General features: G+C 60.0%; 41 protein-coding genes (2 of these 41 cut by a window edge). 12 read left to right on the forward strand and 29 right to left on the reverse strand.

Going from position 1 to position 57671, the window contains the following annotated elements; genetic code table 11:
• A protein-coding gene (locus tag JNN07_20740) for a hypothetical protein (GenBank protein ID MBL9170174.1) crosses the window boundary here: on the forward strand, positions 1-1391 show its 3' portion. The gene continues 493 nt to the left of window position 1, outside the view; the window shows 1391 of its 1884 coding nt (coding positions 494-1884); its start codon lies off the left edge, out of view; the stop codon is at positions 1389-1391.
• A gap of 80 nt (positions 1392-1471) precedes the next feature.
• Here JNN07_20740 and JNN07_20745 read toward each other — a convergent pair whose 3' ends face one another.
• Positions 1472-4402 carry a hypothetical protein gene (locus JNN07_20745; protein MBL9170175.1) on the reverse strand — a complete coding sequence of 977 codons (2931 nt, stop codon included), beginning with the start codon at positions 4400-4402 and terminating at the stop codon, positions 1472-1474.
• A 238-nt stretch (positions 4403-4640) separates the two neighbouring features.
• On the opposite strand from JNN07_20745, the gene JNN07_20750 reads away from it, so the two are divergent.
• Both JNN07_20750 and JNN07_20755 read left to right on the forward strand, forming a co-directional pair.
• Complete coding sequence (locus JNN07_20750; GenBank protein ID MBL9170176.1) at positions 4641-5081, forward strand: cytochrome c; 441 nt, start codon at positions 4641-4643, stop codon at positions 5079-5081.
• Positions 5082-5317: 236 nt separating this feature from the next.
• On the forward strand, positions 5318-6223 hold the full coding sequence (locus tag JNN07_20755) for a hypothetical protein (GenBank protein MBL9170177.1): 906 nt from the start codon (positions 5318-5320) through the stop codon (positions 6221-6223).
• 108 nt (positions 6224-6331) lie between these two features.
• On the opposite strand, the gene JNN07_20760 is transcribed toward JNN07_20755, so the two are convergent.
• The 3 genes from JNN07_20760 to JNN07_20770 all read right to left on the reverse strand — a co-directional run bounded on the left by JNN07_20760 (position 6332) and on the right by JNN07_20770 (position 11281).
• Positions 6332-7759, reverse strand: coding sequence for a leucyl aminopeptidase (locus JNN07_20760; GenBank protein MBL9170178.1), 1428 nt, complete (start codon positions 7757-7759; stop codon positions 6332-6334).
• Positions 7760-7822: 63 nt separating this feature from the next.
• Positions 7823-8974: an aminotransferase class V-fold PLP-dependent enzyme gene (locus tag JNN07_20765; protein MBL9170179.1), complete on the reverse strand. Its 1152-nt coding sequence runs from the start codon at positions 8972-8974 to the stop codon at positions 7823-7825.
• A 60-nt stretch (positions 8975-9034) separates the two neighbouring features.
• Positions 9035-11281, reverse strand: coding sequence for an MASE1 domain-containing protein (locus tag JNN07_20770; GenBank protein ID MBL9170180.1), 2247 nt, complete (start codon positions 11279-11281; stop codon positions 9035-9037).
• A gap of 394 nt (positions 11282-11675) precedes the next feature.
• On the opposite strand from JNN07_20770, the gene JNN07_20775 reads away from it, so the two are divergent.
• The 3 genes from JNN07_20775 to JNN07_20785 are packed head-to-tail and all read left to right on the forward strand — an operon-like array spanning position 11676 to position 14352.
• Positions 11676-12767, forward strand: a complete 1092-nt coding sequence (locus tag JNN07_20775; GenBank protein MBL9170181.1) for an ABC transporter substrate-binding protein — start codon at positions 11676-11678, stop codon at positions 12765-12767.
• Entirely contained in the window at positions 12764-13585 is an 822-nt protein-coding gene (locus JNN07_20780; protein ID MBL9170182.1) for an ABC transporter ATP-binding protein, read from the forward strand. The genes JNN07_20775 and JNN07_20780 overlap by 4 nt, the downstream gene beginning before the upstream one ends.
• Positions 13582-14352, forward strand: coding sequence for an ABC transporter permease (locus JNN07_20785; GenBank protein MBL9170183.1), 771 nt, complete (start codon positions 13582-13584; stop codon positions 14350-14352). Before JNN07_20780 ends, JNN07_20785 begins: the two co-directional genes overlap by 4 nt.
• A 192-nt stretch (positions 14353-14544) precedes the next feature.
• Here JNN07_20785 and lpxA read toward each other — a convergent pair whose 3' ends face one another.
• The 5 genes from lpxA to aroC all read right to left on the reverse strand — a co-directional run bounded on the left by lpxA (position 14545) and on the right by aroC (position 20414).
• Positions 14545-15327, reverse strand: a complete 783-nt coding sequence (lpxA, locus tag JNN07_20790) for an acyl-ACP--UDP-N-acetylglucosamine O-acyltransferase (GenBank protein ID MBL9170184.1) — start codon at positions 15325-15327, stop codon at positions 14545-14547.
• 14 nt (positions 15328-15341) lie between these two features.
• On the reverse strand, positions 15342-16730 hold the full coding sequence (lpxC, locus tag JNN07_20795; GenBank protein MBL9170185.1) for a UDP-3-O-[3-hydroxymyristoyl] N-acetylglucosamine deacetylase: 1389 nt from the start codon (positions 16728-16730) through the stop codon (positions 15342-15344).
• A 56-nt stretch (positions 16731-16786) separates the two neighbouring features.
• Entirely contained in the window at positions 16787-17968 is a 1182-nt protein-coding gene (locus tag JNN07_20800; GenBank protein ID MBL9170186.1) for an aldo/keto reductase, read from the reverse strand.
• A gap of 347 nt (positions 17969-18315) precedes the next feature.
• On the reverse strand, positions 18316-19260 hold the full coding sequence (locus tag JNN07_20805; protein ID MBL9170187.1) for a MoxR family ATPase: 945 nt from the start codon (positions 19258-19260) through the stop codon (positions 18316-18318).
• A gap of 56 nt (positions 19261-19316) precedes the next feature.
• Positions 19317-20414 carry a chorismate synthase gene (gene aroC, locus JNN07_20810; protein ID MBL9170188.1) on the reverse strand — a complete coding sequence of 366 codons (1098 nt, stop codon included), beginning with the start codon at positions 20412-20414 and terminating at the stop codon, positions 19317-19319.
• A 110-nt stretch (positions 20415-20524) separates the two neighbouring features.
• On the opposite strand from aroC, the gene JNN07_20815 reads away from it, so the two are divergent.
• From JNN07_20815 to lipA, 3 genes are all read left to right on the forward strand, one after another.
• Positions 20525-21562, forward strand: a complete 1038-nt coding sequence (locus tag JNN07_20815) for a TIM barrel protein (protein ID MBL9170189.1) — start codon at positions 20525-20527, stop codon at positions 21560-21562.
• Positions 21563-21648: 86 nt separating this feature from the next.
• Positions 21649-22122, forward strand: a complete 474-nt coding sequence (gene ribH / locus JNN07_20820; GenBank protein ID MBL9170190.1) for a 6,7-dimethyl-8-ribityllumazine synthase — start codon at positions 21649-21651, stop codon at positions 22120-22122.
• 104 nt (positions 22123-22226) lie between these two features.
• Positions 22227-23114, forward strand: a complete 888-nt coding sequence (lipA, locus tag JNN07_20825) for a lipoyl synthase (protein MBL9170191.1) — start codon at positions 22227-22229, stop codon at positions 23112-23114.
• Positions 23115-23130: 16 nt separating this feature from the next.
• On the opposite strand, the gene JNN07_20830 is transcribed toward lipA, so the two are convergent.
• From JNN07_20830 to ilvN, 3 genes are all read right to left on the reverse strand, one after another.
• Positions 23131-24120 (reverse strand): hypothetical protein, encoded by a 990-nt coding sequence (locus tag JNN07_20830; protein ID MBL9170192.1) that lies wholly within the window; start codon positions 24118-24120, stop codon positions 23131-23133.
• A gap of 187 nt (positions 24121-24307) precedes the next feature.
• The gene (gene ilvC, locus JNN07_20835; GenBank protein MBL9170193.1) at positions 24308-25333 is read right to left on the reverse strand and encodes a ketol-acid reductoisomerase; all 1026 of its coding nucleotides are present in this window, start codon (positions 25331-25333) and stop codon (positions 24308-24310) included.
• Positions 25334-25388: 55 nt separating this feature from the next.
• Positions 25389-25862, reverse strand: a complete 474-nt coding sequence (ilvN, locus tag JNN07_20840; GenBank protein ID MBL9170194.1) for an acetolactate synthase small subunit — start codon at positions 25860-25862, stop codon at positions 25389-25391.
• 283 nt (positions 25863-26145) lie between these two features.
• Here ilvN and JNN07_20845 point away from each other — a divergent pair, with 283 nt between their 5' ends.
• Positions 26146-27372: a 4-hydroxy-3-methylbut-2-enyl diphosphate reductase gene (locus JNN07_20845; GenBank protein MBL9170195.1), complete on the forward strand. Its 1227-nt coding sequence runs from the start codon at positions 26146-26148 to the stop codon at positions 27370-27372.
• 5 nt (positions 27373-27377) lie between these two features.
• Complete coding sequence (locus tag JNN07_20850; GenBank protein ID MBL9170196.1) at positions 27378-28568, forward strand: deoxyguanosinetriphosphate triphosphohydrolase; 1191 nt, start codon at positions 27378-27380, stop codon at positions 28566-28568.
• 27 nt (positions 28569-28595) lie between these two features.
• Here the strand turns inward: JNN07_20850 and JNN07_20855 are convergent, their stop codons facing one another.
• The 8 genes from JNN07_20855 to JNN07_20890 all read right to left on the reverse strand — a co-directional run bounded on the left by JNN07_20855 (position 28596) and on the right by JNN07_20890 (position 38290).
• Complete coding sequence (locus JNN07_20855) at positions 28596-30095, reverse strand: HAMP domain-containing histidine kinase (protein ID MBL9170197.1); 1500 nt, start codon at positions 30093-30095, stop codon at positions 28596-28598.
• Entirely contained in the window at positions 30076-30750 is a 675-nt protein-coding gene (locus JNN07_20860; protein ID MBL9170198.1) for a response regulator transcription factor, read from the reverse strand. Before JNN07_20860 ends, JNN07_20855 begins: the two co-directional genes overlap by 20 nt.
• A gap of 119 nt (positions 30751-30869) precedes the next feature.
• Positions 30870-32408, reverse strand: a complete 1539-nt coding sequence (locus JNN07_20865) for a Do family serine endopeptidase (protein ID MBL9170199.1) — start codon at positions 32406-32408, stop codon at positions 30870-30872.
• A gap of 445 nt (positions 32409-32853) precedes the next feature.
• Positions 32854-33609, reverse strand: coding sequence for a hypothetical protein (locus tag JNN07_20870; GenBank protein ID MBL9170200.1), 756 nt, complete (start codon positions 33607-33609; stop codon positions 32854-32856).
• 590 nt (positions 33610-34199) lie between these two features.
• On the reverse strand, positions 34200-34745 hold the full coding sequence (locus JNN07_20875) for a TIGR00645 family protein (GenBank protein MBL9170201.1): 546 nt from the start codon (positions 34743-34745) through the stop codon (positions 34200-34202).
• A 420-nt stretch (positions 34746-35165) separates the two neighbouring features.
• A complete protein-coding gene (locus tag JNN07_20880) occupies positions 35166-36068 on the reverse strand; it encodes an EamA family transporter (GenBank protein ID MBL9170202.1) in 903 nt (300 codons plus the stop codon).
• A 33-nt stretch (positions 36069-36101) separates the two neighbouring features.
• The gene (locus JNN07_20885) at positions 36102-37691 is read right to left on the reverse strand and encodes an excinuclease ABC subunit UvrC (GenBank protein ID MBL9170203.1); all 1590 of its coding nucleotides are present in this window, start codon (positions 37689-37691) and stop codon (positions 36102-36104) included.
• Positions 37692-37720: 29 nt separating this feature from the next.
• Complete coding sequence (locus JNN07_20890; protein MBL9170204.1) at positions 37721-38290, reverse strand: SIS domain-containing protein; 570 nt, start codon at positions 38288-38290, stop codon at positions 37721-37723.
• Between the two features lie 96 nt (positions 38291-38386).
• On the opposite strand from JNN07_20890, the gene JNN07_20895 reads away from it, so the two are divergent.
• Complete coding sequence (locus JNN07_20895; protein ID MBL9170205.1) at positions 38387-39709, forward strand: MFS transporter; 1323 nt, start codon at positions 38387-38389, stop codon at positions 39707-39709.
• Positions 39710-39966: 257 nt separating this feature from the next.
• Here JNN07_20895 and JNN07_20900 read toward each other — a convergent pair whose 3' ends face one another.
• From JNN07_20900 to JNN07_20940, 9 genes are all read right to left on the reverse strand, one after another.
• The gene (locus tag JNN07_20900) at positions 39967-46878 is read right to left on the reverse strand and encodes a DUF1929 domain-containing protein (protein ID MBL9170206.1); all 6912 of its coding nucleotides are present in this window, start codon (positions 46876-46878) and stop codon (positions 39967-39969) included.
• Positions 46847-48718, reverse strand: coding sequence for a c-type cytochrome (locus JNN07_20905; GenBank protein ID MBL9170207.1), 1872 nt, complete (start codon positions 48716-48718; stop codon positions 46847-46849). The genes JNN07_20900 and JNN07_20905 overlap by 32 nt, the downstream gene beginning before the upstream one ends.
• A 711-nt stretch (positions 48719-49429) precedes the next feature.
• Positions 49430-50845, reverse strand: a complete 1416-nt coding sequence (locus JNN07_20910; GenBank protein MBL9170208.1) for a PQQ-binding-like beta-propeller repeat protein — start codon at positions 50843-50845, stop codon at positions 49430-49432.
• Positions 50842-51216 carry a (2Fe-2S) ferredoxin domain-containing protein gene (locus JNN07_20915; protein ID MBL9170209.1) on the reverse strand — a complete coding sequence of 125 codons (375 nt, stop codon included), beginning with the start codon at positions 51214-51216 and terminating at the stop codon, positions 50842-50844. The genes JNN07_20910 and JNN07_20915 overlap by 4 nt, the downstream gene beginning before the upstream one ends.
• 11 nt (positions 51217-51227) lie before the next feature.
• A complete protein-coding gene (locus tag JNN07_20920; protein ID MBL9170210.1) occupies positions 51228-51527 on the reverse strand; it encodes a DUF971 domain-containing protein in 300 nt (99 codons plus the stop codon).
• A gap of 6 nt (positions 51528-51533) precedes the next feature.
• Positions 51534-53294, reverse strand: a complete 1761-nt coding sequence (locus JNN07_20925) for a DUF885 family protein (GenBank protein ID MBL9170211.1) — start codon at positions 53292-53294, stop codon at positions 51534-51536.
• A gap of 286 nt (positions 53295-53580) precedes the next feature.
• The gene (locus JNN07_20930) at positions 53581-55788 is read right to left on the reverse strand and encodes a nitrate reductase (GenBank protein MBL9170212.1); all 2208 of its coding nucleotides are present in this window, start codon (positions 55786-55788) and stop codon (positions 53581-53583) included.
• Between the two features lie 16 nt (positions 55789-55804).
• Entirely contained in the window at positions 55805-57379 is a 1575-nt protein-coding gene (locus JNN07_20935; GenBank protein ID MBL9170213.1) for a dimethyl sulfoxide reductase anchor subunit, read from the reverse strand.
• Between the two features lie 2 nt (positions 57380-57381).
• Positions 57382-57671 carry the 3' portion of a NirA family protein gene (locus JNN07_20940; protein ID MBL9170214.1) on the reverse strand. 1471 nt of this gene lie beyond the right edge of the window, so the window shows 290 of its 1761 coding nt (coding positions 1472-1761); the start codon falls outside the window, past its right edge — the gene reads right to left on this strand; the stop codon is at positions 57382-57384.

The raw sequence follows: 57671 nt of genomic DNA on the forward strand, positions 1-57671 counted from the left end.
AGTCCATGAATTGCCGAGCCTGCCACCTCGGGGACGAGTTTCGGGGAACTGCCCCGGGGATGAGGACCTTGGCGGATTTCGCGATTCGTTCCGCCATTCCCGATCGGGGGGACTCTCGCCGCACAACGGTCCGCAACTCCCCTTCCTTGGTCAACCTGTCCATCCATCCGACCGGCCGGGGGTTGTTCCATTATGATGGAGAGTTTCCCGACGTCCGATCCCTCGTTCGAGGCACATTGACGGGACGGAACTTCGGCTGGCTTCCCGAAGAGCGAACTCAAGCGGTTCAACACATCGCGCGGGTCATCCGGGAAGACGACGGCCGCGCATTTCTGGGTCCCGAGATGGGCGGATCCTACCCACGCCTCCTGGCTGGCACCGACCCGCAGATCCCACCGCCGCTCAGGCTCCCCGCAGGCCTGCGACTGGAGGTCTCGAGAGCCCCAGACGAGGAGATCCTCGACCGGGTTGCGCAGTTGATCGAGATTTACCTCAGCTCGTTGCGGTTCTCGATGAATGAAGTCGGATCCTACAATGGCAGTCCCTACGATCTGTTCCTGCAGAAGAACTCCCTCCCCCGTCAGCCCCAAGCCGGCGAGGACGACCTCAGCTACAGTCGCCGGCTGCGCCAGCTGGTTGCCCGGATGGCTAACCCGCAGTTTGTGACTCCGGCGGACGGGGAATTCACCACCCTCAACCAAGCTTACCGCTTCGGCGCAGAAGAACTGCTCGGGTTGAAGATCTTCCTGGCGGAGCCCTCACTGCCGCCGTCGACCGGACAAGTCGGCATTGGGAACTGCTTGGTCTGCCACCCTGCCCCGCATTTCACCGACTTTGACTTTCACAATTCGGGCGCGACGCAGTGGGAATACGACGCGATTCACGGGGAGGGTGCGTTCGCTCAGGTTCTGATCCCGAGCGCAACCGAACGAGCGGCGCATCCGGAAGACTACCTTCCTCCGAGTCCGGTCCGCCCCCTCGCCACAGGTCGGTTTCTGTCAATTCCAACGCCCGACAGACCAGGAGAAATGGACTTGGGGTTGTGGAACGTCTACGGGAATAGCGAGATCCCATGGGTGCAGGATGCCCTCCGGGCGGTTCTCCACCCTCGATTTGGCTCGGATGACCCTCTGGAGATTCTTCCGCACACGGTGGCCTTATTCAAAACCCCAGGTCTCCGAGCGCTCGGAGCCTCAGCGCCTTACCTGCATACGGGCCAGGCTTCGACCCTTGAATCGGTGATCTTCTTCTATCGATTCACGGCAGAGCTAAGTCGGGCTGGGGAGTTACGGAACGGGGATTCGGAGATGCAGAGAGTCTTTCTTGGCCGATTTGACGGTGCTCCACTGGCCGCTTTCCTCCGTTCGCTGAACGAGGATTTTCCGCGGTGATCTGAAGAAACTAAAAAAAAGAGACCGGACCAACTTGGTCCGGTCTCTCGTGAGGAAACGAATCGCTGATCAGCTCGAGTTTATCGGCTGCCGCGATAGTACTTCTGCTTGCCGCCCGCCTTCGGATCAAGGGTGACGGAGTTCTGCGGGAGCGAGGTGTAAGGTCCGGCAGGATTATCGGCGGATTGCAGTGTGCCGTCAGTCGCGATGGTCACCTGGCCGTTCGCCGCGGGGGTCAGTGTCAGAGTCGGACGGGTGACCAGATTCAGCGCCTCCAAGGTGACTCCGTCCAGGATCGCGTTAGGATCGGTGAGGGTCGGGTCCTGGCGTCCGAACGTGGTCGCCATGATGACCATCTTCTCACGTTGAGTAACCAACTCAGCCGAGACGACTGCGCCGGAAGTGGTCAGGTTGACGCCACCTTGGACTGCTGGCGGAGAGAAGTCCTGAGCAACGAGCTCGCCGTCCACATAGATGTTGAACCCGCGGGTGATGCAGCATTGTTCATAGAACATCAGCTGCAGCTTGTAGGTGCTGCCCGGGAGGAGCCCATCCAATTCGACCTTGACGGTTGATCCGTAGCGAATCGATTGCATGACCTTTTCGATCACGTCGTCGGCCTCGCTCTCACCGTATTCCGGTGTGTCCCAATTGGGGATGTTGTTGGGAGCCGTGACACGGATCCCCGGCGCATTGTCCGCAGTGAAGTTGGCATCGCCTGCCTGACCTGCTGCGCCGGCGCTGCTGACATTGAAGGCGTAGACAAAGTTACCTTCCAGATCGAGCCCTTCCCCGGGATCGCCGCCGCTGATCGCCTCGATGGCCACATTCGCGACCGTGGTGCGCGGCTTGGCGGTGAGCGGATCTTCACCGAGCGAGTATTCGATGTAGTCACTCTGTCCATCCCCGTCGGTGTCCGCCTTCACAGGATCGGTGTGGCTCGAATTGACTTCCTGCCCATCGCTCAAGCCATCGCTGTCGGTATCAGGATTCACCGGGTCGGTGTGGGTGGTGTTGACCTCCTGGCCATCGCTCAGCCCGTCGTTGTCGGTGTCGAAGCTCGACGGATCGCTGTGGCTGGTGTTGACCTCCTGACCGTCGCTCAGCCCATCGTTGTCGCTGTCGGAAACCGTGGGATCCGTGCCCAGGGTATACTCCAGGTTGTTCGCGAGGCCGTCGCCGTCTGAGTCACCTGTTCCTGTCTGCGTGAGGTTGCTGAACAGTTGGTTTTCCCAAGCGTCCCAAAGGCCGTCCCCGTCTGAGTCAGCCGCATCCTCCTCGAGTTCGAGGGTGCTGCCATTCACAATCGCATTGTGGTCGGCCATGGTCGGGTCGGTAACGCCCCGACCATCCAAGACCACGATCAGCTCCGTCCCCGTGGCCACGAAAGTGTGGGTGACGACGGCCCCGGTATCCCGCGGCGTGGAGTTGTTTGGTCCAGTGAACCCGCCCTGCCACTGATAGGGAGCAAACTCCCGAACCGCCAGTCGACCGTTGATGAGCACGTTGAAGCCACGAGCCCACAAATACTCTCCGAACAACAGTTGCAGCTTGTAGCGGGCACCTACCGTCAGATTGCCAAAGGTGAGAGTTACTGCCGGCTTGGATGCCACTGCGGCCTCGCTCCAACGAATGCTGCTGATGACGGAGGACAGAACCACCTGCTCCTCGCTCTCACCGAAATTGACGCCTTGATTCCAGTTGTCGGCAACATGGCCGGAATCGACTATTGAGCCTTCAACGTCGTCCGCAGTGAAGAGGGCGTCGCGCACTTGGCCGCCAGGACGGGCATTGCCGTAGCTGATGGCATAAATGAAGTTGCCTGTGAGATCCAACCCCTGATCGTCGGCAGGACCAGTAAACCGCTTGGCGGTCGTGAACTTCGGCTTGCGGGCCGGGTTGGTTGGATCGGTCAATAGATGGACCTCATCATAATCCCCGAACCCATCGCCATCAGTGTCTGCTTTAGCAGGATCCGTGAAGTATCGCCGCACTTCCACGGAATCCGACAGCAGATCGGCGTCGCCATCGGCTTTGGTCGGATCCGAATGATAGGTGATTACTTCCTCGCGATCGGTGAGACCATCGTTGTCGGTATCCGCGCGGGTTGGGTTGGTATGATGGACTTTGATCTCATCGGAGTCAGTGAGACCGTCGTTGTCGGTATCGGCGAGGGTGGGATTCGAACTGCCCGCCAGCTCTTCAGCATTCGTCAAACCATCGCCGTCCGGGTCGGCTGAGGCGGTTTGAGACAGATTGCCGAAGAACAGGTTTTCCCAGGCGTCATCCAATCCGTCACCGTCCGTGTCACCGGGAGCCGAGACCAGTTCCACGGTTACCGCGTTGAGGATTGCATTGTGGTCGTTATAGTCGGCGCTGGCGCCACGGCCGTCCAAGCGAATGGTGAGAGTCGGAGAACCTGCCACGTGCTGATGCGCAATCAACGCTTCTTGCAAGCGATTGTTCTGGCCTCCTTGCTCTACACCCGGGTTGAAGTCCTTGACGATCAGGGTCCCGTCGACGAAAACATCGAAGCCACGGTTGCAGCAGGCCTCGCCGAACATGAGCTGAAGCTGGTAGGTCGCCCCGACGCGTAGGCTACCGAGGGTCAGAACCACTTCTGGTGTTGCCGACCCGGCATCGCTCCATCGAATGCTGCTCGTGGCTCGCTCCAGGTTGTCGTCCGCTTCGGACTCGCCGTAGTCCACGTTATACCAGTTCAGAATCCGATTCCCAGCGCTCAGGCTGGCACCGGACACTTCCGCATTGATTAAACCTTGAAACAACGCGTCTCGAACTTGAAAGGATTCTCCAGGGTTACCGCCAATCGCGAGGGCGTAGAGAAAGTTGCCGTCCAGATCCAATCCTTCCCCTTCATCGCCACCGGCGATGATACCGATCGTGGTTAAGGAAGGATCGATGATTTCTGACGTTGCGCCTTGAACAGACCCAACGGCAAGAGCCGTTGAGACTGCACAGGCAGTTAACAATCGAACAGGGTGAGCTTTCATAGAGTATGTCATCATTCTGTAGTGTCCACGGTTCCGGACGAGGGGGTCTACGACCTCGAGAGGAAACGTCTTTACAAACTTGAGTCGGGGTAGCGAGTGGGTGGTACTGAAAGTTGGACAGTAAGTCAATCTGAGAATTCGAGAACTTCACGAGTGAATGACGGTAGCGGGGTCTCAATCCTAGGTTCAAAGTACGGTTTGACACACCAACTATTTCGAGGGTATTTCAACCGCCGCTATGAACCACAAATCCACCACACGTCTCCTACTTATTGCGACTGCGTTGATCACCACTTTGGGCCTGGGCGGCTTGGCGCAAGCGCAGGCCAAGAAGGGCAAAACACGCCCGATCACCACCGGACAGCTAATGAAGGGCTTAGTCAAGCCGCACTGCGACGCCCTCAAGAAGGGGTTCGAAACCGCCCCGGCCGACGACAAAGCCTGGGCGCAACTTGCGGTGCACGCCGCGATGATGAACGAAGGCAGCTACCTGCTGATGGATGATGGCCGTTGCCCCGACGGCACCTGGTCGGATGCCACGACCAAAATGATGCGCCACGGCAGCGAGGAAATCCTGAAGGCCATTGAGGCCAAAGATCTGGCTGCGGCGAAAACGGCATTCGGTGCCATGACCAAGTCGTGCAAAGCCTGCCACGACGCCCACAAGGAGAAGCACTAATTTTCGATCACCTGCGAGGCCCGATGACCGCGCCTCACAGGATTCGATTCCGCGCGAAGAGGCCATTGGGGTTAACCCTGGCCTTTTTTCGTTTCTTTTTTTCTCAGCGGACTGACGTTCGTCGAGCTGGTAACCCACAGGAGCATTCGAGAACCACCAACGGCCAATGGTTGAAGCCGCTTCCTTTTGAATAACCCGGAGACAGGACGGTCTAATGAGATGGTCCTTTGGCCCGTATGACAACAAATCCGAACCTTTTCGAGTGGAGCCCCTTTCTGGCGCCATTCCACGCGGTGGTTCTTCACTACCCGATCGGCTTTCTCACCATTGCGTTCTTCCTGGAGATTTACCGGACACGACGGCCCAGCGAGGAGGCGCATCGGATCACGACCTGGGTCATCGCCTGGAGTCTCTTTACGGGCGTCATCGCCGCAACCTTGGGAATCATGCGAGCCGGATCGGGCGGCTACGAAGTGAAGACCCTGGACCTGCATCGTTGGTTCGGCATGGCCGTTCCGTTCCTCACTCTCCTGACTCTGTGGCTGCAGATCAAATCTCCTCGGCTAACGGGCTTTCGCGGTGGCGGGCTGGTAGGCTGGACCTACCGCGGAGCCTTGCTGGTGACCCTCACGATGCTGGTCATCGCCGGTCATTACGGCGGAAACCTCACCCACGGCTCGAGATATTTGGTGGAGAACGCTCCCGAGTTTATCCGTACCTTTCTGGATGAAGCACCGGAGGAACAGGGCACGAATGGCAGCTCCCCGGCGGTGAACGGGGCTGTTGAAGTGCCCGGAAGCCGGCTCTATCTGGATAAGATCCGCCCCGTGCTCGAAGCTAAGTGCATCCGCTGCCACGGCCAAGAAAAGCAAAAGGGCAAGTATCGCCTGGACAATCGGGAAGACGCGCTCAAACCGGGCGAGAGCGAACAACCCGGCATCAAGCCCAACGATCCCTTCGAAAGCCAGGTGGTGCGGCGGATCTTTCTGCCCTCGGACCATGACGAAGCCATGCCGCCTTCTGGCAAGGAACCTCTCACCCCTCAGGAGATGGTCGATCTGGTCCAGTGGATTCAACTCGGTGCGCCGTATGCCACGGGATCCCCGGCTCCAGCGTCCCCGCCTGCCAGCTCAGCTCCTTAAGCCTGAGCCCGTGATAAGGGCAATGGAATGGAGGGGTATCGGGCCAACTCCATTTTTAGGTTTTGAGCTGAGCGGCTACCCTCCGAGTGTCCGCACGGCTCTCCTCGCTTACAACTCGGAGGCGTAGCGCATCAGATACTGTGTTACCAAACGCACTCCGAACCCGGTTGCGCCTTTCTCCAGATGCGGCACATCACGGCCGCCCATTGCTGGCCCAGCGATGTCCAGATGAACCCATTTGGTGCTCCCCGCCCAGTGCTTCAGAAAGCTGGCCGCGGTGCACGCGCCACCCTCTCGGCCGCCCGTGTTCTTGACCAAGCCCGCGTCGCTGCGGATTTGATCGTCATATTCCTCGCCCATGGGCAATGGCCAGACCCGGTCACCGGTCTCCTCCCCGACGGCGATCAAACGCTCTCGAGTCAGTTCGTCATCGGTAAATAGCCCCGCGCGCTTTCCGCCCAAGGCCACGACGCAGGCTCCAGTGAGCGTGGCCAAGTCAATCATCAGGTCAGGGCGATAGGTTTCGCGGCCGTAAGCCAGAGCATCGGCCAGGACCACGCGACCCTCCGCATCGGTGTTGATGACTTCGATCACCTTTCCATCCCAGGTGGTGACCAGATCGCTGGGGCGATACGCCCGGTCACTCGGCATGTTCTCGGCGCTCGCAATCAGCCCGATGAGCCGGATCGGTAGCTTCAGCTGACGAACTGCCTGAACGATCCCCAGCACAGCGCAGCCGCCCATCTTGTCCCACTTCATGTCCTCCATCCGGTCCGCCGGCTTGATGGAAATGCCCCCCGTGTCGAACGTGATCGCCTTGCCCACCACCACCACGGTTGGAACCTTGGCCGAGTTGCCCGGGCCTTCGATGCAAATCAGCCGGGGAGGGTTCGCCGAGCCTTGTCCGACCGCCAGAATCCCCCCAAATCCCTCACGCCTGAGCGCCTTCTCATCCCAAACCCGGCAGCGGAGGCCCAAGGACTTGGCGAGGCTGCTGGCTCGATCGGCCAGCTTCCGTGGGGTCAAAATGTTCGGGGGCTGGTTCCCAATGCTGCGCGTGAGATTGGTGGCATCCGCCAGTTCCCACCCCATTCGACTTGCCTTCTCCGCTCTCAAGCGCTCGCTGAGTCCCACCCAGAGTTCCAGCACTTGGACGCGTGTCTTACGGCGCGCGTCCGGGGCCTTGAAATCCTCGAACCGGTAGGTGGCCAGAACCGCTCCTTCGGTCGCGGCCTGGGCGTGGGACTCAAACCCTCGCAAATCTAGACAGATCCCCTCTGCTCCGAGTTTGGACAAGGCTTTAACCCCCTGCCCGGCCGCCTGACGGATCGTATTCGCCGACAGCGCCGAGGAGGGCCCCAGCCCGATATGGAGCACACGCCGAGAGCCTTCTCGAAGTAGGCAGGTGGTGTTTCGAGCGCCATTGAACTCCAGTTTGGAGACCGCTGGCAGGCTCCGCGAGTCTTTGGTATGAAAGCAGACCTGATCGTGTTTGGAGCTTGGCTTCGCGGTGGTGGTGATGCGCAGTGCGTTCATAGTCGGTTAACAGATTCCAGAATGCGGGAGCCAAGGTTGCCAGGCCAAGCAGAATCCGAAGCGTCAGACAGCATCCAGGAATTGCTGAATCTCGGCGTCGGTGTTGTAGAAATGAGGCGAGACGCGGACGTAACGGTTTCCTGCGCGATCCCCGCGCAGGGACGTCGTGATTCGTTTGGCGGACAGCTGTGCATGCAGTTCGGACATGTCGCTTCCCGGGCGATGAAAACTGACGATCCCGCTCGCGTTGGCCATGGCCGCTAGCGGCTGAAGGACCGTGTAGCCTTTAGCCTGCAACGCCGGAATCAAGATCGCTCGTTTGCGCAGCAGTTCCGACGCGATCGCGTCCACTCCGAGTTCCAGGATCAGTTCCAGGGAAGCGCGCAGCCCCACGAGTCCCAGGAGATTGGCACTCCCCGCCTCGTAGCGACGGGCGTCCTTGCGAAACTCGATGGTGTCCGCCGTCAGAAAATTCGGAGACTTCACATTGTGCCACCCATACACCGTGGGACGAATCTGCTCCTGAAATTCCCGTCGCACGTACATGATCCCCGCCGCGCAAGGCCCCAGCAGCCATTTGTGGGCATCGGCCGCCATGGCGTCCATCCAGGAAGCGGACAGCGGAAACGCGCCCAGGGTTTGAATCGCATCCACACAAAAAGGGATGTGCCGCTCGCGAAGCCATTTGCCGACGGCCTCCACTTCGAGGCGCCAGCCGCTCACAAAATGGCAGGATGCCAGGGCCACCAAACGGGTATTCTCGTCCACCTGCCCGATCACATCGATGAATCGAATTTTACCCAGCTCACGAATGTTCATCATGCGCACCTGCACGCCCTTCTCAGCCAACGCGAGCCAAGGATAGACGTTCGACGGATAATCCTCCTGATAGATCAGGATATTGTCTCCCTTTCTAAACCTAAGCCCAGAGGCGATCAGACTCAGTCCAATCGAGGTGGGCCCCACCAGGGCGATCTCGTCGGCACCAGCACCGATCAACTGGGCCGCCAACTGGCGAGTCTCGGCAATATACGTGGGCGAGAGCACCATCTCCTGATCGCCCTGGGTGCAACCGGATGCGAAGCGCGCGACGGCCTCGGAAACCCGCTTCGGCAACGGGCAGACAGCGGCGTGCCCGAGGAAAATCTCGTTGCGCACCACCGGAAATTCGTCACGTCTGAGCTCCTCATTCGAGAGCAATTCAGCAATTGTCATGGGCACAGTGTACCGACAGCCCCCTGTGGAAGGGAATCAGGAAAGCGCGGAGGCCAATTCTCAGGCTGGATGGCTGGAGGGTTCGTTGTCGGTTGAGATCTGAGACGTCGATCGGGCTCCGAGGGAACTGTTCGGAAGCCGAGACGGCACCGTGAAGGAAAAGGTGGCGCCTTCATTGACCGCGGAGCGGGCCCACATCCGCCCCCCATGCCGGCGAATGATGCGTTGTGCGACCGCCAGGCCAACCCCAATTCCTTCGTAGTCCTCCGCATGGTGGAGTCGCTGAAAGACGCCAAATAGCTTGTCCGAGTAGGCCATGTCGAAGCCGGCGCCATTGTCCCGCACGAAGTAGACGGTCTCCTGGTTTTCCTCCACGAATCCAACCTGAATCTCGGCGATCTCCCGCTTGCGGGTGTATTTCAACGAATTGGAAATGAGGTTGAGCCAGACTTGTCGGAGCAGGTCCGGGTCGCCATGACAGGAGGGTAGATCGTGGTGCTCGATGCGCACAGTGCGTCCCTGTTGCTCCAGCCTCAGCTCCTGGAAAGCCTCTCGCACCAGTGTGTTGACGTCGGTCTGATGTCTCGACATAGGCTGGCGGTTGAGACGGGAAAAGCTGAGCAGGTTACTGATCAGCAAATCCATCTTCACCGCCGCAAACCGCACACGCGCAAGCAGGCCAAGTGCCTCTGGTGTGAGGGTGGATCCGTGATCCTCCTGCAAGATTCTCGAAAAACCCTCGATTGCTCGCAGCGGAGCGCGCAGATCATGGCTGACTGAATAGGTAAACGCCTCCAGATCTCGGATCGCGAGTTCCAGTTCCGCCGTCCGTTCGGCGATCCGGCCCTCGAGACCCACGTTGATCCGACGGACGGCATCCTCCGCCTTTTTGCGTTCGGTCACGTCCATCAGGATACCGATCGAGCCTATGGGCACCCCCTCCTTATCCAGAATCTCCACCGAAGAATCGGAGATCCAGCGGTGCTCCTCCTCGCGCGTGACGATGAGGCTGTCACTCTGCCAATGTCGAAACTCCCCCGCGCGAGTGCGTCGAACGGCCTCCTCGTAGCTGAGCCCGGCCGTTTCCCCGCGCATTAGGCTCTCGAGCGTCAGAGTGCTCCACAGCTCAACTGTCATTTCCGCCGCCGGGTAGCCCGTGAGTTCACGAATGCCGTCCCCCATGAACACGAAGCGGTCGGTGCGGTAGTCGCGGAGATAAGGAACGGCATTGGCCGCCGCGATCGCCCGCCGGTAGAGATCCTCGGTTTTCTGAACATCATGCTCGGTCTGACGCAGGTTCTCCGCTAGCGCGCGACTCCGCCGTTGGCTCTCCTCTAACGCCGCCACGGCTTTTTCTCGTTCTCGAATGGTCACTGCCAGCAACAATGCCATTCCCGAGCTGATCAGCAGGTATAATTGGACCCAGGCCACCTGTCGGGCCACATCCGCCGAACGCGAAGGACCAAGAGCCCCCACGCGAGGCAAACTGAGGAACATCACCGCAGCGAGGAGGATCGAGGTCGAGGCTGCCCCGCCGGGTCCGAAGCGCAGCGCCGCCCAAACCAACGCAGGAAGCGGGAGATAGGCCAGCGGGAACGACCGCAGCGCATCGGGAGCGGAGGCGCGAAAGGCAAACCAGGCAGACCCGCCGGTGAGCAGCAGCAGCACCCACGTCAGACCGACTTTTCTCCAATTCCAACGATTTGCTCCCTGTTCCAAAAGGCCTGCTGCACACACCACAGCCGGGGTCAGTGTGAGATAGCCCAGCGCCTCGCGCCCCCAGCACTGCATCCAATAGGAGATCAAACCCGCCCCGCGTACGGTCAAGAAAGTCTCGGCCAGCGCTCCCAAACCTGCGGCTCCGACGCTCAGAAACAGGATCAGGCAGTACAGTTCGCGCAGCCGGTCAAATCGAGCCGGGACGCTGGCGTTTCGACGGAAGCAGCGAACGCCCAAACCAGCCGTAGCCACCCGAATGAGCACACTCAAGACGGTCACCCAGGCAGGCGAAGTGGGGACCGCGAGTTGCTGCAGGAGGAATCCACAGGGCAAGGCCGCTCCCATGATCCAGAGCGCCCAGCGCGGTTCAGCCATGAGGAGAAGTCCCGCCAAGACGCCTGCTTCCGGACGCCAGGCTAAGCCGCCACCCCAAGAAGATTGAAGCGCCTGACCCGAGAGACCCGCTGCCATCAGGCATAGCACCGTCAAGCCACTCCACCTGATGCCTACATACCTCGCGCTCTGTTCCATGTTAATTCCTCCTTGAAACCAGCGGCTCTGGAATCCTTCCTGGTTGTATTGTTCCATCCCATTCCCACTGACAGCCTCTCAAACTTGGTGCGAGCCCAAGTCCATAAACTAATAGGTTCAGGTGGTTGCATGCGCTGAGGACCAGCGTCGAGTTTAGGCCGGCTTCCCATCGAGACAAGGCAATTGTCGCGACGGTGATTCTTAGGGGGAGGATGCGAGATCGTTGCTCGAGGAATGAACGGGCTCATCGGATCCGCTGCCCCACAGCAGAGCTGGGAATCTCCTGGGCAAAGCGCCACCCTCACCCGGAACTATTCACCCCCCCAAAATGAGCCGGCCTGGCTTTTCCCCTTGTCGGTTTGTCTAGTGCTTCAGTAGGGTTTACACCTTGAAGCCGACGGTAAACGATGAAACGCCGCTTTGTTGTTGGGGCAGGAACCGGTTCCTCCCCATGTGGTGCCATTGTACTCGTGCGGCTAGAGTGGTGGGCCTGGATTGGGCCGTTGGTTTTCGCTGGCTGATAGTTATATTTCAGCTCGTCGCGTGGCCTCTGACTTCGCCGGCCGCACCGCCGGTTCAGGTGATCCGCATTGGCCATTTTCCCAACATCACCCACGCGCAGGCGCTGATCGCCCGCGCCATGGCTCGAGAGGCAAAGCCGTGGTTCGAACCGCGTTTGGGCGAGGGCGTCCAGCTCGAATGGTATGCCTACAATGCGGGTCCGAGCGCCATGGAGGCCTTGTTGAGCCGGTCGATCGATCTTAGTTATGTTGGCGTGTCACCGACATTGAACGCTTACGCCCGCACGGCTGGCAAAGAGGTTCGCGTGGTGGCCGGAGCCTGCAGCGGAGGCGCCGCGCTCGTCGTCCACCCCGAAAGCGGCATTCGCTCCGCAGCCGATCTGCGAGGGAAGCAACTGGGCACGCCGCAGCTGGGGAACACCCAGGACATCGCCGCTCGGAGCTGGCTTATCTCCCAGGGGCTTAAGGTCACCTTGACTGGTGGCGATCTGCTCGTGGTTCCCAGCGGCAACGCAGACCTGTTTGCCCTGTTCAAGAAGCACGAGTTGGACGCCGTCTGGACTGTCGAGCCGTGGGTATCCCGCCTGGTGCATGAGGCCCAAGGACGAGTGCTTTTTGAGGAGGCCAGCCTGTGGAAAGCGACCTCCGGTCGTTACTGCACCACCCACCTGGTCAGCAGCGTGAGGTTTCTGAATGAGCAAGCCCAACTGCTCACCAGGTTTCTCGAGGCCCATCTCGATCTCACCCTGTGGATCTCGCAGAACCCGAAGGAGGCCAAACGGCTGCTGAACGATGAGTTGAAGGCGGAAACCAAGCGCGGCATTGCACCGGAGATCATGGACGCCGCCTGGCCACGGCTGGAGTTTACGGTTGATCCGATCAAACCCTCGCTTCACAAAGCCGTGCAGGACATGCATGAGGTGGGCTTCTACCGCAAAGCCTCCGACTTCTCTCGCATTTACGCTTTGACCCCCATGAACGAGATCCTGCGGAAACGCAACCAGACACCCATCCCTGAATGAGCGTCCCCAACGAACTCATTAATGCGCCGCCCGAGAAGCTGGTGATCGACAAGGTCAGCAAAAGCTTCCGTACCGAGCGCGGTTCGGTCAAAGCCCTCGACGAGATCACTCTCAACATTCGCGAGGGCGAGTTTGTCTGCTTGGTGGGCCCCAGCGGATGCGGAAAATCCACACTCCTGAACATCATAGCGGGGCTCGAAATGCCCGACGAAGGACAAGTTCTCGCCGATGGCAAAGTCATCACCGGCCCCGGAAGCGAGCGGATGATGATGTTCCAGGAATCGGCCCTTTTTCCCTGGCTGGACGTGTTGGGCAACGTGCTGTTCGGGTTGAAACTCAAGCCCAGCCTCAGCGCCAGCGAGCGTAAAGATGTAGCCCGGTTCTATCTCAACCTCGTCGGCCTCGACAAGTTCACCCACGCCAATGTTCACGAGCTCTCCGGAGGCATGAAGCAACGCGTCGCCCTCGCACGCGCCCTGGCACCCAACCCTCGGCTGTTGCTGATGGACGAACCGTTCGCCGCCCTGGACGCCATGACTCGTGAACAGTTGTATGGCGACATCCAGGACATCTGGACCAAACGCAATAAAACCATCATCTTCGTGACTCACAATGTGCGCGAAGCGGTGTGCCTCGGAGACCGAGTCATCCTGTTCTCCCCGCATCCTGGACGTGTGCAGGAGCAATTCGAGATCAAGCTGCCCCGGCCACGCGATATCAACAGCGTCGATCTGGCGAGCCACGCGACGCTGATCATGAAGGCGCTGAAGCGCCACATCCGCCCGCTTCACGAGCATCAGGAGCACGTCCACGAATGAAACGAATCGTTCTCTCCACCGTCATTTTCCTGGCCATCACCGGGATCGTGGAAGCGTTGGTGCGCACGCGCGTATGGGATTCCCCGCTCTTTCCCGCTCCTTCGGAAGTCCTGAGTTATCTCGTGCATGCCACCGCCAATGGCGAGCTGTTCGAAGGGAGCTGGGTCACCATGAAGCGCCTGCTGCTGGGGTATTTTGTGAGTTTGGTGGTCGGGCTGCCCCTCGGATTGCTGAACGCCCGTTTTCGCTTTCTCCAAGACACGCTCGGAGTGATCGCCCTTGGCCTGCAAACACTGCCAAGCGTCTGCTGGGCTCCGCTGGCCATCATCGCCTTTGGACAGAATGAGATCTCCATGTTCTTCATCGTTCTCATGGGGTCACTGTGGTCGATTTTGCTGGCCACCTCGGACGGCGTGCAAAGCGTCCCACCCATCTACGCGCGAGCGGCGCGGACCATGGGCAGCGCCGGCCTCCACACCTGGTATGCGGTTGTACTCCCGGCCTCGCTGCCGTTTGTGGTGAGCGGGATGAAGCAGGGGTGGGCTTTCGCCTGGCGCTCGCTCATGGCGGCGGAGATCTACATCATCATCCAGAAAACGGGCGTGGGCCTGGGGCTCCTCCTGCACTACGGACGCGAAGTGCACGACATGGCCGCCGTGGCGGGAATCATGTTGGTGATCGTGCTGATCGGCCTCGTGGCCGACAAGATCATGTTCTCTCCCTTCGAACGCTTCATGCACCGCCGCTGGGGAACAGCCAAGCGCTAGCCGCAACCACCGCCGACGCGATTGGATGGCAGTTGTGAAGTTCAGAAACATCATCGCATCGCGTCGACGGTGGTTGCGGCTAGAAGGCACTGCGTGCGGGAGGACAGACGAGACTTGGTTCATGGAGAACCTGTGAGACTTGCACCCACTGGACGTGAGTTCGGCTGTGCATCCCGCTTGTGCGGAGCTGTTTTACTTACTAATCCCGCGCTCGCTTTTCCGGACAAAGTCCAGCAAGTGCAGCACCTCTGGCAGCGCAGGCAGCTCGGCCTCGATTCGGGTTAAGGCGTTCGAGATCGTCAAACCTTCCCGAAACAAAATCTTATACGCGTTCTTGAGGGCACTCTGAGCCTCTACCCCTACCCCATTCCGCTCCAGCCCCACCTTGTTGATGGTGCGGGTCTCGGCGGGATTTCCATCGGCCATCATGAACGGAGGCACATCCTGAACCACTTTGGAACAGCCCCCGATGATCGACATCCTCCCGATGCGGCAAAACTGATGCACCGCCGCCAGCCCACCGATCACGGCATGGTCCTCGACCACCACATGTCCGGCCAGCGTCGCGACATTGGACATGATGTTGCGATCACCTAAGGTCACGTTGTGCGCGATGTGGCAGTAGGCCAGAATGTGGTTGCCTGAACCCACGCTGGTCACCTCGCCGTCACTCGTCGCGCTGTGGATGGTGACATACTCACGGAACGTGTTGTCGTCCCCGATGACCGTTCGAGTGATCCCGCCCTTCCACTTCAGGTCCTGGGTCTTCAATCCAATCGAGGCAAAAGGAAATATCTCGTTGCGGGCCCCGAGTTGGGTGTGGCCATCAATGACCACGTGAGAGTGCAGCTTGCAGCCATCCCCCAACACCACATGCTCCCCGATCACACAGAATGGTCCGATCTCACATCCAGCGCCGAGAGAGGCGCCGGGATGAATGATCGCTAGGGGGTGAATGGAGCAGGCGCGAGTCATGGTCATGGCCTCGATCATCGGTCCACCAACATGAAGGTTACGTCAGCCTCGCTGACCGCTTCTCCGTCGACCAGGCAGGTTCCCTTGGCCTTGCCGATCTTTCCCCGGCTCTTGGTCAATTCTACATCAATGACCAACACGTCCCCGGGGCGAACCGGCTTGCGCCATTTGACGCTCTCGGCGGACATGAAATAAGCTATCTTCCCAAAGTTCTCCGCCTGGCGGAGCATCAAAATGCCCGCGACCTGGGCGATCGCTTCCAACTGCAGAACGCCCGGCATGATGGGATGTCCGGGGAAGTGCCCTTGGAAATAGGGTTCGTTGACGGTCACATTCTTCACCGCCACTACCCGGTTTCCCTCGATCTTGGTCACCTTGTCGACCATGAGAAACGGGTAACGATGCGGCAATACCTGCATGACCTGCATGTTGTCGAGGGTGGCTCCATCGCGGATGATGCCTTCCATTTCCTTGCCGCCGGAGGCGCTGGCGGCGGCAGGCGCCGCCGCGACCGGCTTCTCCTTCTCGGCCGGAGGGGGAGGAGCGAAGGTTTGAACCACCTGCAAAGGCTTGCGAATCTGCGCTTGGATCAGCCGGGCGAGTTCGCAGTTGGCCGAGTGACTGGGCTTGACGGCGATGACATGACCGCGAATCGGACGTCCGACGAGTGACAAATCGCCAATGATGTCCAGAATCTTGTGGCGGACGAACTCTTCCGGATACCGCAACGGCTCGGTGGTGAGCACCGCATCCTCGCGGATCACGACCGCATTCTCGAGCGAGCCGCCCTTAATCAGCCCGTTCTTGATCAAGTACTCGATTTCCTCGTAGAAGCAGAAAGTGCGGGCATGAGCCAGCTCGACCTGCCAGGTCTCGGGAGTCACCTCCAAGGTGTAGAACTGAGTGAACCGGCCCGCCTTGTCGGCGCTGGTGCAGGTAATGCGGAACCCGTCATGGGGAAAAATCGCCATGGTGGTCTCACCTTGGCTGAACTCGATAGGCGCGGTGATCTTATAGGGCTCTCTCCGTTCGCTCTGCGGGACAATGCCCGCCTGCTGGATCACCCGACAGTAGTCTCGGGCGCTTCCGTCGGCGATGGGAGGCTCATTGGCATCGATCTCGATAACCGCGTTGTCGATGTGGTATCCCGCGAGTGCCGCCAGCACATGCTCGACCGTTTGGATCTTCACCGAGCCCTTGGCGAGGCTGGTGGACCGATTGGTCTGGCTGACATGGTCCACGCGCGCTTCCACCTCCGGCTTATCCTCCAGATCCGTGCGTCGAAAACGAACGCCCGTGTTGGGGGGACTGGGAAGTATGGTCATCGTGACCCGGTTTCCGCTATGGAGACCGACACCCGAATACGTTGCACTTTGCTTAAGTGTCTGCTGCTGCTGTGACACGCGCAGGATTTAAGAGGAATCAGGGTAAAATGTCCAAGGACGAATTGAGTATCCGTTCAACTCTGGCTTTCGCGCTTCTTGGGGGCATCAAAGAGCATCTGGTGGGCTTCTTTCAAGATTTCGGGGATTTTCCCAGCAAATGGGCTGTTCGTAAGGCTGTCGGCAAGCCGCTTCCAGTCTAACTTGGCCACATTCTCTCCCGGAAACCAGTGATCGGCCTGCCCCAACAAATTGTAGCGCATACGACCCCAGCTTACCAAATCCAAGGATTTGGCGTAGGTCCACAGCCGCAGGATTTCCACCACGTTGACCTCCCCCGGCACGGCCAAGTAGTCGGGAAGACCCGTCGGCCACCGGGAACACCAGTCGGCACCCAGCACCCGCTGCATCTCCTCCCGAAGCCGCTGCTCAACCGGTCCGACGATGGCCGGAAGGGAGTCATAGTGCTGCAATGCCGCGATATGCTCGTCGAAATCGGAAGGCCGCGCCGCGCCACAGCTAAGGGTGTGCACTTCAGGACGCGACAGACAGTAGAGATCGTTGAACTGCATCGGGGTCAGCGAGCCGCATAATTCCCTCAACTTTTTCGGAGGGTCGTAAAGCTTGCCCCCCTTGTCGTTGGGACTGATGATAAATACCCCCATGTCCCGGCGGTGCGCCTCGACGATGGACGGCCAGTTCAGGTCGTTTACAAAGTACCAGTGCAGATTGACGTAGTCGAATACTCCGGAACTAATCGCTTCGGTGATGATGTCCGGGGTGGCGTGGGTGGAGAAACCCAGATGCCGAACCCGGCCCTGGGCCTGCAAACTCCGAACCGCATCCACACCCCCCCCCTTCTTCAGCGACCACTTCAAGAAATCGCGGTTGTTGATGCCATGGAGGGACAGGAGATCGACATAGTCAAGGCCGAGATAGGCCATCGACTTGTCGAAGGTCCGCAGGAATTCGTCCGCCGAAGCAGCCGGAGCGACCTTGGTCTGAACGATCAGGGATTCGCGAGGTAGGGTCGGCAGGATCCGACCGAGCTGCATCTCTGAGCTGCCGTAGCCCCGGGCGGTTTCAATATGATTGATGCCGAGTTCCAGGGCCCGGCGGACCGTGGCTTCCAGGTTGTCCTGATTCTCCGCAGGGATGTCTTGCGGCGGGACATCCTGCCACTTGTATTGGTAGCGCATTCCCCCGCAGGAAAACACCGGCATTTGGAGTTCAGTTCGCCCGAACCGTCGATATCGCATGCGCAAGATATGGCATGAGGCTGATTCGCGAGTAAATCAGGATCTTCCGGGAGGAGAGGACCATGGAAGAGCCCTCGGTAACTTAACTTGCTCGATCCCCTCGGGCCCGAATCACCCCTCCGCATGTTGGCAAGACTCTTGCAGTAAGGGAAAGTGTCGGAAGGATCCGGCGTCCGGGCAGGGCGCAAGCGACTTTCCGCATAGGAAGAGAATCAGGGATCGAGCCCAGGCAGAGACCGCTGAGAGGCACAGCGGTGGGTTCTCCCTGTGGTGGGTGGGCCGGTGGTCGCGTGTCGCGTCCACCGGCCTCTTCCTATGAACCGGTTGCTCGCTTCTTCGAATGAATGCTAGGAAGGAACCGGGACCTTCTTGATGAGGTCCTTTACGAGCGACTCGGGGCTGCCGCCGGAGAAGCGGGCTTGCTGCTCCAGCACTAACCGGTGAGCGATCACCGAAACCGCCACTTCTTGCACCTGATCAGGAGTCACGAAGTCTTGGCCGTCGAACAAGGCCAGCGCCTGGGCCGCCTTCACCAGCGCGATGGATGCTCGCGGGCTCGCTCCGAGCTGCACCCCTGCCAACCCGCGCGTCGCCGCCGTCAACCGCACCACATAGTGTTTGAGCTCATCGCTGACCCGAACGGAGGTGACCGCTTGCTTCAATTCCAAAACCTGTTGCTCCGTGACGCACGGGCCCAGGGTCTCGATCGGATGGCTCTTCTCCTGGGCGCTGAGGATCGCCACCTCCTGCGCCTCCGTTACGTAACCCAGGCTAAATCTCATCGCGAAGCGGTCCATCTGCGCCTCGGGCAGTGGATAGGTCCCGCGAAACTCCACCGGGTTCTCCGTGGCAATGACGAAAAAGAGTCGCGGCAGCACGCGACGCTCGCCCTCTACGGTGACCTGGCCTTCGGCCATCGCCTCGAGCAGGGCCGACTGCGTTCGCGGGGAGGCTCGGTTGATCTCATCTGCCAGCAGGATATTGGTGAAAATTGGACCCTCGTGAAAACGAAACTCCTGATCCCGCTGGTTGTAAATCGAGACTCCTAGAATGTCGGAAGGCAGGAGGTCCGGAGTAAACTGCACCCGCCGAAAGCGAGTGTTGATCGATTGAGCCAAGGCTTTGGCCAACGTGGTTTTTCCGGTCCCGGGAAAATCCTCCAACAACACATGCCCTCCGGTGAACAAGGAGGCGAAGAGTTTGCGCAGGGCCACCTCCTGCCCATGGATGACCTGGCCGATGTTCCCTACCAGGCGCTGATAAACCTCCCGAGGAGGAAGAGTCTCATTCATGCAAAACCTAGAATCCCGCCGCAACGGCACCCGACTTCATTCAATTGGACACCCGATCACCGCTTTCGTTTCGGCCATTCGTTTTGCGCCCGATGGCGCAGGGCGTGGTCCAAGAGCACGAGTGCCGTCATGGCTTCCACCATGGGCACCGCCCGGGGAAGCACACAGGGGTCATGTCGGCCCCGACCCTTGAGGGTGGTGTTATGATACTTCACATCCACTGTGTCCTGCTCATGCATTACGGTCGCCACCGGCTTGAACGCCACTCGGAAATAAATGGTTTCTCCGTTGGAGATCCCCCCCTGGACGCCTCCTGACCGGTTGGTCACCGTTCGGACCTTCCCCCCGCGCATGCGAAAGGCGTCGTTGTGCTGCCGGCCGGTCAGCTCGATGCCATCAAAACCGCTGCCGACATCAAACCCTTTGGAAGCCGGCAGGCTTAACATGGCTTTGCCCAGATCCGCTTCCAGGCGATCAAACACTGGGCTCCCCCATCCCGCAGGGACTCCGCGGGCGACGCCCCCCACTATCCCGCCGACGCTGTCACCCGCCGACCTCATCTTTTCGATCAGCCGGATCATCCGCCGTGCGGCCGCTGGATCGGGACAGCGGACGATGTTGGACTCCACTTCCTTCAAAGACACTCGATCCGCATCGACCTTTCCTTCGATCGATTGCACTTGTTTCACGAAAGCCAGGACCTCGACCCCGAATCGCTCTTGCAGGACTTTTTTGGCGATCGCTCCCGCCGCCACGCGGCCGATCGTTTCCCGCGCGCTGCTCCGTCCCCCGCCCTGCCAGTTCCGCAAGCCGTACTTGGCGAAATAGGTGTAGTCGGCATGCGAGGGGCGAAACTTGGTCGCCATTTCGCTGTAGGCTTCCGGGCGGGCATCGGTATTCGACACCATCAGGGAGATGGGAGTGCCCAAGGTGAGCCCCTCGAAGACGCCCGACAAAATGCGGACGGTATCCGCTTCCTTGCGGGGCGTGGTGATTTTCGATTGGCCGGGCCGACGCCGATCCAAGTCTGGCTGAATATCGGTCTCAGCCAGCTCGATACCCGGCGGACACCCGTCCACCACCACCCCAACACCGCCCCCGTGAGATTCACCCCAGGTGGTGATGCGAAACAAATGACCGAACGTATTCGCCATGACCACTATGGTGCTCAAGGCCTTCGGAAGATATCAATCCGAAAGGCATCATCTTTCCTCTTCCATTCCCCCCGGGACCCAGCCTATTTTCGGCCCCCAACATTTTCTTTATGGCTAAAAAGCATCCTTATCGTTTCTGTTTTGGTCCTTGGAACATCAGCGAGGGCGCGGATCCCTACGGACCCACCACTCGGCCGGCCCAATCCTTCGATTGGAAATTGAGCGCCCTGAAGGAGCTGGGCTTCGATGCCATGATGTTCCACGACGACGACGCGGTGCCCGATATCGACACCAAGAGCCACAGCCAGGTTCTCAAGGAAGCGAAGCAGCTGCGTAAACGACTCGACGACGCCGGAATCGCCGCCGAGATGGTCGCTCCTCGCCTCTGGTTCAGCCCCATGACCATTGATGGCGCCTACACCAGCAACGACAAGAAGTGCCGGCAATACGCCATCGACCGCTCGCTCCAGTCGATCGACATCGCCAAAGTTCTGGGGACTGATCTTTTGGTGCTGTGGCTCGCCCGCGAGGGAACCTACCTTCGTGAGGCCAAGAACGGCCTGCGCAGCGTGGAACTGCTGGTGGAAGCCTTCGATAAGATGCTGGCTCATGATCGCAAGATCCGCCTGGCGATTGAGCCCAAGCCCAACGAACCCATGGACCACGCCTACGTGCCCACCATCGGCCACGTGCTGGCGGTCGCGAGCCAGACGCGCGATCCGAAACGGACCGGCGCTCTGATCGAAAGCGCTCACTGCATCCTGGCGGGGCTGGACCCGGCCGACGAATTCGAGTTCGCCATGTCCTTCGGCAAGTTGTGGTCGGTTCATCTGAACGACCAGAACGGGCTCAAGTATGACCAGGACAAACCGTTCGGCAGCGCCAACCTGCGTTCCGCGTTCAATCAGGTTCGGGTCCTGCACCGCAATGGCTTTGGCAAGAATGGCGAGTATGTCTGCTTTGACGTTCATCCGTTCCGGACAACCAAGGTGGAACACTGGCTGGCGCATCTGGACAACAGCCGTCGGACCTTCCTCCGCCTGCTCGAGAAGGTTCAAACGTTCGATGAGAAAGCCGCTCAGGCACTCATCACCCAGCGCGACTACCAGGCGCTCGACCAGATGGTCATCGAGCATCTGCTGGGTTAGTGGCGCCCGGTCCTGGGGTGGGTTTCCAGGGGACTCGGAAGACTCTCCTGGCACCTAACACCTGGCACCTGGCAAACCGCACTCTTATGCTCCAAACTATCAAACCTCTTCGTAAGTCCAAGAAGGCCGGGGGCCATTTTGCCATCGTCGCTTCCACCTACAACGCGCGCTATGTGGACAGCATGCTGAAGGCAGCGGAGGCCACCCTCAAGCGGGCGGGAGTGGCGGAGATCGAAGTGATTCGAGTGCCGGGAGCATTCGAGATCCCCGTGGTGGCATCGGCCCTGGCTCGGCGTCTCAACCCGAGGGTATCGGCTATCATCGCGCTGGGGGTGATCCTTCGGGGCGCCACCACTCACGCCCAGCACATCGGCGAGAGCGTCACGCAAGCATTGGTCTCGATCCAGGTTCAGAGTTTGATCCCCGTCATCCATGAGGTTCTACTCCTCGAGAACGAGCAGCAAGCCCGCGAACGCTGCTTGGACCCCAAACGCAACCGTGGCCTGGAAGCCGCGCAAACCGCTCTGCAGATGGCCGAGATCATGCGGCGGGTGGGTTAGCGTCCCCCCCTCAAGTCCTTATTTGATTCCTGCCACGAACTGGCTTTAATGGACTCCGCTGGATGGAAAAACGATTCCGTTCCCGCTTGGACTATTTTGAACTGATGAGCTGTTCCACCGAAACAATCGTGCCGTTGCGCCCTCGTTTACCCGAATGGCTCCGCACGAAGCTGCCCACCAACAACACCTTCGCCCAAACCCGCGGACTGCTCCAGGACCTTCAGCTGCACACCGTCTGCGAAAGCGCCAAATGCCCGAACCATTGGGAGTGTTGGAGCAAGGGCACTGCGACCTTCATGATCGCGGGGGATCGCTGCACTCGGGCCTGTGGATTCTGCGCCGTCTCAACGGCCAAGCCGCTCGCGCTCGAAGCGGATGAACCGGCCCGGGTGGCCGAGGCCACCGCGCGGATGAAGCTGCGTCACGTGGTGATCACGGCCGTGGCTCGTGATGACATCCCCGATGGCGGCGCGGAGCACTTTCGGCTCACCATCGAAGCTGTCCGCCAGCGCAACCCCGGCATCGTCATCGAAGTTCTGGTGCCGGATTTTCTCGATAAGGATGCGTCGATCGATGCCGTCCTGGCCGCGCGACCGGAGGTCTACAATCACAATCTGGAAACCGTGCGCCGACTCACCCCCAGTGTGCGCAGCCGGGCGACCTACGATCGGTCCCTGCGTGTCTTGGAAAAGGTGAAGCAGCGGTGCCCCTACCCGATCAGCACCAAGTCGGGGATCATGCTTGGCTTGGGCGAAACCGAGCCGGAGCTGATTCAGGCGATGCGGGACCTGCGCGAGGTTCAGTGCGATGTTCTCACTCTGGGCCAGTATCTCCAGCCCACCCTCAAACACCTGCCGGTGGTCGAATTTATTCCGCCGTCCAAGTTCGAAGAATACGGCGAGCTGGCTCGTTCGTTGGGTTTTGTCCACGTGGCCAGCGGCCCGATGGTGCGCAGTTCCTATCACGCGGATGAGTTTCATCCGGCGACCTGATGCGGGACACCGGCGATTATTGACCGGTAGCCGTTTGCCGCGTAGGGACTATCGGAGGTTCCAAGTGCGGGATTTCAAAGCGTGGAACCATGCCGCGTCGGTCCGGTCGTGGTGTCGGGGCGGTGGCAGACGCTGGGGTCCGAGTGTCGCGCGTCGGGATACCTCCACCCGAGGTGCTTACGCCGGTGTTATAGCTGACCGCTCCGGAGTTTCCGTAGCTCGTCGGCTGAGCGCTGGACGCGCCACTGTCTGAAACAAAAACCCTGCCCCGGCCACCCGGGCGTTGGACGACGTCGTTGTCGCCTCCTCCGCCGATAATCACGGAGCCGGAGTTTTCCAAGGCTGCGTTTCCAGCACCATTGACGGCCGCAGGATTGGGAGCATTGAGGTTGGGTTGCGGTACCCCTGGAATGCGTGGGCCACCGGGCGGATTAAACCCGGGCTGTCCGGGCAGCCCCCCCGGCGGTGGCGTGGCGGGGCCAGCCTCGATCTTGGCAAAGGTCATGTTCGTAAACTGACCGTTGTTGTTGATCTTCACAAACTTGGTGCCGATATCGATCGTCAAGACCTCCACATTGTCGGTCGCTTCACCCTCGGTGAGGCTCACATACTTGGGCTGCTTATTAGGCCCCTGTTCGGTCAGGACAAGATAAGCCTTCTTCTTGCCCCTCAGGTCGGTAAGCCCGGTCAGCTTGACGGTGATCGGAGGTGGGGGCGGCGGCGGAGGAGGCGCGTCCTGAGGCGGCGGAGGCGGGGGAGGAAGCAGAGCAAACGCGTTGCGTTCCACGATCCGACGGAACGGGTTGTCGTTGGGAGGGGCCGCGGGAGCACCGTCCGCGGGTTGCTCCGAAGGTGAGGCCGGAGCCAGCTCGCCGGGCGGAGGTGCATCAGTTTGGTCCCCAGATACTTCCGGTGTATCTGCGGGATCCTGCGCGAGCGCCGATCCGATGGCCAGCACCGAGACTCCCAGGACCCAACTCCGCATCCGTTGTTGCGAGGTCTTCATTATTCTCTTCCTATAGGTTCCCACAATAATCGGTCCAACACCAATAAGAATCTATGGTTGCGCGGCACTTGAGTTCGGTTGTGTGCTACCGCAAATCCCGGGTCCCTGCCGTCCTGTCTGCCCGTTGACATAAAAAAGCGGCGGTAGAGTCGCCTCTGCCGCCGCTCCTGATAAATGAATCGGCTGATTAGTAAGCCGCTTGAACGCCCTTGATGGAACGGCGTTGCATCCACGGCATCATGCTGCGCAGGCGCGCGCCGACCTTTTCAATGCCGTGCTTCTCGCCCTTCTTCAGCAACGCATTGTACTTCTTGTAGCCGGTCTCGTATTCCTTGACCCAGCCCTTGGCAAACTTGCCGGTCTGGATGTCCTTCAGCGCCTTCTTCATGCGCTTTTTGACGCTGGCATCGATGATCTTGGGTCCCACGCTGACGTCGCCCCACTTGGCCGTCTCGGAAATCGAGAAACGCATGCCGCTGATGCCGGCTTCGTTCATCAGATCCACGATCAGCTTCAGCTCGTGCAAGCACTCGAAGTAAGCCATCTCGGGCTGGTATCCCGCCTCGACCAGCACTTCAAAGCCGGCCTGAACCAGCGCGCTGGCACCACCGCACAGAACAGTCTGCTCACCGAAAAGATCCGTCTCGGTCTCTTCCTTGAACGTGGTTTCGATCACACCGGCGCGAGTGCCACCGACGCCCTTAGCCCAGGCCAAGGCAGTCTTCTTCGCCTGCTTGCTGGCATTTTGGTAGATGGCGATGAGCGCGGGCACACCTTTGCCCTCGGTGAACTGACGTCGCACAATATGACCAGGTCCCTTCGGAGCCACGAGAATGATGTCGACATTCTTCGGCGGAACGATGGTTTTAAAGTGAATCGAGAAGCCGTGAGAGAACAGCAGCGTCTTGCCTTTGGCCAGGTTGGGCGCGATGTCCTTCTTGTACGCGGCCGCCTGCTTCGTGTCGGGAAGCGCCACAAAGATGACATCCGCGCGACGAACGGCTTCCGCGGTGGGATACACCTCGAATCCCTTGTCCTTGGCGACCGCGATCGATTTGCTTCCCTCGTAGAGCCCGATGATGACCTTGCAGCCGCTTTCCTTCAGGTTCAGCGCATGGGCATGCCCCTGCGATCCAAAGCCGAGTACGGCGAGGGTCTTGTTCTTGAACAGGCTCAGGTTGGCGTCTTTGTCGGTATAAACTTTTGCAGGCATGGGTTCGATTGAGTGTTAGGAGTTGGTGTTAAAATGGTTTTTCGAAGGCGGCGCGTTACTTCCGAGCCAGGGCGACCTTGCCGGTGCGGGTGAGTTCCTGCACGCCGAAGGTCTGCATCAGCTCGATGAATTTCTCGATCTTGCTCTCATCACCCGTCACTTCGATGGTGAGGCTGGCGGGTTGAACATCGACGATCTTGGCGCGGAAGATATCGGCAATCTGCATGACATCGGCCCGTGTCTTGGACTCCACCTTGACTTTGATGAGGACCAGTTCGCGGTCGACATACTCCCCTTCTCGAAAGTCCTGGACCTTGATCACATTGACCAGCTTGTTGAGTTGCTTGACGATCTGCTCCACGGTCGCATCGTCGCCGCGAGTCACGATGGTCATACGGGAACTCTTGGGATCGTGAGTCGGAGCTACGTTCAACGAGTCGATGTTGTAGCCGCGGCCGCTAAAGAGCCCGGCCACGCGCGTCAGCACGCCGAACTTATTCTCCACCAAGACTGAAATGGTGTGTCGCATAGTGTTATGTTCTTCTCTACAAATCAAAAAACCCGCGTCCCTCACCAGGGATCAGCGGGCGGCCTGTGAGCTCTGGAACCAAGCACCCAAGCCGCGTCAGTCGCGTACAACGACGACAACGACTCGAACTACGGTGTTGGCCAAGAAAATCATCGGGCGCAGAAGCTAATGAGAGTAGCGTCGGGGGTCAATGCTAGAATTTCAGTGGGTGTCGGGGCGCCCCCTCCCCCCTCCCAGAATCACCTCGACGCACGCGCCGGAACAGCTAGATTCCACCCTGCATATGTCACTACCCGCGCCTGCCGCGCCAGCCAAGATGAACCTGAGACGCCCGGACATTATGACCGAGGTGCAAGCTCAGGTGGTCGCACACTACCGCAGCGAACTCGTTGAGCGCATCCGGGCCGCTGGCGGAACCCTGACCCTGGGCGACCTCACCATCCGACTGGCGAAGGAGTTCGGCTTTTGCTACGGGGTAGAACGTGCCATCGATCTCGCTTACGCCGCCCGCAAGGCCTATCCCGATCGACGTATCGTGCTGCTGGGTGAGATCATCCACAACCCGGAGGTCAACGACCAGATCCGTCGCATGGGAATCATGACCATCGCGAGCAAGCCCAGCGACGAGGAGATTATCCAACTCACCCCCGAGGATATCGTCATCATCCCGGCCTTCGGCACGGAGGTCGCCACCCGGCGCAAGCTTGAGGCCCGCGGCTGCGCGTTCGTGGACACCACCTGCGGTGACGTGATGAGCGTGTGGAAACGCGTGCGACAGTACTCCAAGGAGTCGGTAACGAGCATCATCCACGGAAAGTCCTGGCACGAGGAGACCCTCGCCACCAGCAGTCAGGCCACGGCCCAACCGGGGGGACACTACCTGGTCGTCTACAACCTGGCCGAGACCGACTACGTTTGTCAGTACATTCTCAAAGGCGGTGACAAGCAGGAGTTCCTAACCCGCTTCAAAGGCGCTCATTCGCCCGGGTTCGATCCCGACGTTCATCTGACCGCGGTTGGCGTGGCGAACCAAACCACCATGCTTCGAGGTGAGACCGAAGAAGTGCAGCGACGCTTCCGAACCACCATGGAGTCGAAGTACGGTCCGGCCAATGTCGCGGAGCACTTTCGCTTCTTTGACACCATCTGCGGAGCCACCCAGGATCGGCAGGATGCCTTGGAGAAGCTGCTGCGCGAACCGCTCGCCCTGTTGATCGTGATCGGCGGATACAACTCCTCCAACACCTCCCACCTTGCCGAGATGGGCGAAGAGCGCCTGCCGACCTTCTTCATCAAGAACGCGGCCAAAATGGTGAGCACCGATCTGATCGTCCATTTCGATCTGCACCAGAAGACAGAGGTCGAGACCAAAGGTTGGTTGCCCCCCGGGCCCATCACGATCGGTGTGACCGCCGGCGCTTCGTGCCCGAACAACCTGATCGAAGATACGATCCGGCGGCTCTTTGACCTGCGGGGTGCGTCGCTCTCCCAGGTTCCGGTGGTCCAGTGATGGCGATGTCCTCGATCCCCCAGCCGTGCACTCGGGAGGAGCTGGAGCATCGCGAAAGCCAGTTTCTAGCTCCCTTTGCCCAGCTGAGTGCTGAAACGAGGGGGCGGGTTCATGATGAGGAACCACCGGAATGGCGGACCCACTTCCAGCGGGATCGCGACCGGGTCATTCATTCCCGCGCCTTCCGCCGATTGGAATACAAGACGCAGGTGTTCCTGAATGGCACCGGCGATCACCTGCGAACCCGACTGACCCACACCATGGAGGTGGCCGGGATCTCCCGCAACATCAGCCGGGCGCTCCGGCTCAACGAGGATCTCACCGAGACCATCGCTCTAGCGCACGACCTCGGCCATTCGCCCTTCGGCCATAAGGGTGAGGAATCCCTGAATGCAGTCATGCGTGGGCATGGCGGGTTTGAACACAACCGTCAAAGCCTCCGGGTGGTCGAGGAACTCGAGCAGAAGTACCCGGGATTTCCGGGTTTGAACCTCACCTGGGAGACCCGTGAAGGACTGTCCAAGCACCAGTCTCGCCCGCCCTCCAACGACCAGAAGGCGGTAGCCGCCTTTCATCAATCGTCCCTCGAGGCTCAGGTCGCCAATCTGGCCGACGAGATCGCCTATTATAGCCACGACCTCGATGACGGTCTCGATTGGGGACTACTCTCGGAGAAGCACCTGCTTAAGAACGTTCGCATCTGGGCAGAGGCCAACCGCACGATCAAAAAACAGCATGGCGTGCTACCGGATGAATGCCGACGCTATTTCATCATCCGATGCCTTATCGACGGCCAGGTCAAGGATGTCGTTCACACCACTCAATCTCGCATCGCCGAGGTGGGTATCCGCTCGGCGGACGACGCGCGCCGCCAAAAGGTGCCGCTGGTTCAGTACAGCCCCGAGCGCCGGTCTCGAAACCTGGAGCTGAGAAAGTATCTCTACCAAAACCTTTACTACAATCCGGTGGTCCACGAGCCGAACATGCGGGCTGTGCGCATGCTCAAGGCCATGTTTCAACACTACCTGACGCATCCCAAGGAGTTGGGGGAGTTCGTAGCCAAGCGGGCTCGAAAGATCGGCTGGCATCGCGCGGTGTGCGATTACCTCGCGGGCATGACAGATCGTTATGTCCTCCAAGAATATGAACGTCTGTTCGGCCCGCCGGTCCCGGTAAGCCGCGCACTCCCGAAGTGACGCCCGCCCAGGCGGAAACTTTAGTGTTCAGCCGGCCAATGATTTGGGCGCTGGTCCCGTCGGAGGCAGGTAGTTCCGCTGCCCGGTGGAATCCGCACCAGCAGCCCCCCCGTCGAAGGCTTTGCTGCGATCCACGAGCCGCACTGTGAAGACCGAGCCCTCCCCCTGCAGGCTGGCCACTTTGACCTCTCCCTGATGCGCATGCACGATCGCCTTGACTAAACTCAGTCCTAGTCCGAGCCCCCGCTGCGATCGACTCTTGTCCCCCCGATACAACCGATCCCAAATCTTCTCCTGCTCTTCGAAGGGGATCCCCATTCCGTTGTCTCGGAATTGGATGCTGACCGCTCCCTGCTCCGAGCGCGCTCGAACAGTCACCGTTCCTCCTTCCGGGGTGTATTTGATGGCGTTATCCAGGAGATTTCCGAACACCTGACGCATCCGATTGGCATCGATGGTGGCAAAGCAGGGACGCTCCAGCTCTGGAACCAGCCTGATCCTCTTCTCTTCGGCCACGTAATCGTAGAGGCTGATCACCTCCTCGAGCAGCGAGCAAACATCGAAGCGCTCCAAGCTCAGCCTCATCACGCCCGCCTCCGCCTCCGCCACATCGAGCAGAGTTCTCAGCATGGTGAGCACACGGTCTGACTCCTCCACGCAGTCGGCCAAAGCCTCCGTGGTGTGCGCCGGATCCTCCGGTTTCTGCAGAGCCAGTTCAGCAATGCCCCGGAGTCGAGTCAGGGGGGTGCGCAAGTCGTGGGCCACATTGTCCAGGGATTCGCGCATCCCGCGAATCAGCGCCTGGTTCTTATCCAGCATGTGGTTGAACAGTCGGGCAAGTTCCGCCAACTCATCGTTGCTCTGACCCGCCGGCACGCGAGCATCCAATCGACCTGTGTCGATGATGGACTTGGCGGTGGCGACGACCTGGCGAATCGGGCGCGTCACACGATACGAGAATAGAGCTCCTCCCGCCAGGGCCAGCACGAGTACGGGAGTGATCACGATGAAAAACGTCTTCCGAAACGGCTCCAGGAGCATCTCCCGATTATTGGTAATGCGCCCCACTTGCAGCTCGTAACCGTCCCACATCCCCTTGGAGCCGATCGTTAGGTCGCGCTCGTTGTCCTTGGGGATTCGAAGGTAGGGCCGTTTGACTTGGACCTGGTAGTTGCCGACCAACAGCTCCGAGGATTCGTATTCCACCCAGTCCGGCGGAACTGAAATGATCATGGATTGCTGCTGCGGCGAAATCAGCCGGACAAAATAGTTCCGAGCTTTCCGCCCATCGGCAGTCGTTTCAGCCCTCATCTTCAGCGCCCGCGGCCCTCCGGCCTGGTAGATCGCCTCAAACTCCTTCAGCTGAGCCTCAATGACCTCCCGGTCCGTGCGTTCGATCGCGCTCGAGAGCAGCAGATACATGAAGAGGTACAGCGCCGCGGCGCTCGCCGTGAACACAAAGGCGTACCATAGGTTCAGGCGAAAGCTGATGGTGCGGGTGAGCCCCTCAAGCGCTTTTAAGGACATACCCCACTCCTCGAATCGTGTGAATGAGTTTCACGGCAAAGTCTTTATCGACCTTGGTCCGCAGGCGATGAACGAGCACGTCCACCACATTGGTCTGCGGATCGAAACTGTAATCCCAGACATGCTCCAAAATCATGGTTTTGGTGACCACTCGCCCGGGATTTCGCAGGAGATACTCCAGCAGCGAGAACTCCCGGGTCTGAAGCTCGATCTTCTGTCCCTGACGGGTGACCTCACGACTTAACAAATCCAGCACCAGATCCGCGCAGGTCAATCGAGTGGGCTCTGTCGTTTGAGTCGCTCGGCGGATGAGTGCCTGCACTCGAGCCACCAGTTCGGAGAAGGCGAAGGGCTTGGCGAGGTAATCGTCCCCGCCCGCCTGCAAGCCGCGAATCCGATCATCCACCGAGGCCTTTGCGCTGAGGATGATCACCGGAGTTCTCACTCCCTCGCGTCGGATTTGCTGAAGCACGCTCAAGCCGTCCAGCTTCGGCAGCATCAGGTCCAGCACCGCCGCGTCATAGGGGGTCGACCGCGCCATGATCAAAGCCTCCTCCCCATCCGCGCAGGCGTCGACGGCGAAGCCCGCCTGCTTGAGGCCATTGACCACAAATGACGAAATCTTCTTATCGTCCTCGACCACCAGAATGCGCATGTCTGAGTCCATTAAACGGGAAGCTGAGCCATCAATCAAAGCGGAAATAGGACGCCCTCCCATGAGATGCCTTGGAAGTGGCACTGGGAGGGCGGTCATGGTGGGATTTCTCGTTTGGCTTACTTCTTTGCTTCTTCCTGCACTACAATGTAGCGGTTCGTACCCTGCCCCCGACCCGAGGGTGTCCAGACCCGCAAAAGCACGGTGTCTTCCTTGATCTGCTCGCTCAGCTCGACCGCCTCATCGGCGCTGGCCACGGGCTGGCGGTTGATCTCGCGAATGACATCGCCGACCTTCAATCCGGCCTCGGCGGACGCCGAGTTCTCATCGAGCTGCACGACGATCGCCCCTTTCATGTCCGCCGGAATCCCATAGCGGGTGCGCGCCGCTCGATCAATGTCGGCAACCGTGACCCCTTCCAGAGCATCCACCTGTCCATCGGCGCTCTTGTTATCCCGCGAGGCAGTCAGGTTCTCAGGCAGTTCCTTGAGCACCATATCCACCTTCTTGCGTTCGCCATCGCGAACGATCTTCAATACGATCTTGGTCCCGGGAGCGGTCTGACTGACCTGAAAACGCAGGCTCTTGCTGTCTTTTACCGGTTTGCCGTCGAGCTCGATGATCACATCGCCATCTTGGAGTCCGGCCTTCGATGCCGGTGTGTTCGGCGCCACCTCGGCGACGAGCGCTCCACCGACACCTTCCAGCTTAAACTGCTTGGACAGCGCCGGCGTCATCGGCTGCAGAATCAAGCCCATATAGCCGCGCACGACACGGCCATCCTTGACGATGCTCTCCATCACAAAGCGAGCCAGGTTGATGGGAACCGCGAAGCCAATGCCCTGGTTTCCGCCCGTGCGACTGAGGATTGCAGTGTTGATACCGATCAGACGTCCGGTCGCGTCGATCAATGCACCCCCCGAGTTGCCGGGGTTAATGGGAGCATCGGTCTGAATGAAGTCTTCATACATGAGGCCGAGACTGGCCCGCCCGGTCGCGCTGACGAGTCCCATGGTCACCGTTTGACCAATCCCGAAGGGGTTTCCGACGGCTAGAACGACATCTCCTACTTCGATTGCGTCGCTATCGGTGGTGGAAATCGGAACCAGGTCCTTGGCCTCGATCTTGAGCACAGCGATGTCGGTCTTCTCATCGCGGCCGATCACTTCGGCGGTGTACTCCCGGTCGTCAGCACCCACGGCCACTTTAACCTCGTCGGCTCCCTCGATGACGTGATTGTTGGTTAGGATGTAACCATCCCGGGTCACGATGACACCCGACCCCAGCCCCTGCTCGCGCGGGGTTCGCTGCGGACCTGCGCTCGGATCCTCACCGAAGAAGCGTCGCAGCAACGGATCGTCCGCGAAGGGATTTCGTCCTCGGCCTCCGGGAATGACCTTAGCCTTGGTGGTGCTATAAACCTTCACCACGCTGGGGCTGACCTTCTTCACGACATGGGAAAAGCTCGCGGTGAATTTTCCATCCCGTTGCAACGGGGTGGTGTCGGCCTCCAGGCGGACCGGCGGGCGCTTGTCCTCCTTTTCCTTATCTTTCGCCGAGGCCACTTCCACCAGCCCGGGCAGCAGGCCCAAGGCGAGAAGTGCGCCGCCAACGGCGCTCCAATTGGATCGTACCGAGAGAGTCAGTTCTGGTTTCATAGTTGCGTCCTGTTCCATAAAAATCGTTCGTTATATCTTCCAGTAGAGTGGCCTGGCAATCTGTCGAGACCCTTTCTGGGAGATTACAGATTTGTAACGAAGTAAGTCGCAGGGGGATAAGGAAAAGGACAGAACTGAGCACCACGAGAGTGGCCGCGGGAGTTTCCCCGTGTAGGAGGCGAGGTCACGAGACTCTGGGGGGCTCGTTCATCGTCTATCAGGCCGGTAATCATATGGGGCATCCCTGGTTCTACCCAGTGGGCGGCGGAGAAACAGTTTCTGAATACAGGCGGAAGTAACGAGTCTTCCCAAGTGCCGTCTTTTCCAATGCTGCACGTCGAAAAGTGAGGTCTTCTTCCTGAACAGCCCCTAAGTAGTCCTCCCACTTTGCGGTTGAACCTAACTTTTCCGAGAATTGAAGCCGGAACCAAGGAAGGCGATAACTTCACTCGAGCGTGACGCTTGCTGGCTTGTCGATCAGCGTTAGCTCAGGACGAACAATCAGGAACATGAAAACGAGCCCCGTTGTGTCGGTAACTTGAGCCGTAACCGTATCGCTAGGACACCCATAGACTCGTGATGTGCCATCCCCCTGAATAGTCTGAGCATCCATAAGGATGCCCCTAGGACCGAAGAAGCGTTTGCCCGTGTACTCGAATTCGACTAGGAGATTCCCCTTTGAGGGCGAAAATGGAAAGACGTTGGAGAAAACATACCAGTTCCTCCCATCAAACGGAACCGGCACGCCGGAGCATCCAGTTCCACCACCTTGCAGACCGCTGATGCCGGTGCGAAAAACCTCAAGTTGGTCGCCCCCCACATTCTCGTTGAAGACCTCGGATAATTGATCCGGCTGGCGTTCGCTCGTCGAGAGTCGTATTGCGAAATTGCGTAGTTCGGTCGCCTCGATGTTACACGAATCTCCCCTCAACATCATGGACCAAATGTAATAGGTCTCAGATGAGATTCGGCTCAATTCATCCGCGGAGATTACTTGTTGGTATCGAGCCGAATCGCAGTCCTCAAAATTCGGAAATCCAAAGGAAGCGAACGGGATTGATGTGCTGTCACCCCCTTCGACTGTTTCGTCCAGACTCGCCGGCACTACCGGAGTCAAATACCACGGAGGCACTCCTCGTGCAGCACAGGTCAATATCAGGAGTGTGGTGAAAGTCGCTCTCAGGAATTTCAGCCAAATCATAAGAATGTCAGCTCCATAGCAACCAAAATAGCTCTGCGAGGAGACCGTTTCAATAACGATCCTGTTCCCGGGTGCGATTCTCTGCGGGTGGATGCGGATTCGAGCCAGCAGAAACTACACACTCCGTCACGTCCTAAGAAGCCGTAGAGGACTATGAGCACCACTCGCACTTTTTTGTTCTGGGGACCCGATTGCCGCACCGTATCCCAAAGGGATTCCGCCTCAAAGCCCAGGGTTGGCGTGAGGTACGAGGGCCTACCCTGGGTGAGTTGTGCGTACTCGGACAACCCCAGGGTGGGTTGCGGATCGGAGTTCAGACTAGAAACGCCGACTGTGACCACGGATCTCTCGGATAACACGGATGGAAAAGCACGATGATGGGGCGGTTTCCCAGGGTAGTTCGTTCCTCTCAACCCTGGGCTTTGAGGCGCAATCCCGTTGGGATAGGGACCGAAGCTTTTCAAAGCCAAGGGTAACGCTCAGAAGGGTTCTATTGCTATCCCACCTGTCCCGGAAGAGAACATCCAGCTGCTCTCGCCCGGATGTGATCTCTCCCCTGACCTTCCCCACCCTTTCAAAACCGCCACCCTCTAATGCCGGCCCCCGCCCCCTCCCGAGGGCTTGGCATTCACGATCCGCTCGATCCACGCCAGGCAAACGGCCGAGCCGACAAAGGCCAGATGAATGATCACCTGCCACAGGACAGCTTTCTCGCTGTGCTTTTCAACGTCGATAAACGTCTTGAGCAGATGAATGGACGAGATCCCGATCAAGGCCGTCGCCAACTTGACCTTCAGGACGCTGGCATTCACATGCGACAGCCACTCCGGCTGATCCGGATGCCCCTGCAAGTTGAGCCGCGAGACGAAGGTCTCATACCCACCAACGATGACCATCACCAGCAGGTTGGCGATCATGACGACGTCGATTAGCCCCAACACCCCCAGCATGATCTGGGTCTCCGCCAAGGAAGTGGCGTCATGCACCAGATGCCACAGCTCCAGCATGAAGCGGTAGACATAGACTCCTTGGGTGACAATGAGCCCCAGGTAGAGCGGTGCCTGCAGCCAGCGGCTGAGGAATATAAAGTTGCCGAGGGTGTTCTGCCGTCTTCCGGCGTTGCGCGCATCATCCATAAATCTAAATCAGAGTCCCGTGCAGGATAGCGTGACAGGCCAGCAAGGCAATACCCAGAAGCGATGGGATGGGGAGTGTGATTTGAAATACGTGAGATTCAAGTTGAATTCAGCGGGTGACAACTCCAGGTAACCATCCCCCCATCGAGGGCTTAAAGCCCGGCATAATGCCGCCGAGTCCTTCGCGACTTTGCAACTCACCCACTTCGAATCGCACACCTACCTGGACTGAGCTTAACGGGGTTTCGCCCTACCGCCGTGACGAGTCGAGGTAGGGCGAGACTCTGTCGAGCCGTCAAGTGCACTTGAGCAGTGAAGTGGAGGAGGCCACGTCGTGGAGAACCCGCCTGGTGACGGTTGTCCACAGGCCCTCCGCGACCTTGCCCATCCTTGTCCACGTCCGGGGGGGGCAGACCGAATTCACCCTTCCAGGGATGGACTGGCCTTCAGAACCGGCTTGCTCGGCTTGAGGAACCCAAACGCGAGGCCTGCGCCAATACTGAGGCCGCCCCAAAGATGTCCCCAGTGCAACGACTCTCCCAACCAAAAATGGGCAATCAGAATTCCCGCCAGCGGCTGCATAAAGATCGTCAAGGCTACAAGATTCACCGGCGTTTCGCGGATTATCAGCAGCCATAGCACATAGCCGCCCGACGTGCACAGCCAGCCCATATAAAGCAACATGGCCCACGCGCTCGCCGGAAGCTGCGCCGCTGCAGGGATCGCCCGACTCCCTTCCAGGGCCAAGTTGAGTCCCGTGGCTGCAAACAAGCTTATCCCCACCACCTTGTATGGGCTGGCCGTGGCGCCTAACGGTTTGCCTAGGATCGAGTAGACGGATTCGCACAGAAAGGAGGAGATGAAGATCAGGCTGGCGAGCAGTCCAGTCCAATGGAAATCGGGCGCCCACACACGATTCAGCAGGGCCAAGCCTCCCAGGCAGAGCACGAATCCGACCCAGCTTTGAATGCTAATCTTTTCGCGGAGGAACAGAGCGGCCGCCACCGCGGTCAAGATGGGTTCGAACCCCATCAGCACCGAGGAGTTCCCGGCCGTGCCCATGAGATTTCCGTAGACCTGCAGCCGTTGGCCGAGGCAAAAAACCACGAGCCCCATGATCGCGCTGCGCACCAGGTTCCACCCTCGAGGACAAGGACCGGGCAACCAGCGCCAGGCGAGAGCGAACGGAATCGCCGCCAGACCGAAACGCAGGGTAACAATGCTCGAAAAAGTCAGGTGCTTCTCCAACTCCTTGTTGAAGGAGAGAATCCCGGCCCAGAACACGTTAAACAGAACCAGGAGGAGGAGATGGCTGATTTTCATGGGAAGATGGGAAGCGCTGCTGCCGAGCCGGCGCTAGGCCTGACGGGCCAAGAGGAATGCTTTCAGTTCCGCGGCCGCCTTGCCGCCGAAGCCAGGGACCTCGGCGATTTCCTCCACCGTGGCCACGCGAAGTCGCTGAACGGAGCCAAATTTCTTCAGGAGGGCCGCTTTGCGTGCCTCTCCGATTCCAGGGAAGTCGTCCAGAATGCTTTCCGAAATCTTCTTGATGCGCAGCTGGGCGTTGTAGCTGTTGGCGACGCGATGCGACTCATCCCGCACCCGTTGCAAGAGCTTCACCGCCGGCGAATCTAATCCCAATCGCAAGGGAGTCGCGTCTCCAGGGCGGTAAATCTCCTCGAACTCCTTGGCCAATCCGATCACCGGAATGCGCTCCAAACCCAGTTTCTTGAGTTCGGCTACCGCCATGTTGAGCTGTCCACGCCCGCCATCAATGAGGATCAGGTCGGGTAAATTCGACGCTTTATCGCGCGGCGCAGAGATGGTGTCCGCTACCGGCCCCGTCTCCTTGAGCTCCAGCTCCTCGGCGGAGTCAGACGTTTCCTCCTCGGGGTGCGTCACCGCTCCGGTAGCTTCACGCAGCAGCCGGGAGTAACGACGCCGAACTGCCTCGGCGATGCACGCGAAATCGTCCTGACCGGTGACTGTTTTCATTCGAAACCGGCGATACTGGGCGCGATTGGGCCGTCCGCGGAGAAAGCTGACAAGCGAGGCCACCGCCAGGGTACCGCTGATGTTCGAAATATCGAACCCCTCGATGCGCGCCGGAGCGGCGGACAGCCCCAGCACCTTGGCCAACTCCTGAAGATCGCGTTCCGGATCCAATGAAACCGGAAGCTTGTAGGGAACTCGCGTGAACTCCTTGGTCTTGCGGGTGGCTTTGCGAAGATCCGCGATGGCGTCGCGCAGCTGCGCCGCCTTCTCGTAGTCCTGAGCGACCGCCGCCTGCTTCATCTCCGCTTCCAACTGATCCGCCATCTCGCCGCATTGCCCGGAGAGAAACTCGCAGGCGGCGTTGACCTGTTGGAGATACTGATCGCGCGTCACGTTGCCTATGCACGGGGCGGTGCAGAACTTCAGGTTCCCATACAGACAGTGCTTGTAGTCCGCCTCGGTGGGCGTCAGGGGCCGACAGCCCCTCAGGTTGAACTGACGCCGCACCAAGTGCAGGGTCCGCCGGATGGCCCCCGAGTTCGTAAACGGACCGAAATAACGCGCCCCGTCCTCCTGTTTCATCCGGGTCAGCGTGAACCGCGGAATCGGATCGTTGAGGGTCACCTTCAGCAACAGGAACTGTTTGTCATCGCGGAAGCTGACATTGTAGCGAGGGTGAAACTCCTTAATGAGCTTCCCCTCCAACAGCAAGGCTTCAGGCTCACTGCGCACCACATGAACATCGAGATCATGAATGGCCTCGACCAAGGCATTGAACTTCACATCCCACCCCAGGCGGCGTGAAGGATGGAAGTATTGACTCACACGCTTGCGCAGATCCCGCGCCTTGCCAACATAGATCACCGTTCCCAGCCGGTCCTTCATCAGGTAAACCCCAGGTTTATGCGGCAGCTGGGACAGCTTGCTGCGGATATGATCCGTGGCGGGCATGAGGAAGATTCCGAGCAGATCACCGGCGATCAGCGGGCCAGCTCCGGATTCTCCATAAACGCGTAGCAGAGCATGTGTAGAATCCCCATCTGCGCATCCTCCACCCGACCGTAATGCGTCGAGTCGATCACGATCACATGGTTCGCCAGGTCAGCCATGCGGCCGCGCTTGGCCCCCACCAAGGCCACGGTTTCCACGCCATTGGCGCCGCACCATTCCAAGGCCTTGACGAGGTTGGGTGAGTTGCCACTCACGCTAACCCCGATGAAGAGATCCCCCTTTTTGGCATAATTTTGTAACTGCCCCGAAAAGATGTCCGCATACGAGTAGTCATTCCCGAGAGCGGTAATCCAGGAGACGTTGTCGGTGAGCGAGAGACAGCGGAAACGCTTCGAGAGCTTATCGGAAGCCCCCTTGCCGAGGTCGGTGATGAAATGCGACGAATTCGACGCGCTGCCCCCGTTCCCAGCCACAAAGATCTGGCGGTCCTGAGACCAAATCTCCTTCATGCGAGCGACAATCTTCTCGACGGCCGCCGCTGGAATGGAATCGAGCGCCGCCTTCTGAGCCTGAACGTAATCGTTAATCCACTTTTGCATGGCTGGATTATGGTGTAAGAGGACCCAGGGGGGAAACGGAAAATGGAACTTTAGGATGGACACCCTGTCACTCTCTGTCGGACGGTAGGATGCAGCATGTCGAGACCGCTCAATGAAATGTATCGGCGATGGCGGTTGCAGATCTTCTCGGTGACATGGCTGGCGTACGCAGCCTTCTACCTGACCCGCAAGGCATTCTCGGCGGCCAAAAACGAGCTGAAGCAGCCCGAGGTCATGGGGTTGACCAAGGGACAAATGTCCGCCATGGATGGATCCTATTCGGCGGGCTATGCGCTGGGCCAGTTCCTCTGGGGCACGCTGGGTGACCGCTTCGGAGCGCGGCGCGTGGTCCTGCTGGGTATGATGGCCTCCATCATTACGTCCATCCTAATGGGCCTCTCCAACACAGCTCTGCTCATCGGGGTGTTTTTTACAGCCCAAGGCATCTGGCAGGCCAGCGGCTGGGCGCCGCTGAACAAAAACATGGGTGAGTTCTTCTCTCAAAAGGAGCGAGGAACAATCATGGGGTTCTGGTGCACGAACTACGCCTTGGGCGGGTTCGTGGCAACGATCATTGCCAGCTACGTCGCCAAGCACTATGGCTGGCGAAGCTCTTTCATCGTCCCCGCCCTTCTCCTGCTGGTCGTGTGGGTGCTGTTCTACTTCCTTCAACGAAATCGCCCCGAGGATGTGGGCTTGCCCTCGATCGAGGAGTATCAAGGCAACCCCACCATGACGAGGCGCACCGATATTCCCGTACCAACGGTCCGCGAGCCGCAGGACTCCACCTGGAGCGTGATCCTCGACGTGCTGAAGAACCGCATGGTCTGGATCCTCGCCCTCAGTTACTTTCTCATTAAACCCACCCGCTATCTGCTCCTCTTCTGGTCACCCGTATACATCAGCGAACGGTTGGGCACCAACACGGCCGATTCAGGATTCCTCAGCAGCCTCTTCGATCTGGCGGGCCCGATCGGCACGTTGCTCGGAGGCTTCCTCTCCGACCGCGTTTTTGGTTCCAAACGCATGCCGGTCGCGGTTCTGGCATTGACCTTTCTCGCCATCCTGATGATCGCCTTTCCGTTCATGCCCCTGAGCCATTTCATGATGGGGGCCGGCATGTTCACCATGGGATTTCTAGTCTTCATCCCCGATTCGCTGATATCCAGCGCCGCAGCGATCGACTTTGGAACCAAAAAAGGATCTTCGACGGCCAACGGACTGATCAATGGCTGCGGATCGATCGGGCAAATGCTCGGCGTGACCCTTCCCGGCGTGGTCGAGTCGCTGCTCGGCAAAGGCCAGGACATCTGGCTTTCCATCTTCGTGGGGCTGGGAATCTCATTGGCCTTGGCGGCGCTGCTTCTCGCCCCGCAATGGCATCGCCTGCCTCCGAAGCCGGAAGCAGCCCCGGCGTAGCGGGGAGCGTAGCACTTCTCAGGTCGTCCCCTACAGCTCGGGTTGTAGGAGCCGACGTGAGAAGGCCTCGGCGAACGTTCGAACGACGTTGCGGCGTCACGAGCGATAGGCGGCACCGAGGACTCCTGACGTCGTCCCCTACAGTTCGGGTGTAGGAGCCGACGTGAGGAGGCCTCGGCGAACGTTCAAAAGACGTTGCGGCGTCGCGAGCAATAGGCGGACTCTCCTGACGTCGTCCCCTACGGCCCGACCCGCTCTCAGCGGGAGGGTTCGGCCGAAGCCTCAACGAGTCGGGCGCGCCAGAACCCGTGCTGCCCCAGCGGCTGTTCCGCGAAGGTCCACCGCTCGCGATCGCCCAAGGTCTCGACCACTCGCCCGAGGAATAGAGCCGGGGGAGCCTCCTCCCAGTTCACCAAATCGGTGCTAGACTCCAGGATCACTCCCAGGCCGCCGTCGAGCGGCCGATCGACCACCAAACGGAACATGCCCGGTGAAGCGGTCTCCAGGGTCAGCAGCACTCCCGCGCTGTTAGGACCCGCGAGTGTGGCCGGGGCAGAGAGGATCGTCCACGGGACATCCGCACGCGTGGTGAACAGCCCATCCCAGAGTTGCAGCGAAACAATGTAGCTGCCCGCAGCGGTAGGCACACCAACGATCCGTTTACCTACCGAGTCCGCGGTCAATCCCGGCGGTAAGCCCGACGCGCTGAGCACCACCGGCTGTTCATCCAGGTCCGCACAAGGGATGGCCAGCGCTACGCTCTGACCGACGGTGTGCTGCTGCGGCCCCGGGACCGTCAGCGTCGGCGCCCGATCCAAAATCATGCCCGGTTGGAACAGGGCCGTAGCCGGGATGATCTGCTTGGTGGTCCTAGCGCTGGACCAGCGCAACTCGCAACGGGCGTTGCCGCCGGCCTCATAGAATTCCAGGCGGATCGTGGCCGGAACGCCGGCGGTGAGGGCGATCGTGCCCCGATTCTCCACCGCCGAGGAATCCGTCCACCGATTGATGATCTGTTGGTTATTCACCCACAGCCGAACGCCGTCGTCGGCGGTCGTGTAGAAGGTATAGGTCTCCGTATACGCCGGCAGCACGGATCCCGTCCACCGAACCGAGAAGTTGTTAGCCGGAACGGCATTAGAAGGCGTCCCCGTTCCCCAGTTGAAGTTGACGGTCTGATCGACTCGTTCCATGAGCTGGGTGGTGAAGGTCTTGCCGCTGAAATAGCGTCCCCGCAAGCCCGTCGGACTAGCACCGCCAATGATCTGACGCGTGGTCCGGGCGCTGGACCACCGAAGTTGGCAACTAGCGAACCCGGTCGCCTCGTAGTACTCCAGGCAGATCTTGACTGGCGTGCCGGCGGTCAGCGCAACCGCGACGGTGTTCGTCGTGTTGCTGGAGGCAGTCCAGCGGTTGATGACTTGGCGGTCATTGACCCAGAGCCGAACGCCGTCATCGGCGGAAACAGCGAAGGTATAGGTTTCCGTGTAAGCGGGAATCACCGAGCCAGTCCATCGAACCGAGAAGTCATCGGCCGGGACACCGGCAGCCGGAGAGGCAGTCAGCCAGTCGAAGTTGATCGCCGTATCCTTGCGTTCCACCACCGCACGCTCGAAGTTGCGGCCGGCGTAGTATTGCGCCCTGAATCCCGTACGGTTCGGCGCCGCATCATTGTCCTGGATGGTCACAACGGCGCTGCCATCCGTGATCCGTGCCCCCTGAGGAGTGGTGAGGGTCACCAGAATCGTTTTGCTGGATTCCACCCAGTTATCCTCCCAGAGCGGGATACGAATGGATTGGATCGTGGTAGCCGGCGGAAATACCAGCGTCCCCGTCACGAGAGCGAAATCCTCGCCGACGATCGCCGTGCCCGCCGCCACGCTGTAATTGACTCGGGCCTCGAACGGAGAGGCTTGAGAGAGAGTCACCTGAACGCTGGCACCGCCCGCATCTTCACGCACCGCCAGATCGGCTACGGTCAGGTTAGGACAGACATCGCTCACCGCGAAACTACCCAGTGTAACGGTACCGGATCCATTGCTGTTCCGAACCTGGATCGAGTAACTGCCGGCAGCCAGTCCGGAGAACACGGGTGAGCTTTGCCACTGCGTTCCGTTTCGGCTGTACTCATACACTCCGCTTCCCCCGCTTACACTGACGGTCAGGGTGCCGATGCTCGATCCGCAGCTGGCCGGAGTTGTCGACGCTGTCCCAGTGATGGGTGCCAGCGTGCCGCCGTCGTCCAACTGACGAAGAAATGCGACCAGGTTGGCGAGATCGGTGGCGTTCAAGCTAACGCCGCTATGGGAAAGAATCGATTGTTCCAAGGTGAGAGCTGAACCGTCGTGAAGATAAGGAGCGGTGGCCCAGAGTCCGCGCAAGGTCGGGGTGTCGAATCCCGTGAGGACCGCACTCAACCGCTGACCACTGGTGCTCCGGATCGTTCCGATGTTGTGGAAGACTCCGAGAGCACTATCGGTATACTGGCTGCCTGAATGACACTGCGCGCAGTTCAACTGTTGGAAGACGGCCTGTCCCGCCACAGCGGCGGCCGTGAGGCTGCCATCTGGGTTGCGATCCGGGCTGTCGCCGTTGCTGGTCAAGGAAGCCAGGTAAGACGCGAGGGCGTCCAAGTCCGCGCTTCGCCCGGCTTTGGGATCGCCCAGCGGCTGGGAACGCGTGCCGGAGTGGAAGTCCGCGTCGCTCATGAGCCCGGTGCCGCCTGCGAATGCGCGAATCTGCCCCTCGAAGTCCTGCACCTCGTCAAAGTTGCCGGTCCAATGCAGCGGCCCCTGCGACGTGCCGCCGTGTCCACGCAGCGTGATGGTGTTGCGCAGCCCCTCTCCGAACTGGGTGAAATCCCAGACGCGCCCATCCTGGCCGCCGTCGTTGTGACAGGAGGCGCAGCTGACATACTGCTGGAACGCCAAGCGAGTGTCCCGCGCGTCGTAGAAGTGCTGCTTACCCAGCAGCACCGTCGGAGACAGCTTGTCGATTCCCACAGTATTCAAGGTGGCCAGCAAAGCGGGAGCCGCTTCGGAGCCGCCTTGCAGTGCGGTCAGATCAAACACGCTCACCGTTCGATCCATGAAGTTTTGCACAAAGAGGGTTCGACCATCCGGAGACACCGCCACGCCCTGCGGGGCCCGGCCGACGGAGAATCTAACGATCTCTCGCTTCGCCCAGGCATCAATCACTGCCACCTCACGACTGCCTTCCAAGGCGGTAAAGACGAAAAGGCCCTTGGGATCCAAGACCGCCGCGCTGGCGATGCCTGCATTGTCGAAATCCACCCGACCCTCAATATCCTCGACCCCGCTCGCGAGCAGAATACGGGAGGCAATGCTCCGCACACTCATGTCGTGGGTCAAATCTCCGCCGTTTCGCAGTTGCCCCCGCTTGATGTTGTCCTGCTTCGAGGGCACCCAGGCTGAAAGGCCGTCCGGTGAAACCGCCACCGCTCCCAGATAGTTGGGAATCCCCTTGGCCGAGTTGGAAGTATCTGGAGCTTCGCTGTGCTCCAGCACTGTCTTGCCTGCCACGGTAAATGCAGCGACGTTGACCAACAGGACTTCCCCGCCTTGTTTGACTCCCCCGACCGTCGTCTCGACCACCGCCGTGTCCTCGCCCGGCAGTCGGGGAGTGACGAAGCGGCTGACCAACAAACGTGTGCCGTCCGGCGACAAAGCCAGATGGCGAATGTCGACTCCCAAGGCCAGCGAACCAAGGACAGCGCCGGTCGTGGAATTCAATTTCAAAAGATTGCCAGTCGCTTCCAACGCGACATAGACCGCCGTACCGCTAGGATCCGCCAGAATGCCAAATGGACGAGATCCTCGGGGCAGTGCGATGGTCTGGGCCACGGTGAAATCCGGGCGTAGCACCGTCACGCTCGCAGATCCCGCATTGGCCACCCACACCCTGCCGTCCGGACTCTGGCTCAGGGTCTTGGGCGATACCCCTACCCCGACCTCGGACAGTTTCGCGCGGCTCACGGCGTCAAATACGGAAACCGTGTCCTGATCCGGGTTCACCACCCACAGTCGAGGTGCCCCGGTACCGACCGTGGCGTACAGCACGCTGCTCGACTGGCTGGGTTTGCCGGTGGCGAGCGGCGCGTGGACGCCTTGACGATAGCTCGCGGTCAACTCGCGGCCGGTATCGTCCTGCGCGGTAACCGTCACCAGAAATCGTCCGGGCGCAGCAAAGGTATGGGTGACGGCGGGAGAACTCGAAAAAGCCGTATCCGGTGTGCCATCCCCAAAACTCCAACGGAACCGCGGATTTCGTCCGCCAGATGCGGTAGCGGAAAGCCCGACGGCCGTCCCCGAAAGCACCGGACTGCCGCTCAGCGGCTGCAGGGAAAGAACATCGTTGATGACCCATTGAACCACGCTGGAGACAGCCGGCAGATTTCCGTCCGAGACCGTCACGGTCGAGGTAAAGCTGCCGGCCACCGTCGGCGAACCCGAGATCAAGCCGGAGGCGGGAGCGATGGAGAGCCCAGGAGGCAAGCCCGTGCTGCTCCAGGTCAGCAGATCCCCGTTGGCATCGGCGGCCTGCATCTGCAGATTCACGTTCAGGCCGAGGGCCCCCAATTGAGTTCCGACAGAGGTGATCACCGGTGCGGAGGGGAGAGAGAAGGCGTTGACGTGAACGCTCCAAGCCTCCACGTCCTGGTTGTTACCCAACCCTCCGGTTCCCGCTGTGAATCCAATCCAACCTTGGCTGCCGACCTCGGCGCTCAGGTCCAAGCTCACGGTCATCACTGGCGTGGTGGGTTTCGTAACCACCACCCCTTGAGCCGCGAAGACTCGGAGCTGATCTGCCGGGCCGTCGTAGTCTACCCACACGGTATGGCTGCCCTCGTTCTCCAGATCCCAGCCCGGGGTCCAGGTGGCGAGGTGGGTCTCCACGTTGCCGGAGCGCAGAACACCCAGATGGTTTCCATTCACATCGCCGACACCTTGGTAGTTGTCCATCTCGACTGCGAAACTTCGCGCCACCCCCGAGTATCCCAGGCCGCTGCCGGTTCCGCCCAGCGCGTTGGGACTATTGCCTTGAATGACAAACGTCATTCCGTCGGCGCCGTCGGCCGTTCCGTGAATTCGGAAAACCCAGCGGGTGCTGAAGGAGGTATCCGGTCCCAGCACAATCGGGTTGCTGAGGAAAGCCGATCCAGCCTGGTTCAGAGCATTCGGCGTCAGCCGAAGCGCGGCACCCGCGAGTGCCGCATTGCCGTTCAACGTCAGTCCCGCGGCACCGGTGAAGGTCGAATACGTCTGGCTATAGCTGGAGGGCTGCACAACCCAGGTGAGGGAGATGGTGTTGGTCGTCAAACCGTCGGTCAGGCTCACCTGCACCACGGCGGACCCCGCGGCCGTGGGGACTCCGGAGATCCGACCCGTCGTTGCATCCATCGTCAAGCCGGCGGGCAAGCCCGTGGCCGACCACTGAAAAACCGCTCCCGCCGGCCCAATGCCCGTCATCTGCAAGGAAACACTTTGGCCGATGTAGGAGGATTGATTTCCGGCCAGGGTGATCTGGACGGAGGCTGTCGGGTCGACCAAAATCGTCTTAGAAACCGAGTGGACCCCGGCGGCGTTGAGACCGAAGAGCATCCAGTAACCGGGGGTCATCACATTCAGGTTCGCGCGAGCCGTCAACTCATAGGTCCCTGGTGAAACTTCAGTGAAGGGAAGCGTGAGATAGCGGAGATCGGTGTTGACCGAGTGGGTGATCGCCGACATCCGAATGAAGCTGAACTTGGTGAGTCCCGGAGTGCCCGTGACGGTAAAGCGCGTGCCCGCGCCAATGACCTGCGGGCTGGTCGAGAGCACCGGCCGCGCAGCCAAGGTTCCGTCGGGGTTGAACAGCGGGGCCGGAGTGTAGATCTGGGCGTCGCGGTGATCGGCCGCATTCCCGCTCAATCCACCCCCTCCTGAATATACTCGACCGTCGGGGAGCAGGAGTGCCAACGAATGGTAGTTTCGCGGTACGGACATGTCGGCCACGGTGCGCCATTGCTTGGTCACCGGGTTCCAGATCTCCGGGGTCAAAATGGACCCGGTGTCGTTGAATTTGAGTCCTGACGTATTGCCGCCCATCACCATCACTTCCCCGTTGGGCAACACCACCCCGTTGGCAAACTGACGGGCATAGGTCATGGAGGCGGTCGGAGTGACAACGGGAGTGGGCCCCGTCAAATCGACCGTGTAGGCCAATGGACTGCTGGTGCCCGTTGTTGTGTCGCTGGCGTTGTTGACGGTGTTGGCTCCGCCGCCTGCCACCACAATCTTGCCCTCGTCATACATCACCCACGAACCTTCCTTAGGATAGTGGGTGCCCGGAACCACGGTGCCGGCATTGGCCACTGAGCCGCTGCCATCCGGGCTTACCCAGTGCATGGTGTCAGTCGGTCCGAAATGGAACAGCCGACCGTCCGGCGCCAGGAGCAGAAATGGATGCCAAATGTTGATGTATCCGGGCTCGTTCAGAATCGGATTCCAGTTGATGCCCGTCAGGCGGCTGTAGCCGGAAAGCTCGTCCCAGCGCTCGGCCGTCCCCGATCCGCCGCTGCCACTGACCGTCCAAACCCGGCCATTCGGAAGCGCAACGCTGGTGTTGTACCAACGTGGATCGTTCATGTCCGGCGTTCGAGTCCAGGTGTTGGCGCGCCAGTCGAAAATGCTCGAGCGAACCGTCGTGGCCCGGCCACCATTGACCAGCACGCGGCCGTCGGGAAGCGTGACGAGCGCCCCGCAAAACATGTCGTGGGAGCCGTGGTTGTATTCCACGAATTGTCCGGTGGCCGGGTTCCAGGTGGCCGCATAGGTAAACTCCGGCCCGGAGGGAAATGTCGTTCTCTGGTTCGAGGCGAAGGTGAGCAATCGCCCGTCGGGAAGGACGGCGGCCGATACCGGAATGTGGGGGGTCCACGGAATTACCGCGCTCCAATCGCCGAGGGTGATCCGTTCGCCCGGCGTTGGAACAGCCGCCAGCATGGGCATGGCCGGAGGCAGCAACGCCGCCACCTCGGCTGCAAAGGTGTCCTCTTGAACATGCGGATCCACGTCGGCGAAAACGCTGCGCTGGGGGGTGAGAAGCAAGCTGAGGCCGACGGCGGCAGCCGTTGGCTTACGGAGGTCTCTGAGGCGTGGGTACAACATAGGGTTTGGGTTGTTCTGATTCTCTGATTAAAAGGGGAGCGCTCGCGGTCGAAGCCGCGGCGGAAGTCTCGGCCACGACGGGTGCGGTCAGGGTCTCGTCGCTTAAGGTGCGGAGAAAGGCAACCAGAGCAGCGCGGTCATCCGCGCTGAGACCCAGACCTGACTGTGGATGCTTGGCTAAGTTCGGATCCAAGGTTCGGGTACGAGCCATCGGACCGTTGTAGTGGTCGATCACTTCTTCCAGCGTGGCGAAACGGCCATCGTGCATGTAAGGGGCGGTCAGGCCAACGTTCCTGAGGCTGGGCACCTTGAACTTGTTTCGGTCCGAAGCCTGCCTTGTGATTTCGAATCGGCCCAGGTCCTCGTCTCGCTCCGGCAACCCGTTGTTCATGAAGTCGTGGTTGGTGAACAAATTGCCGCCGTGGCAGTGAAAGCAATCTGCCCCGCGCAGGCCGCGAGCCGGATCGTGTTCGGTTGTGAACAGTTCCAGGCCTCGGCGTTCCTGAGCGGAAAGCGTTTCGAGTTTTCGGGCGGCGCGATCGAACTTGGAGTCCTGGGACACCAGGGTGAGCAGGAATTGCTCAAGGGCGCGGGCGAGTCGGCTGGCATCCAATACCCCGGGACCGAAAGCCCGCGCTGACAGGGCCCCATACTCCGGGTCATCCTTGAGCTTGCCCACGACGCGATCCAAGGTCTCGTTCATTTCGTGTCGATCCTGGATCGGCATCAACACCTGTTCCCGGAGACTCCCAGCTCTTCCGTCCCAAAAAAACCCCTTGGCCCAAGCCAGGTTGACGAGCGACATCGCGTTCCTTCGGCCGGGCTGCCCCTCCGCTCCCACGCTCGTGGCTCGCGATTCCGCAAATCCGCGCGTCTGGATATGGCAGCTGGAGCAGGACTGTTGATTGTTGCGCGAAAGTCGAGCATCATGGAACAGACGACGGCCGAAGGCCACGCCTTCCACGCTGAGTGGGTTATCGGCCGGCAGTTTGAAGCGCGGCAGCCGCTGGGAAACATGGAGCGGAAACGAAGTGGCTGTGGAGATCGCGTTGGAGGACGTCCCCACCACGGGGGCCACGGCCTGAAACAGATCGTCGTGAACCGACCTCACGACAAAAGACTTACTGACCCGGGATGCCAGAAGTCGGGCGGTTGGATCCCCAGCGCGTGAGTGTGTGGAGGGAACGCTGCGCGCGATCTCGCCGAACTCCAGGACCGCAGCGATATCCCAGCCCAGCCGAACCGTCGCCGAAGAATTGGGGTTCAGCTTCACCGGCAGCTCGACCCACATCGGCTCCGTCCCTCCGGCCAGGTGATAGGAGAACCCGGAGTTCTCGCCCTTGGGTCCGTGGAAGTGGCCCTCGACCGCACAGAAGACATAGCCCCCCTGCCAGCCCCAGTGCAGTCCGCAAACGTCCGGATGCAAGGGATGATCCGCCGGCCGGAGGTTGGGATCGCTCTCATCGACGCGCTTCGGCAAGCCCACCTGAAAGCGCACGGTCCGAAAACCCACTCCGGATGGCAATCCATCAGCTTTCGCGGTCCATTTTTGCTTGCCCGCGCTCAGCTGCACAAACCAGTCCTGCGATTCAAGCCACGTCCCATCCTCCCGCTGCAGGGCCAATCCCGACAGCAGCGCGTCGACACGACTGACGGAAAAACCGGCCAGGTTCGCCAGTCCGATCGGACGGTTCAGCACCAGCGGAACGCCGTTCCACTCCGGCTGAATTTCAAGCTGTAGCTGCCGCGGCGCGGCCCCCGCGGTGCCCAGAGCAATCAGCCAAGCCAGCGCAGCCGGAAGCATTCGACGGTCACCGACGCGTCGAACCAACCGGCTCATCACCATCCAAACTTCTTCCGCCCTCGCGATCACGCAATTCGAACACCGTAACCCATATAACATCGGCTCTTTTTTGGCCTATGAAACTACCAGGAGTCAAAAAGGGTTCAAGCGGAAGATGGAGTGGAACTTAGTAAGTCTTCAAAGAGGCGGCTTCGGCCCTGGACCGCGTCTCGCTCGTCGGAGCGTTGGGCCTGAGCACCTGCCTCAATTCTGGACAAGGCGTCGCTCCCCTATGGATTGCGCGTGGCATGCCACCGCTTTTCCTTCACGCCACGGAGTGCCGGCCCCAGGCATAGCCCAAGGTTCCACGACCAATTCGATGAACGTACGTTCGTCCGATTGGTCATGGGTTCTGATTCCGGAGTCAAAAGGTTGGAAATCAGTTCGTTGGGCGGATCCCTCTGGATCAAATGAGTGGATGAGCTGATGGGGTGGGCGGCAAGTTTTCCGTGACGTCCCGATGCCTTTCCACTCCTATCGGATCATTCGCATGAAACGGCGCGCATTTCTACGCGACTCGGTTCTCCTGACGGCGGGAGCTGGCCTTGATCCGGCTGATCTGCACGATTCTTCGGTTCTCACTGATTGAGTGCTCCTCCGCGTTCTCCGCGCCTCCGCGAGAAAAAGTCCCTCCCCTGACTCGGAAGGACTGCCGGAATCTCTCGCGGAGGCGCGGAGAACGCGGAGAGGAAAGAGTTCAGGGAGAGATCACGGTGCCGGCCTCGTTTCAGCAGTGGACTTCGCGGATCTCCCGGCTTCCCCTAGACAATACAGGAATTGTTCGCCCCGCAGGAACAGCTGATTCCCGACCAAGGCGGCCGAGGCTGAAAAGATGTCATCCAATCGATTCACCGCGATGATCTTGGGCGTCTCTCCGGTTTGGACCACGACGGTGATCCCCTCCCTCGACGTCACGTAGATCCGTCCGGAGGCGGAGACTGGGGAGGAGAAAATATCACGCAGATTCGCTAAACGGAACGGCTCGAAGCGTGGTTTTCCTGTTTTAGGATCGAGCCCGGAGAGGATGTTCTGATTGTGCCGGAGAAAGTAGAGTGTATCTGACTCGAACAACAACGACGGAACGTAAGGGGTGAGGCGGTTCAACCGCCAAGCGACGTGGTCGGTGTCGGTGATGTCTCCTTTGGCACCTTCCACGCGGATCGCCAGCAACGCCTGCCAATCGTAGCTATTCGCCGCAAACACCATCCCGTTCGCAGCGATGGGAGAGGAAACGACGTTGCGCGACAGTCCGCCGCATTCCCAAATAAGGCGGCCGGTCTCGAGATCATACCCACGGATGCGTTTCGTGGCGCTGACTACCACCTGCGTGCCAACCGAGGTCTCGACGGTAATCGGGGTCGACCACGATGTCTTTTCGTCACGGGCCGTTTTCCAAACCTCCTGCCCCGTCTCCGCGTCCAGCGCCGCGAGGAAGGAATCTCCTTCATGATCCCAATTCAGCAGGAGGCGTTTCCCGTGCAGCACCACCGAGCTACCTTCGCCATGAGCATGGAGCGTCTGCATCCGACCGTAGTCACGGCGCCACTTGAGCGTCCCATCGCGTCCGTAACTCACCACGCCGCGCGATCCAAAGGATGCGTAGATTCGTTGCCCATCGGTCACCGGGGAGGAGGAGGCGAGACTGCCTGTGACATGTCCCCCCTCGTGAGGAAACTCTTCTTTGATCGTTCGCTGCCAGACAATCGCCCCGGTGTTGCGGTCGAGAGCGATCAGGAGGAATCGGTGTTTCTGGCCGACGCCTACGTTGTCGTGGGTACCCGGAGCGTTGTCATAGACCAAATCGACAGGCTCACCGAAAGGCTCGGCCGAGGTGACATAGATGCGATCATCCCATACCACCGGACTGGAATGGCCCTTCCCGGGCAAGGCGCGTTTCCACACCACATGGTTCGTTTCGCTCCACTCCGTGGGCGGATTGGCGTTCGGAGCCGTCCCGTTGGCGAATGGCCCGCGCCACTGTCCCCACTGACCTGTTGCCGGCGTCGAAGCGGCCCCGGAGATCAGTGGCGCGTGGATCAGTGCGGCCAGGACAGTGACGACGAGCGCGCGTCTCACTCGAGTTCGTGCGTTCATCCGCTTCGCAGTGGGCAGGAGAGTGCTCATGATTGTCGCGGTTCAGCGGGACTTGAAACAACGGGTAACGGATGTTCGATCACCATGAATTCCTTCACCGGCCGACCGCCGATGAGATGCTCCTGGATGATGCGCTCGAGCACCTCCGGAGTGCACCGCTTATACCAGACTCCGTCCGGATACACCACCGCCACGGGACCCTCCTGGCACAGTTGCAGGCAATTAGCCTTCGTGCGATACACGGCACCCTCCGGCGCCGCGAGCTTTAGTTCCTTCAGTCGACGCTTCAGGAATTCCCACGACTCCAAGCTGGCCGCCTTGTCGCAGCATTTCGGCTTGGTTTGATCCGCACACAGGAACAAGTGGCGGCTGATCCGATCAATGCCCATCGGGTCTTCCATAAGCGGCACGGTTAAGTTGGGATCGATTTTTGCAGGAACTCGTAGGTGTAGATCCCACTTGAATGGCCATCTCCCCACACCGGTTGAACGCCATAACCACCGACGGGCAGCAATCGCACCAGCTGGAATGCCGGCGGCGCGAGGTGCGTGGCCGGTCCCTTGTAGAGGTTTCCCATGATATCCACCTCGCCCTTGCATCCGGCGCAAGGGCAGGCGCGTCGCAAGGCCTCCAGCTTGACGTAATGCTCGGAGCCATCCTGCCACTTGATGGCGAGTTCGTCCCCGATAACCTGCAGATCCAATGGTTTCATGGTGAGTTAAGGAAGTGAATAAAAGCGCCAGCGAGGCTTGAAGTCTGCGGGCAAGTCCTGCTTCAGCAGGCTCGCACGAATCATCTCAATGGGGATGGAGTTCTCCTTCAGGATCGCATCGTGAAATTGTTTGTCCGTCATGCGACCGGAGTCGACACACTCGGTGCGCAGGGAACGGATCTGCAACCCACCCAGGAGGTAAGCTGCCTGATACAGCGGGCCGTAGCCCCCCAGAATCGAACGGCGAACCTCCGCAGTCGCATTCCGTCGCTCGTGGCCAACCCGGTCCACCAGAAAATCGACCGCCTCATCGGCCGTCATCTGTCCCAGATGAAACTTCAGCGAGAAGATGATTCGGGCGCAGCGATGGGTCCGCCAGAACAGCATGCCGACCCGATCCTGCGCCGAGCGGGCAAAGTTGAGGTCCCACAGGAGCATTTCCCAGTAGAGCGCCCATCCCTCGACCAGGAACGGAGTGCGGAAGAGTTGTCGGTGCGTATTGAATCGCGCTGCCATGAACATCTGGAGGTGATGTCCGGGGATCAGTTCGTGATGCACGGTGGCTCGGCAAAAGTGCACATTGTTCCCCCGCAAACTCATGATCTTGTCCTCATGGTTCATGGTGTCGGTGGGGAACGACACCGAGATGACCTCGCCGCCGGTGAAGTACGGGTTCACTTTCTGACGCTCGGGAGTCATCATCTCCATTCGCCAGATCTCCTTGCACAGGGTGGGGATGGTTACCAGATCCCGGTCCTCCAAGAACTTGACGGCTTCCAAAGCCAGCTCACGGATGAGCTTCGGTTGTTCCCCGGGTTTCACATAAAGCCGGCTCACCTGGTCCAAGGCTTTGCGCCAGTCGTCGCCGAAGCCGAGATCCTTGGCCGCCCGCGCCCATTCCTTTTGGCACCAAATCAGCTCTTTCTGGCCGATCTCGATGAGCTCCTCGGGAGTGTAGGGAATCATGTCCGTCTCCAGTGCTTCGAGCAGCGCCGCTCGGCCAATCGGGTCTCCTACGAGCGGATCATCGGTTCCCTCTTGGACCCCGACCAAGTCCCGGCGGACAAAGGTTCGGTAGTCCTGCAGGCGTTGGTCCAGTCGGTCGAAGGGTTCTTTAACCCACCACGTGAACTCGGGATCATAACCCGCGTAGAAATCACGCCAACCGCGCAGCGTGTCGCGAAGCTCTTCCAACCTCCGCGCGGAGCGATAGGCGGCCACCTGAGTGACCACTCCATTAGTTCGCCCCTTGCGGTCACCGACTCGTCGGGCCAGCTCCTTTTGTAGCCGATCGCAGGCGGTCACCGCGTTCGCCAGCACCCCGGCGGCTTCGCTGGGAACCAAGAGCTCCATGCGTCGCCGCGCTTGCTCCAACTCCACGAGAGGTTTCGTGAAGGACAGCAGCTCGGCCATCTCCTTCTGCTGATCCTGATCGCGGGCGAGTTCCTTGAGTTCAAACTCCAGCCGACGTCGCATCATCAAGAAATCGAGCTGCGCAGCTCTCGTCAGGGACGCGTAATCGACGGCCGACAGTTCCTTCTGTTTGGCCAGATAGAAGGCGTTGAGGCGGTCGGTCCGTTCAGGGGAAACCGAGAGAGGATGCAATCTGCCCAGGGCAGCTTCATCGGAGGTATACACCTCAATCCAATCCCGCAGAGTGGCGGAGCCCGCCGCAGCGGGCATCGACCATTTGAACAAGAACAAAGACAGAAGGATGACCAAGGTGGCTCTTGGCCTGAGTAGGCAGAGGATTCGCAGCGGCTTCATATCGTTCACGGGTAGACCGGGACCCATCATCGCCAGCTTGGGCCATCAAGCAAGGCTGCGTTATGGTGCTTGGGTCAGGAAAGGCGGCGATTTGAAGGGGGTGAGGTTTGTCCTTCCGCCATTGGGGTTACCGACTCCGTCGGTGCTGAAAAGCTGTAGAGGGCTACAGCACTCCATAACGCTTCGCGAGCAATAGGGCCATATGGAGTGCGGCAGCCCTCTGCCGCTTTGGTCCCCTCAGCGAAGCTGGGACCCCCCCTCCGGGGGGCCGAAAAGCTGTAGAGGGCTACAGCACTCCATGACGCGTCACCGCGATGGCGCAATGCTTGTAGCTGGGCTGGCGGGAATGGGGATCAACGGCGGATAGGGTGAGCTGGTTGGTTTCCACGAAGTGCATCGGCATGAAACACTCCCCTGGCTTCACTGAGGTGGAAGCGCGCAGAACAACGTCCACCGTCGCACGCCGAGAGACCACCGAGACTTTTCGCCCGGGAGTCAATCCTAGCCGAGCGACGTCCTGTGGGCTCATCTCAATGTAATTCTCGCTGGGCGCCAGCTTCTTCAACACTTCCGACTTGTTGGTGCGGGTCAGGGTGTGCCATTGGGAACTCGAACCCCGACCGGTGAGCAAGACGAAGGGAAATTGCTCATCCGCCGGTTCCGGCACGGGAACCGGGGTTTCGGAAAGAAAGACAGCTCGTCCGTCAGGAGTGAAGAATCGACCATTCTCAAAGAGCCGTCGTTCGGTAATCAGCGGATCGCCTTTGCGGAATGGCCATTGAATACCACCCGCCTCATCCAGCATCCGGTAGTCTGCGATCCCGCTGATGTCACAGGGCCGTCCCGCACTCAGCTGTTTGAGGATCTGAAAAGTGGCTTCGGGAGAATTCCAGCGCTCGAACATCGGCCCGCATCCCCAGGCGGCGGCGACCAAACGGAAGATTTGGAAATCACTGAGTGCTTGTCCCGGCGCGCGCGCAACCTTTTTGACGAGGCCAATCCGGCGTTCGCTGTTGATCAGCGTTCCATCCTTCTCGCCCCAACCAGCGGCCGGAAGCACCAAATGAGCCTGACGCGCGGTTTCCGTGCTGCCGTACATGTCCTGAACCACCAAAAACTCAAGTCGACTCAAGGTCTCATTTAAGTCTCGCTGCTGGATCCAGGAGTGCGACGGGTTTGTCCCAATCACCCACAGTCCCTTGATCCGGCCGTCCCGAATCCGAGCGACAATCTCATCATAAGCCAATGATTTCTGGGGAACGATCCGATCCTGCGGAATGCCTAAGATGCCGGCAACCTCCGCACGATGCTCTGGGTTCAGCACATCCCGTCCCCCGAGCAGGCTCGTCGCGTTGGCGAACAGCCGCGAGCCCATGGCGTTGCACTGCCCGGTAATGCTGTTGGCGCCAGTGCCAGGACGACCCATGTTTCCGGTCATCAGCGCCAGGTTGATAATGGCTTGAGCGGTGCGGGTCGCTTGGTGTCCTTGGTTGACGCCCATGGTCCACCAGAAGCTCACACGCTGGCCTTTGATGATCGCATCCACGAAACGCCCAAAGCTGGCCAAGGGCAGCCCGGTTGCCAGGCAAACGACCTCCTCCGTGTAACTCTCGACCGCCGCGATGAAGTCGGTGAAGCCGGTGGTGTGCGCCTCGACGAAGGCCCAATCAATGGCACCACGCTTGATCAAAGCCCAAGCCAGACCGTAGAGCAGGACGAGATCCGATTTCGGAGCGATCGGGAGGTGCAAGGTGGCGTTCATCGCGGTCTCGGTGGCCCGCGGATCGATGACGATGATCTCGGGTCGATGCCTATTCCGGAGCACACGCTGCCATAGAATCGGATGAGCGATGCACAAGTTCGATCCAATAAAGACCAGCACGTCGGATTGCTCAAAGTCCTCGTAGGTGTAGGGCGGAGCATCAAAGCCGAAGCTCTGCCGGTAAGCCACGTGGCTGGTGGCCATACACTGCCGGGTATTGGAGTCGCAATGGATGCCCCCCATGCCAAACTTGAACAAAGCCCCGAGAAAGGCCATCTCCTCCGTACAGATTTGGCCCGTGCTCAGAAACGCGATGCTCTCCGGCCCGTGCTTGCGCAGCAGTTCCTTGAACCGGCCGCAAAACTGATCCATGGCTCCCCCCCAGGAGATCGGAGCCAGTGGTTCCGACGACGCAGCTCGGTACAGCGGCATGGTCAGCCGGTCGTTGGCCGCCAGCGGCGCCAAGGCTTCCCAGCCCTTGGGACAGGCCATGCCCAGGTTCACGGGATACGCACTGGCGGCGGACAGGTTTACAGCTGCACCGTTGCGAAGGTGCACGTTGAGACCGCAGCCAGTGGAGCAGTAACCACAGACCATCGTTGTGGTGGCATCGGGGACCAAGTTCTCCGGAACGGTCCCCAAGCCGAATTCACCGGGACGTTGAATCAACTCCTGGGTGAGCGGCCCGCTCCACTGCCTGAACCAGGAAGACTTGGGCGATGGAATTAACATAAGTGAGGCACTGGTTCTAAACGCCGGGCATGCGCCGCGCGACCATGGTTCGAAAAAAGGAATATCGTTCGCCAATCTCGCTCGCGACGAGTAACCCCAGGGAAACGGACGCGGCCGCTTTGGACACGCCAGCCCACTCCATTCCTGTGAGGAGAATGACGCCGAGAGTCAGACCCAGCAGCCGAGCCCAGGTGAGTGCCCGCAACCGCGTCCATTGAAGCCGCGCACTCACCTCCTCCGGACTTTCCTCGCCCCCCTCCAGGCGAGGGACGCCTGGCGGCCAGAGACAGACAATCTCCAAGATCAGCTTTGCAGTTCCCGCGAGGGCGACCAGAGCAAACCACTCACTTGCTGGCGAGCCCATACCTATCGCCAAGGCCATCGCCGAAGCACTCCCCAAAAGGATCGACGTCAGGAGAAATCGGCCCACGCTCCGCCACCTCTGCCATGTTGGCCTGCCCGTATCGTGATAAAGCATGCCAGAGCAGATGACCGCCAGCAGTCCCGAAACTCCCGCTGTCCAGTTCAAGACACTGGAGATCGCTGGCACGCTCTTCTCGAGCACCGGGAGCGCTAGCGCGACAATGGCCGTCGACAGGTAGAGCGAGAAGGCGAGGATCTCTCGGCTCATCCAGGACTTCCTCCAGCCCAAGAATGATCGCCAGGCCTTGAGAGGCTGACCCAGATGAGGAATGCTCGACATGAGGCCTATACTCCCGACCACCCATGACATCCATCGAAGGCGTTCAGCGGATGACTCAGCCGCCGCCAGCGCGGCCCACCAGGCTCCAACTCCGAACTGAGTGCCTACGAGCATCATCACCAGCGGCCAGTGCGCTGGCTGAAGCTGCGCCTCTTGAAAGTTGGTGGAGCGAAGGCCGGCCGGCAGACCACGTTGGCTGCGATACTGAGTGGTCGGCAGGGTGAGCCGGGTATCGGGGGAGGCGGGCAGAAACGCGGCACCTTCGCTGGATCGGTTCGCTCGCACCTCCTCCTGGCTCACCAGGGTGATGGCGATGGCCTCGTTGGGACAGGCCTGAACACATGCCGGAGCCTCACCGACTGCCAGGCGCTGGGAGCACATGTCGCACTTGCGCACGATGCCTAGTCGGTCGGAATACTTCGGCACGTCGTAGGGGCACTTCAGAACACAGTATTGGCAGCCAATGCACTGGTCGTCCAAGTGATGAACGATTCCGGTGACCGGATCCTTCTCGTAAGCGAGCACCGGACAGCCGTTGAGGCAGCCGGGATCGACACAGTGATGGCAGGCAGTGGTGACGGTCTGTTGAAACGGCTTCGCTTCGTTGTGAGACACCAGTTGACCGACATCGCGCCAGGTCTCCCCGTCTCCCAATCCATTCAGGGAATGGCAGGCAGTTACGCAGGCCTTGCAGCCGCTGCACTGATCCAGATCCACTTCGAAGGCATACTGCTGTCCAGGAGCCGGCGCGGAGGCGGGCAGCAGTTCGCGATAGCGAGTGGTTGTCGAGGTTTTAGATGGATGGATACTCGCGAAGCGCTCCACCGCCGAGAGAGCCCCCTGCTCCGCCAGAAGTTCATCAATCAGGGTTCGGGATTCCGAGGCCATACTTAGCTCTCGGCCAGCAGAACTTGGAGCTGCCCGATGTCGTGGCGCGAGGCAAAAGCCTGAAAGCTTTCCGACGGCAGCCGATGCTTGAGGTATCCTAGTATGATCTGCGTCATCAGCGGTTTCAGCATCCCCACACTGACGCCGCTAAACAACTGACGTCCGATCTGGGGCTGACCTCCGAAGCCTCCACCAACAAACACATGGTATCCCTCCTTCGACTCCCCTTCCACTTTGACCTTGGTCCCCAGCAGCCCTATGTCGCCGATGTAGTGCTGGGCGCAGGAGTTGG

The organism is Verrucomicrobiales bacterium (genome assembly GCA_016793885.1).
Classification (GTDB): domain Bacteria; phylum Verrucomicrobiota; class Verrucomicrobiia; order Limisphaerales; family UBA11320; genus UBA11320.

What these genes read in the sequence shown, in the direction of transcription:
- JNN07_20745 (MBL9170175.1), bottom strand. Translation starts at nt 4,402, where the DNA reads ATGAAAGCTCACCCTGTTCGATTGTTAACTGCCTGTGCAGTCTCAACG.
- JNN07_20750 (MBL9170176.1), top strand. Translation starts at nt 4,641, where the DNA reads ATGAACCACAAATCCACCACACGTCTCCTACTTATTGCGACTGCGTTG.
- JNN07_20755 (MBL9170177.1), top strand. Translation starts at nt 5,318, where the DNA reads ATGACAACAAATCCGAACCTTTTCGAGTGGAGCCCCTTTCTGGCGCCA.
- JNN07_20760 (MBL9170178.1), bottom strand. Translation starts at nt 7,759, where the DNA reads ATGAACGCACTGCGCATCACCACCACCGCGAAGCCAAGCTCCAAACAC.
- JNN07_20765 (MBL9170179.1), bottom strand. Translation starts at nt 8,974, where the DNA reads ATGACAATTGCTGAATTGCTCTCGAATGAGGAGCTCAGACGTGACGAA.
- JNN07_20770 (MBL9170180.1), bottom strand. Translation starts at nt 11,281, where the DNA reads ATGGAACAATACAACCAGGAAGGATTCCAGAGCCGCTGGTTTCAAGGA.
- JNN07_20775 (MBL9170181.1), top strand. Translation starts at nt 11,676, where the DNA reads ATGTGGTGCCATTGTACTCGTGCGGCTAGAGTGGTGGGCCTGGATTGG.
- JNN07_20780 (MBL9170182.1), top strand. Translation starts at nt 12,764, where the DNA reads ATGAGCGTCCCCAACGAACTCATTAATGCGCCGCCCGAGAAGCTGGTG.
- JNN07_20785 (MBL9170183.1), top strand. Translation starts at nt 13,582, where the DNA reads ATGAAACGAATCGTTCTCTCCACCGTCATTTTCCTGGCCATCACCGGG.
- lpxA (MBL9170184.1), bottom strand. Translation starts at nt 15,327, where the DNA reads ATGACTCGCGCCTGCTCCATTCACCCCCTAGCGATCATTCATCCCGGC.
- JNN07_20800 (MBL9170186.1), bottom strand. Translation starts at nt 17,968, where the DNA reads ATGCGATATCGACGGTTCGGGCGAACTGAACTCCAAATGCCGGTGTTT.
- JNN07_20805 (MBL9170187.1), bottom strand. Translation starts at nt 19,260, where the DNA reads ATGAATGAGACTCTTCCTCCTCGGGAGGTTTATCAGCGCCTGGTAGGG.
- aroC (MBL9170188.1), bottom strand. Translation starts at nt 20,414, where the DNA reads ATGGCGAATACGTTCGGTCATTTGTTTCGCATCACCACCTGGGGTGAA.
- JNN07_20815 (MBL9170189.1), top strand. Translation starts at nt 20,525, where the DNA reads ATGGCTAAAAAGCATCCTTATCGTTTCTGTTTTGGTCCTTGGAACATC.
- ribH (MBL9170190.1), top strand. Translation starts at nt 21,649, where the DNA reads ATGCTCCAAACTATCAAACCTCTTCGTAAGTCCAAGAAGGCCGGGGGC.
- lipA (MBL9170191.1), top strand. Translation starts at nt 22,227, where the DNA reads ATGAGCTGTTCCACCGAAACAATCGTGCCGTTGCGCCCTCGTTTACCC.
- JNN07_20830 (MBL9170192.1), bottom strand. Translation starts at nt 24,120, where the DNA reads ATGAAGACCTCGCAACAACGGATGCGGAGTTGGGTCCTGGGAGTCTCG.
- ilvC (MBL9170193.1), bottom strand. Translation starts at nt 25,333, where the DNA reads ATGCCTGCAAAAGTTTATACCGACAAAGACGCCAACCTGAGCCTGTTC.
- ilvN (MBL9170194.1), bottom strand. Translation starts at nt 25,862, where the DNA reads ATGCGACACACCATTTCAGTCTTGGTGGAGAATAAGTTCGGCGTGCTG.
- JNN07_20845 (MBL9170195.1), top strand. Translation starts at nt 26,146, where the DNA reads ATGTCACTACCCGCGCCTGCCGCGCCAGCCAAGATGAACCTGAGACGC.
- JNN07_20850 (MBL9170196.1), top strand. Translation starts at nt 27,378, where the DNA reads ATGTCCTCGATCCCCCAGCCGTGCACTCGGGAGGAGCTGGAGCATCGC.
- JNN07_20855 (MBL9170197.1), bottom strand. Translation starts at nt 30,095, where the DNA reads ATGTCCTTAAAAGCGCTTGAGGGGCTCACCCGCACCATCAGCTTTCGC.
- JNN07_20860 (MBL9170198.1), bottom strand. Translation starts at nt 30,750, where the DNA reads ATGCGCATTCTGGTGGTCGAGGACGATAAGAAGATTTCGTCATTTGTG.
- JNN07_20865 (MBL9170199.1), bottom strand. Translation starts at nt 32,408, where the DNA reads ATGAAACCAGAACTGACTCTCTCGGTACGATCCAATTGGAGCGCCGTT.
- JNN07_20870 (MBL9170200.1), bottom strand. Translation starts at nt 33,609, where the DNA reads ATGATTTGGCTGAAATTCCTGAGAGCGACTTTCACCACACTCCTGATA.
- JNN07_20875 (MBL9170201.1), bottom strand. Translation starts at nt 34,745, where the DNA reads ATGGATGATGCGCGCAACGCCGGAAGACGGCAGAACACCCTCGGCAAC.
- JNN07_20880 (MBL9170202.1), bottom strand. Translation starts at nt 36,068, where the DNA reads ATGAAAATCAGCCATCTCCTCCTCCTGGTTCTGTTTAACGTGTTCTGG.
- JNN07_20885 (MBL9170203.1), bottom strand. Translation starts at nt 37,691, where the DNA reads ATGCCCGCCACGGATCATATCCGCAGCAAGCTGTCCCAGCTGCCGCAT.
- JNN07_20890 (MBL9170204.1), bottom strand. Translation starts at nt 38,290, where the DNA reads ATGCAAAAGTGGATTAACGATTACGTTCAGGCTCAGAAGGCGGCGCTC.
- JNN07_20895 (MBL9170205.1), top strand. Translation starts at nt 38,387, where the DNA reads ATGTCGAGACCGCTCAATGAAATGTATCGGCGATGGCGGTTGCAGATC.
- JNN07_20900 (MBL9170206.1), bottom strand. Translation starts at nt 46,878, where the DNA reads ATGTTGTACCCACGCCTCAGAGACCTCCGTAAGCCAACGGCTGCCGCC.
- JNN07_20905 (MBL9170207.1), bottom strand. Translation starts at nt 48,718, where the DNA reads ATGAGCCGGTTGGTTCGACGCGTCGGTGACCGTCGAATGCTTCCGGCT.
- JNN07_20910 (MBL9170208.1), bottom strand. Translation starts at nt 50,845, where the DNA reads ATGAGCACTCTCCTGCCCACTGCGAAGCGGATGAACGCACGAACTCGA.
- JNN07_20915 (MBL9170209.1), bottom strand. Translation starts at nt 51,216, where the DNA reads ATGGAAGACCCGATGGGCATTGATCGGATCAGCCGCCACTTGTTCCTG.
- JNN07_20920 (MBL9170210.1), bottom strand. Translation starts at nt 51,527, where the DNA reads ATGAAACCATTGGATCTGCAGGTTATCGGGGACGAACTCGCCATCAAG.
- JNN07_20925 (MBL9170211.1), bottom strand. Translation starts at nt 53,294, where the DNA reads ATGAAGCCGCTGCGAATCCTCTGCCTACTCAGGCCAAGAGCCACCTTG.
- JNN07_20930 (MBL9170212.1), bottom strand. Translation starts at nt 55,788, where the DNA reads ATGTTAATTCCATCGCCCAAGTCTTCCTGGTTCAGGCAGTGGAGCGGG.
- JNN07_20935 (MBL9170213.1), bottom strand. Translation starts at nt 57,379, where the DNA reads ATGGCCTCGGAATCCCGAACCCTGATTGATGAACTTCTGGCGGAGCAG.